This is a genomic window from Williamsia sp. (genome assembly GCF_036566845.1).
In the GTDB taxonomy this organism is placed as follows: domain Bacteria; phylum Actinomycetota; class Actinomycetes; order Mycobacteriales; family Mycobacteriaceae; genus Williamsia.
Window position 1 is genome coordinate 57,395 of sequence record NZ_DATCVM010000115.1, and the last position, 54,957, is coordinate 112,351.

47 protein-coding genes and 1 pseudogene (1 of these 48 running past the window's edge) are annotated in these 54,957 nt (G+C 65.4%); 19 read left to right on the top strand and 29 right to left on the bottom strand.

All coding sequences use genetic code 11. From position 1 onward, the window contains the following. On the top strand, positions 1-346 hold the 3' portion of the coding sequence (locus VIQ49_RS10775; RefSeq protein ID WP_331884293.1) for a TetR/AcrR family transcriptional regulator. It extends 260 nt beyond the left edge of the window; the window shows 346 of its 606 coding nt (coding positions 261-606); its start codon lies off the left edge, out of view; it ends in the stop codon at positions 344-346. A gap of 140 nt (positions 347-486) precedes the next feature. Then, entirely contained in the window at positions 487-951 is a 465-nt protein-coding gene (locus VIQ49_RS10780) for a tRNA (cytidine(34)-2'-O)-methyltransferase (protein ID WP_331884295.1), read from the top strand. Between the two features lie 3 nt (positions 952-954). Here the strand turns inward: VIQ49_RS10780 and VIQ49_RS10785 are convergent, their stop codons facing one another. The 4 genes from VIQ49_RS10785 to VIQ49_RS10800 all read right to left on the bottom strand — a co-directional run bounded on the left by VIQ49_RS10785 (position 955) and on the right by VIQ49_RS10800 (position 6,464). Continuing rightward, a complete protein-coding gene (locus VIQ49_RS10785) occupies positions 955-1,374 on the bottom strand; it encodes a hypothetical protein (protein WP_331884297.1) in 420 nt (139 codons plus the stop codon). A gap of 57 nt (positions 1,375-1,431) precedes the next feature. Further along, positions 1,432-2,715 (bottom strand): reverse transcriptase family protein, encoded by a 1,284-nt coding sequence (locus VIQ49_RS10790; protein ID WP_331884300.1) that lies wholly within the window; start codon positions 2,713-2,715, stop codon positions 1,432-1,434. A gap of 186 nt (positions 2,716-2,901) precedes the next feature. Further along, positions 2,902-3,129 (bottom strand): DUF167 domain-containing protein, encoded by a 228-nt coding sequence (locus VIQ49_RS10795; RefSeq protein ID WP_331884302.1) that lies wholly within the window; start codon positions 3,127-3,129, stop codon positions 2,902-2,904. A gap of 47 nt (positions 3,130-3,176) precedes the next feature. Next, positions 3,177-6,464 carry an error-prone DNA polymerase gene (locus tag VIQ49_RS10800; RefSeq protein WP_331884304.1) on the bottom strand — a complete coding sequence of 1,096 codons (3,288 nt, stop codon included), beginning with the start codon at positions 6,462-6,464 and terminating at the stop codon, positions 3,177-3,179. A 124-nt stretch (positions 6,465-6,588) separates the two neighbouring features. Between VIQ49_RS10800 and VIQ49_RS10805 the strand changes: the two genes are divergently transcribed. The 7 genes from VIQ49_RS10805 (at position 6,589) to VIQ49_RS10835 (ending at position 15,273) form a co-directional block, all read left to right on the top strand. Further along, on the top strand, positions 6,589-8,700 hold the full coding sequence (locus VIQ49_RS10805; RefSeq protein WP_331884307.1) for an SDR family oxidoreductase: 2,112 nt from the start codon (positions 6,589-6,591) through the stop codon (positions 8,698-8,700). Next, positions 8,694-9,809, top strand: a complete 1,116-nt coding sequence (locus VIQ49_RS10810) for an alanine racemase (RefSeq protein ID WP_414731620.1) — start codon at positions 8,694-8,696, stop codon at positions 9,807-9,809. The genes VIQ49_RS10805 and VIQ49_RS10810 overlap by 7 nt, the downstream gene beginning before the upstream one ends. After that, positions 9,806-11,077: a serpin family protein gene (locus tag VIQ49_RS10815; RefSeq protein WP_331884309.1), complete on the top strand. Its 1,272-nt coding sequence runs from the start codon at positions 9,806-9,808 to the stop codon at positions 11,075-11,077. The genes VIQ49_RS10810 and VIQ49_RS10815 overlap by 4 nt, the downstream gene beginning before the upstream one ends. A gap of 118 nt (positions 11,078-11,195) precedes the next feature. Continuing rightward, on the top strand, positions 11,196-12,281 hold the full coding sequence (locus VIQ49_RS10820; protein ID WP_331884312.1) for a FecCD family ABC transporter permease: 1,086 nt from the start codon (positions 11,196-11,198) through the stop codon (positions 12,279-12,281). Continuing rightward, positions 12,278-13,366: a FecCD family ABC transporter permease gene (locus VIQ49_RS10825; protein WP_331884315.1), complete on the top strand. Its 1,089-nt coding sequence runs from the start codon at positions 12,278-12,280 to the stop codon at positions 13,364-13,366. The genes VIQ49_RS10820 and VIQ49_RS10825 overlap by 4 nt, the downstream gene beginning before the upstream one ends. Next, a complete protein-coding gene (locus VIQ49_RS10830) occupies positions 13,363-14,229 on the top strand; it encodes an ABC transporter ATP-binding protein (protein ID WP_331884318.1) in 867 nt (288 codons plus the stop codon). Before VIQ49_RS10825 ends, VIQ49_RS10830 begins: the two co-directional genes overlap by 4 nt. 39 nt (positions 14,230-14,268) lie before the next feature. Further along, positions 14,269-15,273: an ABC transporter substrate-binding protein gene (locus VIQ49_RS10835; RefSeq protein ID WP_414731621.1), complete on the top strand. Its 1,005-nt coding sequence runs from the start codon at positions 14,269-14,271 to the stop codon at positions 15,271-15,273. 74 nt (positions 15,274-15,347) lie between these two features. Here VIQ49_RS10835 and VIQ49_RS10840 read toward each other — a convergent pair whose 3' ends face one another. Together VIQ49_RS10840 and VIQ49_RS10845 are read right to left on the bottom strand one after the other, a co-directional pair. Beyond that, positions 15,348-16,928, bottom strand: a complete 1,581-nt coding sequence (locus VIQ49_RS10840) for a DNA polymerase Y family protein (protein WP_331884324.1) — start codon at positions 16,926-16,928, stop codon at positions 15,348-15,350. Then, the gene (locus tag VIQ49_RS10845) at positions 16,929-17,789 is read right to left on the bottom strand and encodes a hypothetical protein (RefSeq protein WP_331884327.1); all 861 of its coding nucleotides are present in this window, start codon (positions 17,787-17,789) and stop codon (positions 16,929-16,931) included. It lies immediately after the preceding gene. A 217-nt stretch (positions 17,790-18,006) separates the two neighbouring features. Between VIQ49_RS10845 and VIQ49_RS10850 the strand changes: the two genes are divergently transcribed. Next, positions 18,007-19,230: a serine/threonine-protein kinase gene (locus tag VIQ49_RS10850; RefSeq protein WP_331884330.1), complete on the top strand. Its 1,224-nt coding sequence runs from the start codon at positions 18,007-18,009 to the stop codon at positions 19,228-19,230. 30 nt (positions 19,231-19,260) lie between these two features. Here VIQ49_RS10850 and VIQ49_RS10855 read toward each other — a convergent pair whose 3' ends face one another. Beyond that, complete coding sequence (locus VIQ49_RS10855; RefSeq protein WP_331884333.1) at positions 19,261-19,932, bottom strand: response regulator transcription factor; 672 nt, start codon at positions 19,930-19,932, stop codon at positions 19,261-19,263. Further along, positions 19,919-21,238, bottom strand: a complete 1,320-nt coding sequence (locus VIQ49_RS10860) for a PspC domain-containing protein (protein WP_331884336.1) — start codon at positions 21,236-21,238, stop codon at positions 19,919-19,921. Before VIQ49_RS10860 ends, VIQ49_RS10855 begins: the two co-directional genes overlap by 14 nt. Positions 21,239-21,399: 161 nt before the next feature. Here VIQ49_RS10860 and VIQ49_RS10865 point away from each other — a divergent pair, with 161 nt between their 5' ends. Together VIQ49_RS10865 and VIQ49_RS10870 are read left to right on the top strand one after the other, a co-directional pair. Then, positions 21,400-22,761 (top strand): PspC domain-containing protein, encoded by a 1,362-nt coding sequence (locus VIQ49_RS10865; RefSeq protein WP_331884338.1) that lies wholly within the window; start codon positions 21,400-21,402, stop codon positions 22,759-22,761. After that, positions 22,754-22,975 carry a hypothetical protein gene (locus VIQ49_RS10870; RefSeq protein WP_331884341.1) on the top strand — a complete coding sequence of 74 codons (222 nt, stop codon included), beginning with the start codon at positions 22,754-22,756 and terminating at the stop codon, positions 22,973-22,975. Before VIQ49_RS10865 ends, VIQ49_RS10870 begins: the two co-directional genes overlap by 8 nt. A gap of 17 nt (positions 22,976-22,992) precedes the next feature. Here the strand turns inward: VIQ49_RS10870 and guaA are convergent, their stop codons facing one another. From guaA to guaB, 4 genes are all read right to left on the bottom strand, one after another. Then, the gene (gene guaA / locus VIQ49_RS10875) at positions 22,993-24,585 is read right to left on the bottom strand and encodes a glutamine-hydrolyzing GMP synthase (protein ID WP_331884344.1); all 1,593 of its coding nucleotides are present in this window, start codon (positions 24,583-24,585) and stop codon (positions 22,993-22,995) included. A 57-nt stretch (positions 24,586-24,642) separates the two neighbouring features. After that, the gene (locus tag VIQ49_RS10880) at positions 24,643-26,370 is read right to left on the bottom strand and encodes a GMC family oxidoreductase (RefSeq protein ID WP_331884409.1); all 1,728 of its coding nucleotides are present in this window, start codon (positions 26,368-26,370) and stop codon (positions 24,643-24,645) included. Positions 26,371-26,495: 125 nt separating this feature from the next. Continuing rightward, complete coding sequence (locus tag VIQ49_RS10885; protein WP_331884347.1) at positions 26,496-27,638, bottom strand: GuaB3 family IMP dehydrogenase-related protein; 1,143 nt, start codon at positions 27,636-27,638, stop codon at positions 26,496-26,498. A gap of 96 nt (positions 27,639-27,734) precedes the next feature. Further along, complete coding sequence (gene guaB, locus VIQ49_RS10890) at positions 27,735-29,267, bottom strand: IMP dehydrogenase (RefSeq protein ID WP_331884350.1); 1,533 nt, start codon at positions 29,265-29,267, stop codon at positions 27,735-27,737. A gap of 219 nt (positions 29,268-29,486) precedes the next feature. Between guaB and VIQ49_RS10895 the strand changes: the two genes are divergently transcribed. Beyond that, positions 29,487-29,879 carry a DUF5319 domain-containing protein gene (locus VIQ49_RS10895; RefSeq protein WP_028463465.1) on the top strand — a complete coding sequence of 131 codons (393 nt, stop codon included), beginning with the start codon at positions 29,487-29,489 and terminating at the stop codon, positions 29,877-29,879. An 81-nt stretch (positions 29,880-29,960) separates the two neighbouring features. On the opposite strand, the gene VIQ49_RS10900 is transcribed toward VIQ49_RS10895, so the two are convergent. The 3 genes from VIQ49_RS10900 to VIQ49_RS10910 all read right to left on the bottom strand — a co-directional run bounded on the left by VIQ49_RS10900 (position 29,961) and on the right by VIQ49_RS10910 (position 32,433). Next, positions 29,961-30,872 carry an anti-sigma-D factor RsdA gene (locus tag VIQ49_RS10900; RefSeq protein WP_331884356.1) on the bottom strand — a complete coding sequence of 304 codons (912 nt, stop codon included), beginning with the start codon at positions 30,870-30,872 and terminating at the stop codon, positions 29,961-29,963. After that, positions 30,856-31,443 carry a sigma-70 family RNA polymerase sigma factor gene (locus VIQ49_RS10905; RefSeq protein ID WP_331884359.1) on the bottom strand — a complete coding sequence of 196 codons (588 nt, stop codon included), beginning with the start codon at positions 31,441-31,443 and terminating at the stop codon, positions 30,856-30,858. Before VIQ49_RS10905 ends, VIQ49_RS10900 begins: the two co-directional genes overlap by 17 nt. A 123-nt stretch (positions 31,444-31,566) precedes the next feature. After that, on the bottom strand, positions 31,567-32,433 hold the full coding sequence (locus VIQ49_RS10910) for a hypothetical protein (protein ID WP_331884362.1): 867 nt from the start codon (positions 32,431-32,433) through the stop codon (positions 31,567-31,569). 437 nt (positions 32,434-32,870) lie between these two features. Here VIQ49_RS10910 and VIQ49_RS10915 point away from each other — a divergent pair, with 437 nt between their 5' ends. Next, a complete protein-coding gene (locus VIQ49_RS10915) occupies positions 32,871-33,167 on the top strand; it encodes a WhiB family transcriptional regulator (protein WP_331884365.1) in 297 nt (98 codons plus the stop codon). A gap of 195 nt (positions 33,168-33,362) precedes the next feature. Here the strand turns inward: VIQ49_RS10915 and groL are convergent, their stop codons facing one another. The 3 genes from groL to VIQ49_RS10930 all read right to left on the bottom strand — a co-directional run bounded on the left by groL (position 33,363) and on the right by VIQ49_RS10930 (position 37,059). Continuing rightward, the gene (gene groL, locus VIQ49_RS10920; RefSeq protein WP_331884368.1) at positions 33,363-34,988 is read right to left on the bottom strand and encodes a chaperonin GroEL; all 1,626 of its coding nucleotides are present in this window, start codon (positions 34,986-34,988) and stop codon (positions 33,363-33,365) included. A 115-nt stretch (positions 34,989-35,103) separates the two neighbouring features. Further along, entirely contained in the window at positions 35,104-35,403 is a 300-nt protein-coding gene (groES, locus tag VIQ49_RS10925; protein ID WP_020108749.1) for a co-chaperone GroES, read from the bottom strand. A gap of 177 nt (positions 35,404-35,580) precedes the next feature. Further along, on the bottom strand, positions 35,581-37,059 hold the full coding sequence (locus VIQ49_RS10930; RefSeq protein WP_331884371.1) for an MFS transporter: 1,479 nt from the start codon (positions 37,057-37,059) through the stop codon (positions 35,581-35,583). A gap of 85 nt (positions 37,060-37,144) precedes the next feature. Here VIQ49_RS10930 and VIQ49_RS10935 point away from each other — a divergent pair, with 85 nt between their 5' ends. After that, the gene (locus VIQ49_RS10935) at positions 37,145-37,588 is read left to right on the top strand and encodes a MarR family winged helix-turn-helix transcriptional regulator (RefSeq protein ID WP_331884373.1); all 444 of its coding nucleotides are present in this window, start codon (positions 37,145-37,147) and stop codon (positions 37,586-37,588) included. An 11-nt stretch (positions 37,589-37,599) separates the two neighbouring features. Here VIQ49_RS10935 and VIQ49_RS10940 read toward each other — a convergent pair whose 3' ends face one another. From VIQ49_RS10940 to glmS, 9 genes are all read right to left on the bottom strand, one after another. Continuing rightward, positions 37,600-38,511: a class I SAM-dependent methyltransferase gene (locus tag VIQ49_RS10940; RefSeq protein ID WP_331884375.1), complete on the bottom strand. Its 912-nt coding sequence runs from the start codon at positions 38,509-38,511 to the stop codon at positions 37,600-37,602. Positions 38,512-38,556: 45 nt separating this feature from the next. After that, complete coding sequence (tsaD, locus tag VIQ49_RS10945) at positions 38,557-39,588, bottom strand: tRNA (adenosine(37)-N6)-threonylcarbamoyltransferase complex transferase subunit TsaD (protein WP_331884377.1); 1,032 nt, start codon at positions 39,586-39,588, stop codon at positions 38,557-38,559. Continuing rightward, positions 39,585-40,064, bottom strand: a complete 480-nt coding sequence (rimI, locus tag VIQ49_RS10950) for a ribosomal protein S18-alanine N-acetyltransferase (protein ID WP_331884379.1) — start codon at positions 40,062-40,064, stop codon at positions 39,585-39,587. Before rimI ends, tsaD begins: the two co-directional genes overlap by 4 nt. Beyond that, positions 40,061-40,726 carry a tRNA (adenosine(37)-N6)-threonylcarbamoyltransferase complex dimerization subunit type 1 TsaB gene (tsaB, locus tag VIQ49_RS10955; protein WP_331884381.1) on the bottom strand — a complete coding sequence of 222 codons (666 nt, stop codon included), beginning with the start codon at positions 40,724-40,726 and terminating at the stop codon, positions 40,061-40,063. Before tsaB ends, rimI begins: the two co-directional genes overlap by 4 nt. A gap of 116 nt (positions 40,727-40,842) precedes the next feature. Beyond that, positions 40,843-41,301 (bottom strand): tRNA (adenosine(37)-N6)-threonylcarbamoyltransferase complex ATPase subunit type 1 TsaE, encoded by a 459-nt coding sequence (tsaE, locus tag VIQ49_RS10960; RefSeq protein ID WP_331884383.1) that lies wholly within the window; start codon positions 41,299-41,301, stop codon positions 40,843-40,845. After that, positions 41,298-42,347 carry an alpha/beta hydrolase gene (locus VIQ49_RS10965; protein WP_331884385.1) on the bottom strand — a complete coding sequence of 350 codons (1,050 nt, stop codon included), beginning with the start codon at positions 42,345-42,347 and terminating at the stop codon, positions 41,298-41,300. The genes tsaE and VIQ49_RS10965 overlap by 4 nt, the downstream gene beginning before the upstream one ends. Further along, a complete protein-coding gene (gene alr, locus VIQ49_RS10970; RefSeq protein ID WP_331884387.1) occupies positions 42,347-43,492 on the bottom strand; it encodes an alanine racemase in 1,146 nt (381 codons plus the stop codon). Before alr ends, VIQ49_RS10965 begins: the two co-directional genes overlap by 1 nt. 14 nt (positions 43,493-43,506) lie before the next feature. Continuing rightward, positions 43,507-44,928: an NAD(P)H-hydrate dehydratase gene (locus tag VIQ49_RS10975; RefSeq protein WP_331884389.1), complete on the bottom strand. Its 1,422-nt coding sequence runs from the start codon at positions 44,926-44,928 to the stop codon at positions 43,507-43,509. 17 nt (positions 44,929-44,945) lie between these two features. Then, positions 44,946-46,808 carry a glutamine--fructose-6-phosphate transaminase (isomerizing) gene (gene glmS, locus VIQ49_RS10980; protein ID WP_331884391.1) on the bottom strand — a complete coding sequence of 621 codons (1,863 nt, stop codon included), beginning with the start codon at positions 46,806-46,808 and terminating at the stop codon, positions 44,946-44,948. 436 nt (positions 46,809-47,244) lie between these two features. Between glmS and VIQ49_RS10985 the strand changes: the two genes are divergently transcribed. From VIQ49_RS10985 to VIQ49_RS10995, 3 genes are all read left to right on the top strand, one after another. Then, on the top strand, positions 47,245-48,531 hold the full coding sequence (locus VIQ49_RS10985) for an alpha/beta hydrolase (RefSeq protein WP_331884393.1): 1,287 nt from the start codon (positions 47,245-47,247) through the stop codon (positions 48,529-48,531). 109 nt (positions 48,532-48,640) lie between these two features. Continuing rightward, entirely contained in the window at positions 48,641-50,896 is a 2,256-nt protein-coding gene (locus VIQ49_RS10990; RefSeq protein WP_331884395.1) for a phosphatidylglycerol lysyltransferase domain-containing protein, read from the top strand. Between the two features lie 8 nt (positions 50,897-50,904). Then, positions 50,905-52,305, top strand: a complete 1,401-nt coding sequence (locus tag VIQ49_RS10995; RefSeq protein ID WP_331884397.1) for a DUF2254 family protein — start codon at positions 50,905-50,907, stop codon at positions 52,303-52,305. Here VIQ49_RS10995 and VIQ49_RS11000 read toward each other — a convergent pair. Then, entirely contained in the window at positions 52,276-53,688 is a 1,413-nt protein-coding gene (locus VIQ49_RS11000) for an alanine--tRNA ligase-related protein (protein ID WP_331884399.1), read from the bottom strand. The two genes, VIQ49_RS10995 and VIQ49_RS11000, sit on opposite strands and share 30 nt — an antisense overlap. A 120-nt stretch (positions 53,689-53,808) precedes the next feature. Between VIQ49_RS11000 and VIQ49_RS11005 the strand changes: the two genes are divergently transcribed. Beyond that, entirely contained in the window at positions 53,809-54,666 is an 858-nt protein-coding gene (locus VIQ49_RS11005; RefSeq protein WP_331884401.1) for a hypothetical protein, read from the top strand. Positions 54,667-54,686: 20 nt separating this feature from the next. Here VIQ49_RS11005 and VIQ49_RS11010 read toward each other — a convergent pair. Next, positions 54,687-54,957 (bottom strand): annotated as a pseudogene (locus VIQ49_RS11010) (hypothetical protein); the annotation flags it as partial.

Below are 54,957 nucleotides of genomic sequence, written 5' to 3' on the forward strand. Positions count from 1 at the left end.
GGCATATCTGTCCAACGCGCTGGAGAATCCCGACCTGTACCGCGTCATGTTCGATGCAAGCGTTGATCTCGAAGACGCCCCGGCCGCCGATGCGTCGCTGCATCGACTGGTGGTCGCGGCGCAGCGGTGCCGGACCGCCGGCCGATTCAACGCCGACATCGACCCACTCGAGGTCGCGACACAGAGCTGGATGATCGGCCACGGCCTCGCCTCCCTGGTGGCCACCGGACCGCTGCCGACCGCCGCCCTGGCCAACGCGGTCCCGATGCTGACCGCCCTGTTCACCGCAGCCGGCGACGAGGCCGACCGATGCCGGCGGTCGGTCGTCGCCGGCTGGAAACCGTGAACACCACCGACCCCACCCCCACCCGCAAACGAGCCACCTGTACAAAGATGAGCCACGTATTTGTGGCTCGTCTTTGTACAGGTGGCTCGTTTGCGACACCCATCGGTGGGAGGCAAGTGCCGGTGGGGCAAGCTTGACGAGTGTTCAGAATGCTATTTCACGAACCATGTATCCCGCCCAACACCGGCAACGCGATCAGATTGGCTGCCAACACCGGGTGTGAACTCCACCTCGTCGAACCACTCGGATTCGACCTCTCGGAACCGAAAGTCAAACGCGCCGGACTCGATTACCACGATATGGCGACGGTGAGTGTCCACGCCGATCTCCTGGAGGCATGGAGCGCACTGGCCCCCAAGCGGGTGTACGCCTTCACCGCCCATGCCGACACGTTCTACACCGACATCAAGTACGAATCGGGCGATGTGCTGCTGTTCGGTCCGGAACCCACCGGACTGTCGGACGCGGTCCTGTCCGATCCGCACATCACCGAAACCGTCCGCATCCCGATGTTGCCCGGTCGCCGCTCCCTCAACCTGGCCAACGCGGCCAGCATCGTGATCTACGAGGCATGGCGGCAACACGGATTCCCCGGTGCGGTCTGAGATTCAGTCGATCGGCAGGCCCCGCATGACGAACTTGCGCAGCATGATGGGTGTCGGTTCGGCGATCAGGAGTTCGGCGTTGTCGGCCGGGTTGGTCTCGGTGACCGTCAGCTGCAGCTCACCGCCGGGCAGGATGTCCGCGGTGTAACCGCGCTTGTCGCGTTCCCATTGCATGCTCAAACCACCGGCCGACGTGGCCGATGGTGTGGACTCGGTCCAGTAGGAGCTGCTCAGGCCGTCCCAGTACGACTCGAAGAACGCCTTGGCCGGGGCCGTCGGCGCCAGCGAACCCTCGCCTTTCCAGCCGTCCTCCAGTTCCCAGAGGTCCTTGATGTGGGTGTCGATGACCCGCTTTGCGTTCGCCTGGTCGTCGCCCGACGCTTGCTTGTCGAGATTGCTCGAATACGTGCTTCTCGTGGTCATATACCGAGGCTAGGCCCTTTCCGGCCGCCGGGTATCCCGGGTAGCCGACGCCGACCTTCATCGGCCCCAGTCAACCTGTTCGGCCATTGCGAGCAACTGTGCACGCCGGCGCGGGCTGGTGGCACCGATCCAGGCGATCTTTCCGTAGACGTGCTCGCGAAAGTGGAGGTGACCCGCGTGGTTCTGCGCCGCCGCACCGGTTCGGATGGCGTTGTGTAGCAACGCCCGCAGGTTGTCGTGGTCTCGGCGCGCGACGCGTGGTCGGTCGTTGACCACGAGCCCGGCGAGTCGCTGACGCTGATGAGCACGCATGATCTTCGTCTTCTCCGGGTGCACCACAAAACCCTCAGCGGCGATGATGCGCAACAACACCCACAGGACGGCATCCGGGTCCATCCGGTCACCGGAGATCGCCAGGTCGTCGCCGTATCTGGTGTACCGCAAGTTGTTCTTCTGCGCGTACCCCCAGATCCGGCGGTCCATGGCACGCATGGCAAGGTTGGCGAGTGCCGGAGACGTCGGCGCCCCCTGCGGTAGGTGGCGTCCGCGCAGCAGAGAGGCATGACTGTGGTCCACCCGGGCCAGTTCGTGTGCCGGTGTGGCGGTGGTGCAGAGTTCGGCAAGCACCCTGGCCGCGCTGGTGTAGCCGACCGCGGAGAACACGGCCCGGACGCGAGCCGCCGATACGGACGAGAAGCAGTTCTTCAGGTCGAGACGCAGGACCACCGGCCGGTCGGTATGCGGCCAGGCGAAGCTGGTGGTGGAGGTGCCCGGCGCAAAACCCCGCGCTGCCTGATGCGGTGGAATGTGATCGAGGATCTTCCGGAGAATGCGCCGCTGAATCTCCCGCAGATGCGGTTTGGGGGCCTCGATCAACCGGACCCCGTCACGTTTGGGAATGGTGATGTATCGGTAGTGCTGCAGTGTCGGGTTCTTCGATCGCAACCAGTGGCCGCGATCGGCCATCCATTCCAGCTCGCCCACCGTCAGATTCAGCCAATGGGCCACCGCTGTGTAATCGCGGAACTCAGGGAGTCCGAAGCGCATCTCCGCCGGGGATGCTTCGGTGAAGACCTGCGAGCGGACCTCTGTGACCAAAGGAGTCAGAAACTCTCGCACGGTCTGCGGGTCCGAGGGGCGATCCGGAAAGCGATCAAGCAGCAGCCCCAGCAGGTCCGGGACATCCGCGCGTTCGACCTCCGACGCCAGCATCTCACTCAGCGCCACCACGGACCATCGTGGATCCACCTCGAGACGAGTGATGAACAGGTCAAGAGAACTGGCCGACAACCTGATTGCGGGACCCAGTCCGCCCAGAGTGTAGTGGTCGTCGTCGGTCAACGGGCCGGATGCGCGGCGGCGGGGTGACCATCGACTTGTGTCGGCGGCGCCGTGAAGTCACGCGAAGCGTGCCGGCCGGCGTCGGATGCTGATCCCAACTGTGCAATGTACCCAGGGGTTACCCCTGAGACGGGTTCTGCGAACCCACTCTCCCCCCGCCCACCGCGCATGGCCACATGCTAGCGACTACTCGTCGATCCGGAATCGTTTGGTTCGTGAGGTGGCGCCGGAGATCAAGGTCACCCGGCTTTTCGCGACCCCGAAATGCTTGGCCAGCAATGCCGCCACGGCGATGTTCGCTTTGCCCTCGGTGGCCGGTTCCCGGACGAACACGGTGAGCGCGCCGGCATCATCCGTCTCGATCAACGGCCCTTTGCGGCTGTTCGGCTTCACCGTGACCACCACCTGCTTCACCGCCTCAGGCTATTACCCGTTCCCTACCACCGACGGGGTCAGGGCGGTCACGCCCAATCTCGGGACCGGGTGGCGACGCGTAAGTCCATGCGCTGCATCCGTTCTGCCACCACGGTGACCGCACCCTCGGCATTCTGGACCCGGCCCCGGATCAACAACGCCGGCGACGACTGCGCGAGTTTGCGGTATTTGGCCCACAAGCCCACCGAGCAGACCACGTTGACCATGCCGGTCTCGTCTTCGAGGTTCACAAAGGTGACACCTGACGCAGTGGCCGGGCGCTGCCGGTGGGTCACCGCTCCCCCGACCAGCACCCGGGAACCGTCGGGCACCGACAACAGATCAGCCGCCGCGACCACACCCAACTCTTTCAGCTGAGGCCGGATGAATTCGGTCGGATAGCTACCTGGACTGACGCCGGTGGCCCACACATCCGAGGCGGCCATCTCCACATCACTCATACCGGGCAACGCAGGTGATCCGTTGACCTCGTGCAGAGCCAGCCGGTCCGACTTCTCCTGGGCGGCCGCTCCGGCATCCCACAGCGCCTGACGACGACTGGTGCCAAAACACTCCAGCGCCCCGGCGGTGGCCAGCGACTCCAGCTGCCTGGTGCTCACCTCACAACGACGGGACAAATCCGCCGCACCCTTGAACGGTCCCCCGGAATCCCGCTCGGCCACGATCGTCTCGGCCAGGTCGATGCCGATGTTGCGCACCGACCCCAGCCCGATCCGGACGTCGAGTCCACCGTTCTCCAGATCCGCATGGGGCGCAGAGACATTGATGTCCGGGCCGTGCACCGAGACACCATGCCGGCGGGCATCGGCAACCAGTGACTGCGGCGAGTAGAAACCCATCGGCTGGGCTTTGAGCAATGCAGCGCAAAAGGCCGCGGGATGATGCAGCTTGAGCCACGACGAATAGAAGACCAGCGAGGCGAAACTCTGCGAATGACTCTCGGGAAAACCGAAATTGGCAAATGCGGCCATCTTCTCGAAGATACGATCGGCCATCTCCCCGGTGATGCCGTGCAGATCTTCCATGCCCTGATAGAACCGGCCACGCAGTCGATCCATCTTCTCCGGCGACCGTTTGGATCCCATCGCCCGACGCAACTGATCCGCCTCGGCGGCACTGAAACCGGCGACGTCGGTCGCCAGTTGCATGAGCTGCTCCTGGAACAGCGGTACCCCGAGAGTCCGTTCGAGCGCCGCCTCCATCGACGGATGTTCGCAGGTCGGCGGTTCCAGCTTGTTGCGACGACGGATGTAGGGATGCACCGAGCCACCCTGGATCGGGCCCGGCCGGATGAGTGCCACCTCGACCACCAGGTCGTAGAACTTGCGGGGTTTGAGACGTGGCAGGGTTGCCATCTGCGCCCGCGACTCGACCTGGAACACTCCGACGGTGTCGGCACGGCAGAGCATGTCGTACACCGCCTTTTCGGTGAGGTCGATCTTTGACAGGTCTACGTGGATGTCCCGATGCTGAGCCAGGAAGTCGATGGCGTAGTGGATGGCCGACAACATACCCAGACCCAGCAGGTCGAACTTCACCAGTCCGATTGCGGCGCAATCGTCTTTGTCCCACTGCAGCACACTGCGACCTGGCATCCGCGCCCATTCGGTGGGGCACACATCGGCGATCGGCCGGTCACAGATGACCATGCCACCGGAATGGATGCCCAGATGCCGTGGCATGCCGTTGATCTGCCCGGCCAGATCGAGCACGTCGTCGGGGATATCCGTCTCGGCGGATTTGGCGGAGTCATACCTGTGCACCTGTTTGCTCCAGGCATCTTGCTGACCCACCGAATATCCCAGGGCGCGGGCCATGTCGCGCACCGACGACTTACCGCGATAGGTGATCACGTTGGCGACCTGCGCCGCATTCTGGCGCCCATAGCGCCGGTAGACGTACTGGATGGCCTCCTCACGCCGATCCGATTCGATGTCGACATCGATGTCCGGTGGGCCATCCCGGGCCGGGGACAGGAATCGCTCGAACAGCAACCCGTTGCTCACCGCATCGACGGCGGTGATCCCGAGGGCGTAACACACCGCGGAGTTGGCGGCACTGCCCCGGCCCTGGCACAGGATGTCATTGGTACGACAGAACGAGACAATGTCGTGTACCACCAGGAAGTATCCCGGAAATCCCAGTGAATCGATCACATTCAGCTCATGTTCGATCTGCTGGTACGCCTTGGGATGACTCTTCGGGGTGCCATACCGCTCCAGTGCCCCCCGGGCCGTGAGCACACGCAGCCACGAACTCTCGGTATGCCCCTGCGGCACGTCGAAGGGCGGCAGCTGCGGCGCGATCAGATGCAGCCCGAATGCCAGATCCTTGGCCAGCATGACGGCGTTGTCGATGGATTCGGGGTGTGCGGCGAGCAACCGGGCCATCTCATCCCCGCTGCGCAGGTGCGCGCCGCCGAGTGGACCGAGCCAGCCGTCCATCTCGTCAAGACTGCGTCGTGCCCGCACCGCGGCCATGGCCATCGCCAGCCGCCGACGATGCGGTGCCGAGAAGTGCGCACCCGTTGTCGCCACCGTCTGGACCCGGTTGCGGTTGGCGATCTGCGCCAACATCGCATTGCGCTCGTCGTCCTCGGCAACACCCGCGGCGGTCAGCTCCATCACCACGTTGTCGCGGCCGAACTTCTCCAGCAGATCACGCAGCGCGTTCTCGGCAGCCGACGGACCGCCCGTGTCCAGAGCGCGCCGCACATCGCCTTTCCGGCAACCGGTCAGGATCAGCCAATGCCCCTGCGCCGCTTGTGCCAACGTGTCGATGTCGAAACGCAGCAGGCCCTTCTCCCCGGCCGCCATGTGACCGTCTGCGAGCTGTCGCGACAGTCGCCGGTACCCTTCCTGCCCTCGCGCCAGCACCAGCAGATGAGAACCATCCGGGTCGGCGACGCCGGTCCGGGACGAGTCGTGTTGCAACGACAATTCGGATCCGAAGATGGTGGGCAGTTCCCATTCCAGTGCAGCCTCGGCAAACCGAACCACCCCGTAGAAGCCGTTGTGATCGGTGATCGCCAGCGCCTCGAGCCCCAGCCGGTACGCCTCTTCGGCCATCTCCTCCGGGCTGCTGGCACCGTCGAGAAAGCTGTATGAGGAATGGGCGTGCAATTCGGCGTATCGAGTGTCAGAAACACCCCGGCGCAGCGTCCCGGCCTCATACGGTTCGCGTTTGCGGGACCAGGCCGGACTATCGCTGCCGTCACCGGCAAATGTCTCACCGGACCGACCACCGTTCGATGGTCGACCAGACAGTACGCGCTCCATCTCCGACCAGGTCGGAGGGCCATTGTGCCAGCCCATAGTGCAGGGTATCGAACATACATTCGATGAGCAAGTTACCTGTTACCCTCAACTACATATACGTCGGGTCAACGGGTGGGGACCACGCCTTTGGCACGCCTCCACATTTCTGGGAGGAGACGTCATGTCCGACTACTTCATCACCGGTGGCACCGGCTTCATCGGGCGACGTGTACTGCCCCGCCTGCTCGAGATACTCGAAGCAGAGGATCCGCAGACAACCGTCTACGCACTGACGCGACCGGGCTCGTACGAACGCCTGACCACCTCGATCGCCGACTGGCCAGGCAGGCATCGGCTGCAGTTGGTCGAGGGCGATCTGAGCGCCGAGGACCTCGGAATCGACCCCGCCCACGACTTCACCGGGGTGGGCCACGTCCTGCATCTCGGTGCCATCTACGACATGACCGCCGACGCCGACGCCCAACAGGCCGTCAACGTCGACGGGACCGCCCGGGTGATCGACTTCGCCCGCCGGCATCAGGCGATGTTGCATCACGTGTCGTCGATCGCGGTGGCCGGCGATCACGTCGGCGACTTCACCGAAGCCGACTTCGATCTCGGACAGGAATTCCCGTCGCCCTACCACCGCACCAAATTCGAATCGGAGAAACTGGTCCGAGAGGCCGGCGATCTGCGCTGGCGCGTCTATCGCCCGGCGATCGTGGTCGGCGACTCGACCACCGGCGAGATGGACAAGGTCGACGGCCCCTACTACTTCTTCGGATACCTGGGAGAACTCGGCCGTCTGCCGGCACGCTGGACGATTCCGATGCCCGACCTGGGCCTGACGAACATCGTGCCGGTCGATTTTGTCGCCGACGCGCTGGTCACCCTGATGCGCCACGACGTGACCGGCCCCGGCGACGAACTCGCACACGATGTCGGTGGCGAGGTCTTCCACCTGGTCAACCCGGAGCCGCAGACCATCACCGACCTCTACAACGCCATCGCACCGGCCTTTGCCGGGCCACAGGGCCACGATCTGATCCCGGCCCGCATCGCCTCGTGGGTCATCAACCGTGGCCGGCGCGGTGTGCTGCGCACCGGCCGCGACCTCGTGGCACTCCAGCAGGGCATCCCCCCGGCCATCCTCGACACCCTGTCGCTCCCGACAACGTTCAAGGCCGACAAGACATTCGGGATCCTGAACGGATACGGCATCGTCCTCCCCGATCTCATCGACTACGGCCCACGGCTCTGGCGATACTGGAACAGCAACCTCGATCCCGCGCGCCATCGCCGACCCGACCCCCGAGGCCCGTTGGTCGGCCGCCACATCCTCATCACCGGCGGATCCACCGGGATCGGAAAAGAAGCGGCCCGCATGTGTGTCCGCAAGGGTGCGACGGTGTTCCTCCTTGCGCGCAGCGCCGACGAACTGGCCACGGCCGCAACCGAAATCGGCGCCGATAAACCCGAACCCGGGCTTCCCGCCGGTCACGCGCACCCGTATCCGTGCGACATCACCGACCGAGAATCGGTACACCTGACCGTCCAGACCATCATCGAGGAGCATCAATTCGTCGACGTCCTGGTCAACAACGCCGGCCGATCCATCCGCCGGGCGACCATCGACGCCACCGACCGCGCCCACGACTACGAGCGGACGATGGCGGTGAACTACTTCGGAGCGGTGAACCTGACTCTGGCATTGTTGCCTCACATGAAGGAACGCAAGACCGGTCACATCGTGAATGTGTCGAGCATCGGCGTGCAGGCACGCGGGCCTCGATTCGCGGCCTACATCGCGTCGAAGGCGGCGTTGGAGGCGTTCAGCGATGTCACCGCCACCGAGACCATCTCCGACCACATCACCTTCACCAACATCCACATGCCGCTGACCCGAACCCGGATGATCGCGCCCACCAAGGCCTACGACCAAGCGAAGGTCCTCAGCCCGCGTACCGCCGCCGCGATCGTGGTGCGCGGGATCATCGAACGCCCACGCCGCATCGACACCCCACTGGGCACGCTCGCGCAACTGGGACAGTTCCTCACCCCGAAACTGACAGCACGGATCCACCATCAGGGCTATTTGCTGTTCCCCGATTCGGCCACCACGCCTGGAGAGACCACCATCGCCGGGGAACAGGATCCGGTCGTCGCCCGGGCACACACCGTCCGCGACCGGGCACACACGCTGGCCCGGCCGGCACGAGCGGCGTTGGTCGACAGCGGCGCACGACGTCTCACCCGCAAGACGCTCAATCTGATACCCGGTATCTCGTGGTAGAGCACAGCACCCGGCAGCCCGGACCGGACAACCGGATCCTGACTGCCACCTCGGCCCTCGACACCCCGTTCCTGGCGGTCGACGAGCAAGTCCTCGACGCGAACATCGCCCGGATGTCCGCGTTCGCGGCGGCGTCCGGACTCCGGCTGCGACCGCATGCAAAAACCCACAAGTCCCTCATCCTCGGACAGCGCCAATTGGACAGCGGTGCAACGGGACTGACTGTCGCCACCATTGCAGAATCGGAAACCTTTGCCGCCCAAGGATTCTCGGATCTGTTCATCGCCTACCCCCTGTGGCTGACCGAGAACAAGGCGGCGCGACTACGTGCAGTGATGGCGCGGGCACGTGTGCTGCTCGCGGTCGATTCGGTGGCCGGGGCGCAGCAACTCGCCTCGCTGCTCCCCGGGTCCTCGGTGCTGGTCGAGGTCGATTCGGGGCATCACCGCACCGGCGTCGTCCCGGAACTGGCGGGCGAAGTGGGAGCCGCTGCCGTCGGAGCCGGCCTTCAGGTGCTCGGTGCGTTCACCTTTCCCGGGCACAGCTACCGCCCGGGCGGCGGCCCGGGCGACGCCGCCGGGCAGGAATCGCGCGCTCTTTTCGTCGCCGGCGAATCCCTGCGCAGCCGCCAGATCACCCCGGTGATCTGCAGTGGCGGTTCCACACCGTCGGCAGGGGCCACCGACTCCACGGTCCTCACCGAGATCCGGCCGGGTGTCTACGTGTTCAATGACGCCCAGCAAGTGGAACTCGGGGTCGCTACCATGGCCGACGTGGCATTGACGGCAGTCGGCACCGTGGTGCACAGCAGCGACGCAAGAGCCGTGGTCGACGTCGGGAGCAAGATACTCGGAGCAGACCAGCCGGCCTGGATCAGCGGCGGCGGCCGTCTCCCCGACGAACCCGAGGCGCGCATCACCGCTCTCTCCGAACACCACGCGACCATCGATTTCCCGGGCGGATCGCGTCACCCCGCGGTGGGGGAACGGGTCCGGATCGCCCCCAATCACGTCTGCACCGCGGTCAACCTCGCCGATACCCTCGTGGTGGTCGGTGCGGATGACGTGGTCACGCACTGGCCCGTCGATGCCCGCGGAGCCAACACATGAACAAGCTCGGAGCCACTGCACTGGCCATCCTGATGCTGGGCACGGCCGCCTGCGCATCGGACGAACCAGCCGCTGTGACAGTGGAATTGACCACCGCCCCCGATGTCGAGTTCGAGGAGATCGGCATCGACGAGGTCCGCGACGCGGCCACCGAGTTGGTCAGGTACACCAGCGATCTGGGTGTCGACATGATCCGCGGTGCCGAGCCGGCCGCCAACCAGGTGGTGTCCCCCTGGGGCGCGATGGTCACGCTGCAGATGTTGCGGGCCGGCGCTGGGGGCAACACCGCGGCCGAACTCGATTCCGTCCTCGGTGTCTCCGATACCGAGGCCGTGGCGGCTCTGATCGGTCAGCTCGACCGGGTCTCGGGCGATCCCGGTGGTGTGGACCGCAAGAACCCACCGTCGCCTCCCGTCTTCCACCAGGCATCGGGGATCTTCATCGACGATTCCCTCGTGGTCGGCGACGAGTACCTCGCCGTGCTCGGACGCAGCTTCGGTACCGGCCTCTATCCCGTCGACTTCTCTGTGCCGCAGACCGAATCTGCACTCAACGAATGGATTTCGGTCAACACCGGCGGAGAGATCTCGCAGACACCCACCGAGTACAGCACGGACACCGTGATCAGTCTGCTCTCCACTGTCTTCCTCGCCGCCGCCTGGCAGCAGCCGTTCTCACCCGCGTCCACCGCCCCGTCGGAGTTCACCACCACGGATGGTTCGGTGTCGAAGGTCAGCACGATGCACAAGACATTGGATGTGCCACTGCGGCGCGGCCCCGGCTGGACTGCGGTGCAACTCCCGTACTCACAGAGCCTGGCAATGCAAATATTGCTGCCCGACAACGGATCCGACCCGAACGCTCTGCTGAGCGGGACGGCACTGGCCGATGCCGACGCCGCACTGCGAGCCGGCGCCGCGTCGTCGGTCGATGTGAGCCTGCCCCGCTGGGACATCGCCGGGGAGGTCGATCTCAAGTCGACGCTCGAAAGCCGTGGTGTTCACGATCTGTTCACAGACGCCGCCGATCTCACCGCGATCAGCGATCAGTTGGTGGTCACCGCTGTGGCACAGAACAGTTCGATCACGGTCGGCGAGAAAGGCACGATTGCCGCCTCGGCCACGCAGGCCGATGTCGGTGTGACCGCGCTACCGCCCGAACCGGTGGAGACGTTCGTCGCCGATCGGCCGTTCGTTTTTCAGATCGTGGACACGGCAACCGGACTGCCGTTGTTCCTCGGAGTTGTGGCCCGCCCCGACAACCGGTAGCTGCCGAAGAACGTCGGGGGCGGCTCGTTTCGTCTTGTCACATTCCATTTTTACGAATGCTAGGCTACCCAAACGTCGATAGGCTACCCAAACTTCGGGTGGTCAACCGGCATAAATCGTGAACACCGCGTGGAAGAACGAGGTTGCCGACATGGTGCAGACGTTGGCACCTCCGATCACCGAAAAGCCACACTCGGCGTTGGTCCAGAACGGCAAACGCGTTCTCGCCCTTCTGGTCATGGCCGGGTTGCTCGTGGTGGTGATGTTGCTCAGCGTGTTCGTCGGCAGCGGCGACATCCCGTTCTCGGATGTGTGGCACGCGATCTGGCACGGCCGAGACGGCAGCACCAATGCCGAGATCATCTTGTCCAACCGAATCCCCCGCACCTTGCTCGGCGTCATCGTCGGTGCCGCGCTCGGCGTCGCCGGCGCACTCATCCAGGCCCTGACCAGAAACCCGCTGGCCGACCCCGGCGTCCTGGGCGTCAACGCAGGTGCGTACTTCGTGATGGTGCTGGGGTTCGCAGTCTTCGGCGCCACATCGACGTCGGGGAATGTGCTGTTCGCCATGCTCGGCGCGTTCGCAGCCTCGATCCTGGTCTACTTCGTCGGTTCCCGGGGGCGCGGCGGGGCGAGCCCTGCCAAACTCGTCCTGACCGGCGTTGCGGTGAGTTGTGTCTTCACCGGCGTCGCCTTCGGGATGACCATGGTCGACCCCAAGGCCTTCGACAACATCCGTGGCTGGCAGGTCGGTTCGCTGCAGAAGGATCAGACCCAGTCGATTCTCGAAACGATATGGCCCTACATCCTCGTCGGTCTCGTGATCGCGCTCCTGCTGACGGCCTACCTGAATGCCATCGCGCTCGGCGATGATCGGGCCCGGGCACTCGGCGTCCCGGTGACCTCCGTGCGTGGAGCCGGATTCCTGTCCATGACACTGCTCTGTGGCGCCGGCACCGCAGCGGTCGGTCCGATCACGTTCCTGGGACTGATGGTTCCGCACGCCGTCCGCACGGTTGTCGGTCCCGACCAGAAGTGGATCATCCCGGCCAGCATGCTGTTCGCCCCCGTACTCTTTCTCGGCTCGGACGTGATCGGCAGGGTGATCGCCCCGACCGAGGTACCGGTCGGGATGGTGGTCGCGTTCATCGGCGCGCCGGTCCTCATCTACCTGGCCCGCAACAGCAAGTTCAACGAACTATGAGCACCTCGACAGCGCGGCCCGAACCCGCAATCTGGCCCACCAGAACCAAATTCCTTCGATCGTTCTCCGGCAGACTGAGCATCAAGGTGGATCTGCGGACGGTGGTGATCACCGCCGCGCTGGCGGTCGTGACCGTCGGAGTGTCGCTGTGGTCGCTGACCGTCGGATCCGTCGAAGGCGCGAACCTGCCACTGGATCGGGTGTTCGGGGCGTTCGCCGGAACCGAGACACCGGCGGTCACCAGGATCGTCGTCGAAGGCCGGCTACCGCGAGTACTGGTCGCCATCTTCGGCGGCGCCGCACTTGCCTTGAGCGGGGCCATCTTTCAGACGGTGACGAGAAACCCGCTGGGCAGCCCCGACATCATCGGATTCACCGCGGGCGCCAACACCGGTGCGCTGATGGCGCTGCTGGTGTTCGGTCTGGGCTACAACGGGGCGACCTTCGGGTCGCTGATCGGCGGCCTCCTCACCGGTGTTGTCATCTATGTACTGGCATTCCGCGGCGGGGTGCAGGGATATCGGCTCATCGTCATCGGCATCGGTGTCAGCGCGATGCTCACCGCCTTCAACGGCGTCCTGCTGGTCCGCGCCCGAGTCGAGAACGCCGCAGCCGCGGCGGCCTGGGGGCAGGGGATCTTCGAACAACTGCGATTCCAGGACGTCATCCCCGTCGTTGTCGTATTGGTGATCCTCATCCCGGCCCTGACTTTCTTCACACCGAGTATGCGGATGTTCGAGCTCGGTCAGGATTCGGCCCGCAGCAAGGGAGTCCACACCGAACGCGTCCAGTTGTACCTGCTGATCATCGGTGTCGGTCTGGTCGCGGTCGTGACCGCGGTGGCCGGGCCGATCGCGTTCATCGCGCTCATCGCGCCACAGGTTGCCATGCGGATCACCCGCAGCCCGGGCATTCCACTGGTCACCGGAGCAGCGGTGGGGGCCACCCTGCTGGTGATCAGCGATGCGATCGCCCGGACCCTGCTCGCACCGATACAACTCCCGGTCGGTGTGGTGACCACCGCACTCGGTGGCGTGTACCTGCTCGGTCTCCTCATCGTCCAGTCCCGAAAGGCATCCACGTGACCGAATCACCGACCTACACCGGACGCCTGTCCGGTGAGTCTCTCGATGTCGGTTACGACAAGCGGCTCATCATCGCCGGCCTCGACGTCACGATCCCGGACGGTTCGTTCACCGTGATCGTCGGCCCCAATGCCTGCGGCAAGTCGACGTTGCTCCGGGCACTGTCACGGCTGCTCAAGCCCGTCGGCGGCACGGTGCTCCTCGACGGCAAGAACGTCAATTCGTTCAACGGCAAGGAGTTCGCCCGGCAGGTCGGGCTCCTGCCGCAGCAGTCCCTTGCCCCCGAAGGCATCAACGTGGTGGATCTGGTCTCTCGCGGCCGCTTTCCGTATCAGAAGATGTTCAAGCAGTGGACGGACGACGACGAGAACGCTGTTCGCAATGCATTGGCCGCCACCCGCTTGATGGACCTGTCCACGCGACCGGTCGAAGCCTTGTCCGGTGGTCAGCGACAACGCGTGTGGATCGCCATGGCCCTGGCCCAGGAAACGCCCATCCTGCTCCTCGACGAGCCGACGACCTACCTCGATCTGGCCCATCAACTCGAGATCCTCGAGTTGTGCGCTCGGCTGAACAAGGAGGGTTCGACTCTCGTCGCGGTCCTCCATGACCTCAACCAGGCAGCGCGTTACGCGACCCACCTCATCGCGATGCGCAGCGGCGTGGTGGTCGCTGAAGGTCCACCGGCCGAGGTGGTCACAGAGGAGACCATCGAGGCCGTGTTCGGGGTCCGGTCGCGGGTGATCAATGATCCCGAAACCCAGACCCCGATGGTCATCCCACTGGCGAACGGAGCGGTGCAGATAGCTGAAGTGCAAGGCGATACGGCCAATTTCAGGGCCGAACTCGATGATCTGGGCTGATACCGGTATCCACCGGTCCGATGGAAGGGCAAGGGAAACATGAGATCTGTGCGGCGTGTTCTGGGGGCGCTCACCGTTGCGGTGGCGCTGACCACGGCGATGGCGGCGTGTTCGTCATCTGATTCGTCTTCATCCGACGGGGAGGTGGTCGGGTCGGTCGCGAGCGGTCCCGACACCGTTGTCCGCAAGTCGGGCGACGAACTCAAAGTCGTGGCATTGGGCTGGTCGGATGGAGAGATAGCGCTGTCCTTGGGCGTCAAACCGATTGCCATCTATGACTGGCAGGGTTTCGGAGAAGCCAACAAGGGTGTCGGGTCCTGGGCGACTGATCTGTTCGACGATTCGTCCCCCACTGTCATCGCGAACAGTGGCACCACCTACAACTACGAACAGATCGAACTCCTCGAGCCCGACCTGATCCTCAACGTCCGCGCGGCATCGGACCAGAGGGTATTCGATCGACTCTCACAGATCGCACCGGTTGCGACTGCGCCGGCGGGAGCCCCTGACTTCGCCGTCGACTGGCGGACCCAGACCCAGATCATCGGCGAGGCGATCGGCAAGACCTCCGAAGCCGAACAGGCAGTGGCCGATACATCGGGAAAGATCGAAGCCGCAGCGACCGCAAACCCCGCCTTCAAGGACAAGACCTTCGTCTACGCGGCGAAGTTCGCGGACGCCTACGGCGCCTATGTCGCCGGAGATGCCCGGTTCGACGTGTTCGCCGAGATGGGTTTTGTCGCCTATCCCCCGTTGCTGGCATTGCAGCCCAGCGGGTTCTTCGCGGCCGTGTCGGCAGAGCAGGTGGCGGCGCTGAACGCGCAGGTGGCCATTTTCACCACGATCTCCAAGCCGATGAGCGACCTGACCTCGGATGCGCTGATCAATTCGCTCAGCGTCGTCCAAGACGGCCGGGCCATCATGCTCGACGAGAAGAGTGAGATCAACGTCGCGTTGGCCGCCGGCACCCCGCAGTCCATCGCGATCGCCGTAGACCAGGTGGTTCCGATGCTGCAGCAATCCGTGGCGAAGGTCCCGGGCTGACCCAAGGCTGGTGGTTTGGTGGGTTCTGGTGAAGGTGACCTGCGGGTTTGCTCGCCAGAACCCACCACTTTCGGCTACTCATAGACTCCTTCCACCACCCACTTCCCTTGCTGGTAGAGCAAGAGCAGAGCTCTCGAATCCTCCAGCAGCACTTGAGCTCTCGAATATGAGCCGGCATGTGCACCACCGTCGGCAGCGGACCACCAGTGTTCGTCGACAGCCCACGGCCCGGCCCACCAGCTCAGCGCCCAGGTGCGCTTGCCCCAGCACAGACTGGTCGGCTCCGCACTGAAGCTGCCCCGCGCCGTGACCTCGACGGGGTGGTCTTCGACATCGAGCACCCGCACCGGGGCCATCGGCAGGATCGCCGGAGATGGACCGGGCAATCTGCCCGGCCACGGCGCCGACGGATCCGATGCCGCCACCAACTCATCACCCAGCGGCACCAGCGTTATCTGCTGAGCCGGCCCCCGACCACCGCTGCGCACCGGAACCTTGACCCGCTCACCACCGAGCAGACCCTGCACACGAACCAGAGCCCGGCGCACCCGCTCGGCCACCTCACCGTCACCGCCGGTCAGTCCACCACCGGTGAATCCGAGCTGCATCGCACCCGAACCGATCACCTCCACCGGGTCCAGCCGGATCAGAACCACCGGCCCATCCGGGCGGTCAGTGGCACTTCGACCGGTGAGCCACCCCTCCACCTGCCAGCGGATCCGGTCGGCCGTGGCATCCGGCGTCAGCGGCTCCGCGCATCGCCAGGTACGCGAGTACTCGCGACCGCTCTCGGTGACCGCCTGCACGGTCAGCCTGGTGCAGGCCACCGACGCCGCCGCCAGCAGATCATGCAGCTGGGCAGACAGCCGGCGTCCGACAAAGGCGGCCGCATCCACCCGGTCGATCGGCGGGTCGCACTGGTGCTCCACCACCAGGTCAGGCGGCGGCGCCTGCCCGGAGGCCGGACGTTGCGGCAGGGCCCTCGCCGTGCGGTGGGCAAAGATCGCATCGGCCGCAAACCTGGTGGCCACATCGGTCGCCGACAACGCCGCAAAGTCACCGATGGTCCGTAAACCCATCCGCCACAACAGATCAACAAGGGCAACCCGATCATCGGCGCACATACTCGGCTCCACCGCCAGCTCCGAGATACGCAGGGGCGCAAGGAATCCGGCACCCTGCCCGGGAGGAATCACCAGCCCGCGGCGGGCGGCGATGATCGCGGTGAACAGTTCGTCGGCCACCCCGACCTGCGACTCGACACCACAGGCGGACACCACATCAGTCAGCTTCTCGGCCGCGATCTCCTCACTCCCGAAGTATCGGGCCACCCCACGGGCCGGCAACACCAGCAACCCCGGCCGCAGCACCTCCACCACGGGGATCAACTCGGCAACAGCAGCCACCACAGGTTCGAACAAGCGAGCATCCCGGCCGAGGTCCGCGTCGGCGACAACCAACTGCGGACACCGGGCCTGCGCATCGCGCTTGCGCATCTCCCTGCGCACCCCGGCGCCGCGGGCCGCGGCCGAGCAGGCTATGACCCGCCCCGCCTGCAACACCGCCACCGGCCGCTCCGGCGAGATGTCGACCTCCGCCGCCGCCGCCACCGCCGGCCAGTCCGGGCACCACACACCGAACACCCGCCCACTCATCTACAGCGCCACCTTGAGCATCTCGGATGATGAAACATCCTGTCCATCAACAATGTTCGGACGGTTCTCCGGGATATCCGGGATCGGTGCGATGTCAGCCACCGAATCCACCAGCTGAACCCGGTTGTCGCGATGTATCACGTCCAGCCGGGTGGTGGCCCCGGCAAACCCACGGCCACGCGAGCGCACCATCAGGGACACCCCACCGAGCCGTCCATGCCCGCGTCTGCGACCGGACTGCCCGGCCCCCGATGGTTGATGCCGGTAGTCGCACACCCGGGACTGCACTTTCACATGCGCCCCCGACCACTGCCCGTCGGTGACCACCAGGACCGCCCCCTTGCTGCGGGCCCGGGCCATCACCACCCGGCTACGGGAGGGCGGCACACTGAACCCACCGAGCCCGACCACCACCAGATCGAGCCCGTCGAGCAATACGGCCGCGATCTCCACCGGGTCCGGCCCCGGGTCGGGGATCACCGCGATCCGGGACAGATCCGCGCCCATCTCCACCGCCGCCAACAGCCCCAACTGCGGTTGGCCGATCACGGCCACGTGACCTCCATCAGCGCTCACCTGGGCGATCAGTGACAGCAACGGCGATCGCGCTCCTTCCAGCGCCAGCACCGTGCCCCGAGCCAGACCGCAGGGTGGCAGCACCCGCTCGAAAGCCGGTGGAACCGGCAGCCGATCCCGCTCCGAGTACTTTTCATCGTCGTTCCGCACAGCAGACATCTGACGCTGCGGCACAACGGATTCGGGGCGTGACCGAGTGGTGGCAGCAGCCAGGGTCTGCCGCAACATCTCCAGCTTCTGCGCCTTACTCGGTACCGCTTCCGGCGCCGTCTCCAAAGCGTGCATCACACCTCCACATCACTCCCCGCCGAGGCGAAGAAGTGGCACAGGGAAGGTGGGCCACCGTCAGAACTCGAACCGAAACTCGAACATGTTTTCGATATCTCCGAGCGTAGGTCAGCCCTCCGACAAGCGTCAAACACACACGGCGCGTCGGCCCCGAAATGCCGGGCCGGGTGGCACACCATCCACACCCGCCACAGCGTCCACTAAGGTCAGACCCGTGAGCGCCCCTTCGTACCGCGTTCCCGGCCCCGACTACCTGGTGGCCGGGCGATACCGCCTGCGTTCGAAGATCGGCGGCGGCGGCATGGGCGCGGTCTGGCTGGCGCACGACACCCTCCTCGACCGCGAGGTCGCGATCAAACAGGTGCTCTCCGTCGCCGGGATGACCGACGATTCGGCGGCCGAGATGCGGCAGCGCGCGATGCGGGAGGGCCGGATCGCCGCCCGGCTCAGCCACCGCAACGCCATCGCCATGCACGATGTGGCACTCGACTCCGGTGAGCCCTGGCTTGTCATGGAGTACCTGCCCTCGCGCAGCGTGGCCGAGATCTTGCACCAGTCCGGCACCCTGCCCGTCGATCAGGTGGCACAGATCGGTGCCCAGATCGCCGACGCCATGGTCGAAGCCCACACCGCCGGCATCCTGCACCGCGACATCAAGCCCGGCAACATCCTGATCGCCGAGGGCCGCAACGCCGGCCTGGTGAAACTCACCGACTTCGGCATCTCCCGATCCAAAGACGATGTCCAGCTGACACAGACCGGAGTGATCACCGGGACCCCGGCGTACTTCGCCCCCGAGGTGGCGCGCGGTGAGGATCCGAGCGAGGCCTCCGACGTCTACTCCCTGGGATCCACCCTTTACACCTCGGTCGAAGGTCAGCCGCCCTTCGGCGTCGACGAGAACTCACTTGTCGTGCTGCACAGAGTCGCCCGCGGCGAGATCATCCCGCCCAAACGATCCGGCCCGCTCGAAGGCGCGCTTCTGGCGATGCTCGAACCCAGCCCGGCCCGCCGCCCGACCATGGCCCAGGTCCGGGACCGTCTGGCCCAGGTGGCCGCCGGTGACAACAGCAACACCGCGCTGATCCTGACCACACCACTCGACCGCAGACCTTCCGGAACCCCGCATCGCACCACCACCCGTCGGATACCGACGGCCACCGAATCCGGGCTCCCCGCTGTCACCGGTGTGCCCGGCCCCGATCCGCAGGCGCGCAACCCGGCGTGGCCGAACCCGTCCCCCACCTCCCGGCCGGCCGGCCGGGATCCATGGCAGGCCACCGAGGTCTCCGGACCGTCCTACCCGGCATCCTGGGCTGCTGCGCAACCCCCGAACCAGCAGTCGCCGCAGCGGCATCTCGGTCTGGCCGCCGCGGTGTTCCTGGTGTTCGTGATGCTGGCCGCCATCGCGATCACCATCATCGCCCTGGTTCGCTGACACATCACCCGGCCGGGCTGTGCCGGGCAGTCAGTGAATGTGCCGGTTCACGGCCCAGCGGGTGAGCGCATTGCGGTTCGATTGCTGGGTTTTGCGCAGGACGTTCGAGGCATGTGTTTCCACGGTCTTGATCGAGATCACCAGATCCTCCGCGATCTCGCGATAGGTGAAACCGCGGGCCAGCAACCGCAGCACCTCCATCTCACGCGGGGTCAGCGAATCGAGTTCGGGATCGAGTTGCGGCTCGGGTACCGGCGAGCGGCCGGTGAACGAGTCGAGCACGAACCCGGCAAGACGTGGACTGAACACCGCATCACCGTCGGCCACCCGACGCACCGACTCGGCGAGCTCGGCACCGTCGATCGTCTTGGTGACATAGCCACGAGCACCCGCGCGGATGGTGGCGATCACATCCTCGGCGGCGTCAGAAACACTGAGCGCCAAGAACACCGGTGGATTGCTCGGTGCAGCGTCGGCCACACCCCGCAGGACCGCGATCCCGCCACCGGCCGGCATGTGGACATCGAGCAACACCACATCCGGCGCCGACTGCAGGATCCCGGCAATCGCATCGACCACCGATCCCGCCTCACCGACAACCTGTACATCGGCCTCGGACGCGAGTTCGGCACGGACCCCGGAACGGAAGACTCCGTGGTCGTCCACCAAGAACACCCGGTACGGTCCGCTACGCCCGGTCATGTCCCTGGTCTCCGTCTCCCGGCATCTCGCCGTTCTTGTCTCCCGGCGTCCCGCCGCCGTTGTCCCCCGGCGTCCCGCCCCTATCCACAGCCGTGTGATCGCCGTTCTCCACCGGCGCCTCACCACCGTGCTCACCGCGCGGCATGGCCATCCGGACGTCGACGCCTTTGCCCGGCGACGACTTGATGTCAACGCTACCGCCGTGCCGGATCACCCGGCCTTTGATGGAACCCGACACACCGCGACGATCTTCGGGCACCTCGTCCGGATCAAAGCCCACTCCGCGGTCGCGGACGTACACCACGATCTGCCCGACATCGACCTCCGCGTACACATCGACCGAGCGTTCGCCAGAGTGCTTGGCCGCGTTCACCACAGCTTCCCGGGTGGCCGCGATCAGCGCCGCCCACCTCCTGGTGTCGGTGGTCCACCCCGGATCGTCTGCGGTGACATCGCCGACTGTCACCACCTCGACCTCCACCCCGTAGTGGTCCTCCACCTCGGCGGCAACGGATTTGATGGCGGCGGTCAGCGAATCACTGTGTCGGTCAACCTCTCCGAACAGGTAACTGCGCAGTTCTCGTTCCTGGCTGCGTGCCAGCCGCTGGACCTCGTCGGAATGTGCCGCCCGTTTCTGGATCAGCGCCAGCGTCTGCAGGACCGAATCATGCAGGTGCGCAGCAATTTCCTCACGTTCGATGTTCCGGATCCGGGCAGCGCGTTCGGATCCGAGCATGCGGGCCATCCGCAACCACAGGGGAATCGTCAGCAGCATCACGCCGGTGAATGTGGCTGCGACCGCCAACAAGACCGTACTCAAGCCGCCGATCTTGTTGTTGCTCGCCAGCACGACCACCACCAACCCGATCACCACCAGCGTTGCGCCACCGGCGATCCGGGTCCACGTGAGCGCACGCGCCGATGCCGATCGTGGCCGCCAGCTCGAGTCGAGCTCGCGCCACACCAGAGACGCCCCGATGGCAACAACCACCAGGGGGATGAGGAACTGCGCCGGCGTGCCCGAGGCGACGAACCCGACCAGGATCACCGCGACCAGGCCGACGATGGCGAGCCCGATCCCTTGTCTACGTTCGGACTTGGTGGGCGGCGCCGTGTCGGTGCCGGGTGGGCAGAGGAACCAGAGCAGGCCGTACGCGCAGATCCCGGCGCCGGCCAGCGCGCTGAGCACCACGAACACAACGCGCACCCGAAAAGCGTCGACGCCGAGATGATCGGCCACACCGCCGGCGACTCCGCCGATGACGCGACCTCCATCACGGCGGTGGACACGCGTGGCAGTGGACATCAATCGATACTGGCATGCCCGGACCGGGCGGCACATCGGGGACATACCCCAGATGTGAAGACAGGGTGCAAATCAGGGTGAATCCCGATGGTGCACTGGCCCGCGGCTCCGCAGAATTGAATCAACAGCACGCACACAGATGTATCGAGGCGGAGTTCGACATGGCAACCAGTGGCACCGGTACAGGTACCGACGACTTGCAGAAGCAAGTGCAGAAGATGTGGCAGACCCGGCCCGCCCGGGCGACCACCGGATCGACGGTCGGTGGTGTGTGCGCCGGCATCGGTGCCCGCTACAAGGTGGATCCGACCCTGGTCAAGGTCGCGTTCATCGTCGCAGCCCTGTTCGGCGGGTCAGGGCTGGTGCTCTACGTGGCCGCGTGGATCGTATTGCCCGAGGGTTCGGCGAGCTCACAGCCCGGCACCCGGCATCAGCGCCGGTGGCATGGTTTCCGGCATTCGTCGTCGCATCCACCAACCGTCGCGGCCATCGTCGTGCTGGTGATCCTGGTCCTGGTCCTGCAACCCAACCTCGCCTGGAGCGGGGGCGGTCTGGCCGGAACGGCCCTGATGCTGCTCGGATGGTGGCTTCTGTACCAGCGGACACCGATCCCCGAACCCGGAACCAGCGCAGACACTCTCGGGCAACAGTCCGGTACCGCCCGCGCCGGCGGGCAGCCGCCTTCTACCCCCGGATCGTGGTGGAGCAGTGAGTCCGCAGGTTCCGACCCGGTTACCGAGCAGTTCCAGCGGTGGACCCCGCGATCATGGCTCAAAGACGAGACAACGAGCACCGCCCCCACCGGCGCGGGCCCCGATGCGACTGCATCCGATTCCCCGCCGTCGACAGCGTCCGACTCCCCACTGCCACCGTCGCCGCCCTCGTGGGATCCGTTGGGAGTGGCACCATTTGCCTGGGATCTCCCCGAGCCCACGCCCCCGGAGGAAAAGAAGCCCTCGTCGCGATTCACTCCGGTTGTGCTCGGCGTCGCGATCATCGCGACCGCGGTGACCGCAGGCCTCTCCAGCGTTGTGGACTGGCTCAGTCCGGCCGAGGTCGCCTCGGTGGGGTTGTTGGTTCTCGCGAGTGGGCTGCTGATCGGTGCGTTCACCCGGCGCGGCCTGGGACTGATCCCGATCGCCATACCCGTCGCCGGATTCGTGGTAGTCGCCTCGCTGATCAGCGGTATCGACTTCCCCTCGGGTGGGGTCGGTGACCGCAGCTGGAAGCCGCTGACGACCGCAGATCTGAAAGACAGCTATTCGGTGTCCATGGGCAACGGCACCCTCGACCTGACGGACATCAACCTCACGGAAGACGCAAAAGTCACCGCGGAAGTCGGCGTCGGCGAGTTCAAGGTCATTGCTCCGGCCGACATGAACATCCGTGCCGATTGCGATGTCGCCGTCGGAGAAGTCAAATGTCCCGACGGCCTCGACGGCGGCACCGACGGAACCAAGGGCCCCGTGCTGACCGTCGACATGAGTGCCGCGCTCGGAAATGTGGAGGTCACCCGTGAATAAGTTCTCCCCGACCCTGGCCCTGAGCGGGATCGCGGCTCTCCTGGTGGCGGTGTGGGGGCTCGTCGGGAGCCCTGACATCACCAATTCGGGTACGGCGCTGTGGAGCGCTCTGGCCGTCGCCGTCCTGGTCGGACTGGCGCTGATCTTCAGCGGCGGACGCCACGACAAGAACACTCCACAGCACAGCAATCAGGACGAAGAGCCCGCAGAGTAGTGCTCAGCCGCCGGAGTTCACTCCCACTCGATGGTGCCCGGCGGCTTGCTCGTCACGTCGAGAACCACCCGGTTGACCTCGGGCACCTCGTTGGTGATGCGGGTCGAGATGAGTTCGAGGACCTCATACGGGATGCGCGTCCAGTCGGCGGTCATCGCGTCTTCACTCGACACCGGCCGCAGGACGATCGGATGACCGTACGTACGGCCGTCGCCCTGGACACCCACGCTGCGGACGTCGGCGAGCAGCACCACGGGGCACTGCCAGATCTGGTTGTCGAGGCCGGCCGCCGTGAGTTCCTCACGAGCGATGAGATCGGCCTTGCGAAGCAACGCGAGACGCTCGGCGTTGACCGAGCCGACGATGCGGATGGCCAGCCCCGGACCCGGGAAAGGTTGGCGCGCAACGATTTCCTCGGGCAGGCCCAGCTCGCGGCCAACCGCACGGACCTCGTCCTTGAACAGCAGACGAAGGGGTTCGACCAGACTGAACTCGAGATCTTCCGGAAGTCCACCGACGTTGTGGTGACTCTTGATGTTCGCGGTACCGCTACCGCCACCGGATTCGACAACATCCGGGTAGAGGGTGCCCTGCACCAGGAACTCCACCTTGTCACCGTGGGCGGCCCGGTCACCGAGGACATCGCTGACGGCACCCTCGAACGACCGGATGAACTCACGCCCGATGATCTTGCGCTTGGCCTCCGGATCACTCACGTCGGCGAGTTCCCGCAGAAAGGTCTCTTCGGCGTCGACGGTGACCAGTCGGGCGCCCGTCGCGGCGACAAAATCGTGCTGAACCTGTTCGCGCTCACCGGCGCGCAGCAGACCGTGGTCGACGAACACACAGGTGAGGCGATCCCCGACAGCCCGCTGGACCAGGGCCGCGGCCACTGCCGAGTCGACGCCACCGGACAGTCCGCAGATGGCCAGACCGTCCCCGATCTGTTTGCGAACCTGCTCCACGAGGGCATCGGCGATGTTCGACGCGGTCCAGGTGGGTGTGAGCCCGGCGATCTCGTAGAGGAACCGGGTGAGCACATGCTGGCCGTGCGGTGTGTGCATGACCTCGGGGTGGTACTGGACGCCGGCCATCTGGCGCTCCACACATTCGAAGGCCGCAACCGGCGCACCCGGTGTCGACGCGGTGACCACGAATCCGGGCGGCGGCTCCTGGACTGCGTCGTTGTGACTCATCCACACCGGCTGCTCGTCCGGGGTTCCTCCGTGCAGCACGCCGCCGGTGGTGCTCATGGTGGTTCTGCCGAACTCACGACCGCCGGTGTTCGCGACCACACCGCCGAGCGCGTTGGCCATCGCCTGGTACCCGTAGCAGATCCCCATCACGGGAATCCCCAGGTCGAACAGACCTCCGTCGATCCCTGGCGCATCCTCGGCGTACACCGAGGCCGGACCGCCTGAAAGTATCAGTGCAACAGGATCTTTCGCCTTGATCTCGTCGAGTGTCGCGGTATGGGCGACAACCTCCGAATAGATCCGGGCCTCACGGACCCGCCGAGCGATCAGCTGCGCGTACTGCGCGCCGAAATCGACCACCAGTACCGGTCGCGGAGCTGCTGCTTGCACACCTGTGTCTACGCTGTCTACCACGCCGATCAGTCTAAACGCGTCGGCGATGTGATCTGTCCCTGGGGAGACGATCAGACATCAGGCACCTGCCTGCAGCGGCGTGTCCACCACGGTCAGCGGGAGCCGTAGGGCGCCCGGCGCGCCTTCTGGAACCACCGGAGCGATCGGCGGCGTCGGCGCAATCCGGACGTAGGCTTGCCCCTGCTCGGGCCGCTTGTCCGCTTCACCCTTGTTGGGCCACAACGCAACTGCGCGCTCGGCCTGCGCGCAGATCGACAACGACGGGTTCACACCCAGGTTGGCCGAGATCGCCGCGCCGTCGGTGATGTGCAGCGTCGGGTAGTTCCACACGCGGTGGTACGGGTCGACAACACCGGTCTCGGGGTCGTCCGAGATGACACATCCACCCAGGTAGTGAGCGGTCAGCGGCATGTTGAACACGTCGCCCCAGGTTCCACCGGCGAGTCCGTCGAACTGGGCCGCCGCCAGTTCGGTCGCCTCGTTGCCGGCCGGGATCCACGTCGGATTGGGTTCGCCGTGGCCCTGCTTGCTGTTCACAAACCGCCACGGACCGAATTTCTGCACAAAGGTGGTCAGCGAGTTGTTCCGGTTCTGCATCACCAGGAGGATCACCGTCCGCTGGCTCCAGTGCCTCAGCTTGATCAGCTGGAACAGACTGCCCAGCCCTTCCTCACGCACCTTGTCGACCAGTTTGAGCCGCCGCGACCGGCCCGGTTCGCCGTCGGTCAGCAGAGTCTGCAGCAACGCAATCGCATTGGAGCCCTTGCCATAACGCACCGGTTCGATGTGGGTGTCCGGTGCCGGATGGAACGACGAGGTGATCGCGATGCCCTCGGAGAAATCCTGAGCCGGATCGTACGTGCGGCGCATCGCACCGAGAATCGACTCGGAGTTGGTTCGGGTCAGCAGCCCCAGGGCGTCGGACACCTCCGGCAACGCACCGCTGTTCTTGTTCAGGTGCATGATCTTCTGCGTGTTGAACGTGCCCGCGGCCACGATCACCTGGCCCGCGGTCAGCGTCCGGCGACGGGCGCCCACCCGGCCCCACGCTGCGGACCGGCTGGTCTGGACCGACCAACTCCCGCCTGCGCGCTGCGTCAGCCCGGTCACCGTGGTGCGGTCGATGATCGTCGCCCCTCGGGATTCGGCCAGACCCAGATAGTTCTTCAGCAGTGTGTTCTTCGCACCCACCCGGCAGCCGGTCATACAGGCGCCGCATTCGGTGCACACGGTCCGGTCGGGACCGACGCCCCCGAAGTATGGATCTGCCACCTTCTCGCCGGGAAGTCCTGTGCCACCCGACTTTTCGCCGAAGAAGACACCAACGGGCGTGGGACCGAACGTATCCCCCACACCCATGTCGTCGGCGACCTTGCGCATCACGTGATCCGCATGGGTCTCGATTGGCGTGGTCACCACACCGAGCATCCGGCGGGCCTGCTCATAGTAGGGCGAGAGTTCACTCTCCCAGTCCGTGATGTGCGCCCACTGCGGATCCTTGAAGAACGGCGTCGGCGGCTTGTACAGGGTGTTGGCGTAATTCAGCGAACCGCCGCCCACCCCCGCGCCGGCCAGGATCATCACATCTTTGAGGAGATGGATCCGCTGGATGCCGAACATCCCCAGCCTGGGAGCCCACAGCCACTTGTGGAGCCGCCAGCTCGTCTTGGCGAACTGGTCGTCGGTGAACCGACGACCGGCCTCGACGACACCGACCTTGTAGCCCTTCTCGACCAGCCGCAACGCACTGACACTCCCACCGAACCCCGATCCGATGATCAGCACATCGAAATCGTGGTCGCGGCGGGCTTCAGGCTGCTCGGGCTGTGAGTAACCGTTACCGCGTGATACAGACACCTTGACATCGTACCTTGTCACATAGGCGTCTCGCGGCGACTCCGCCGGTAGCCCTAATCGCAGGCCGAGAGCCCGACCTTCTGGAACTCCTTGAGGTTCGAATAGCCGGCCTTGGCCATGGAACGGCGGAGTGCGCCAACGATGTTCAGATGCCCGAACGGATCGTCGGTGGGTCCGTGGAGAACGGTCTCGAGGGTCGGACGACCCTCGTCCGACGACACCGGCAGCAGCGCGCCTCGCGGCATCGACGGATGCGCCGCAGCGGCCGGCCAATAGTAACCGCGACCGGGGGCCTCGGCAGACGCTGCCAGCGGACTGCCCAGAACCGCGGCATCCGCGCCACAGGCGATCGCCTTCGCGAGCTCTCCGGAGGTGTGGATGTCACCGTCGGCGATGACGTGGACGTACCGACCGCCCGTTTCGTCGAGGTACTCGCGCCGCGCAGCAGCGGCATCCGCGATGGCCGTGGCCATCGGCACCCCGATACCGAGCACCTCATTGGTGGTGGTTGATCCCATCGTCGAGCCGTACCCGACGATGACCGCGGCCGCGCCGGTACGCATCAGGTGCAGGGCCGTGCGGTGGTCGTGGACACCGCCGGCGATCACCGGCACATCCAACTCGGCGATGAAGGTCTTGAGGTTGAGCGGCGCCGAATCCTCTTGGGAGACATGCTCGGCGGAGATGATCGTGCCGTGGATGACCAGCAGCTCGACGCCCGCCGCCACCAGCACCGGGGTCAACTCGGCCGCGTTCTGCGGGCTGACCCGCACCGCGGTGGTCACGCCGGCATCCCGGATCGATTTGACGGCCTGACCCAGCAGATCCCGATCGATCGGGGCGGCATGGAGTTCCTGCAGCTTGCGCACCGCGGCCGACGGATCGATGTCGTTCTCGGCGATCTCGATCACCTGGGCGATCTTGTCCTCGACATCGCGATGCCGCGCCCACAGACCTTCACCGTTGAGCACACCGAGACCACCGAGGCGTCCGAGTTCGACGGCCGACTCGGGCGACATCAGCGCGTCGGTCGGATGGCTCAGAATCGGTGTGTCGAAACGATAGGCGTCGAGCTGCCACGCGGTCGAAACCTCTTTGGAGGAACGCGTCCGGCGGGATGGAACGATGTTGATGTCGCTGAGTTCGAATGTCCGCCGGGCAGTCCTGCCCATGCCGATATCCACAAGATCGCGCACGTATGGTGCCTTTCGTTGCCGCTGCGCATCACACAGTCGCGATGCAGCCAGCTGATTTGGCCCTCCCCTGACGGCCGGCTCGCACCGACCAGATCTTCATCGGGAAGTGTAGTTGGGTGCCTCGACGGTCATGGTGATGTCGTGCGGATGGCTTTCCTTCAGTCCGGCAGCCGTGATCTGGACGAACTGCGCCTTCTGCAGTTCGGAGATCGACCCTGATCCGGTGTAACCCATGGCAGCCCGGAGCCCGCCACCGAGCTGGTGGATGACCTGTGACAACGGTCCGCGGAACGGGACCCGACCCTCGATGCCCTCGGGCACCAGCTTCTCTTCCGACAACACGTCGTCCTGGAAGTAGCGGTCCTTCGAGTAGGACTTCGCCTGGCCACGGCCCTGCATCGCGCCGAGCGAACCCATGCCGCGGTAGCTCTTGAACTGCTTGCCGCCCACGAGGATCAGCTCACCGGGAGACTCTACGGTCCCGGCCAGCAGCGAACCCAGCATCGCGGTGGATGCGCCGGCGGCCAACGCCTTGGCGATGTCACCCGAGAACTGCAGTCCGCCGTCGGCGATCACCGGGACCCCGGCAGGTGCGCAGACCGCGACCGCTTCCATCACCGCGGTGATCTGCGGTGCCCCGACGCCGGCGACGACGCGCGTGGTGCAGATCGAACCGGGACCGACGCCGACCTTGACCGCGTCCGCACCGGCATCGACCAGGGCGGCCGCGGCTGCGCGGGTCGCGACATTACCGCCGACGACCTGCACCTTGGCACCGACCTCGGCCTTGAGCTTGCTGACCATCTCCAGGACCAGGCGATTGTGCGCGTGGGCGGTGTCGACGATGATCACATCCACACCGGCGTCGGCCAGCGCCATGGCGCGGGACCACTGATCACCACCGGTACCCACCGCAGCGCCGACCAGCAGACGGCCGTCGGCATCTTTGGTGGCCAGTGGATGCTGCTCGGTCTTGACGAAGTCCTTGACGGTGATGAGACCGGTGAGCTTTCCGTGTCCGTCGACGATGGGAAGTTTCTCGATCTTGTGCCGGCGCAGCAGACCGAGCGCGGCCTCGGCGGAGACACCCTCTTGCGCGGTGATGAGCGGGGCCTTGGTCATGACCTCGGCGACCGGGCGGTCCTGATCCACCTCGAAGCGCATGTCGCGGTTGGTGATGATGCCGACCAGTTCACCGGCGGCGTCGGTGACCGGCAGTCCCGAGATCCGGTACCGCGCGCACATCGAATCGACCTCGGCCAGGGTGTCGGTCGGGCTGCAGGTGACCGGGTTGGTGACCATGCCGGCCTCGGACCGCTTCACCGTCTCGACCTGGCCCGCCTGGGCCTCGATCGACAGATTCCGGTGCAGCACTCCCATGCCGCCCGCCCGTGCCATGGCGATCGCCATCCGGGACTCGGTCACCGTGTCCATCGCCGAACTCACCAGCGGGACCCGGAGAGTGATCTCCCTGGTCAGCTTCGAGGACGTGTCGACGTCGCTCGGAATGACATCAGAGGCGGCTGGGAGCAGCAGGACGTCGTCGAAGGTGAGACCGAGCATGGCCACCTTGTTCGGATCGTCACCACCGGTCCAAACATGGGCTGGGCCGGCTATCTGATTGTTCATTCCGGGCACGCTCATTCCGGTCGGGCCATCCACGGGAGAAGGCACAGTCGTTTGAATGGGTCTATCCTATCTGCTCGAAAGTGCAACCCCTGACACCGCAGCAGAGCTTCCCATCACACCTGGGCACAACGTCGCGCTGTCATCCGGGTAACGGAAACTTTTCGTCTCATGGGCGCGCAGAGTGGCGCCGGTGGGGTGCGGCTGACTACCGTGGTCAGGGTGCGAGACCATTTGCCACCGGGACTGCCACCGGACCCATTTGCCGACGATCCCCGAGGGGACCCTTCGGCAGCTCTCGATGCAGCCCCTCCCGGAGAGCCTCTGGACGCAGCCGAACGGATGGCGATCGAGGAAGATCTCGCCGATCTCGCCGTCTACGAGGCATTACTCCATCGCCGCGGTGTCCGCGGACTGGTTGTCATCTGCGACGACTGCCAGCTCGACCATTACCACGACTGGGACATGCTGCGCGCAAACCTGCTGCAGCTCCTGGTCGAGGGAACCGTGCGCCCGCACGAGCCGGCGGTCGACCCGTCGCCCGAGGCGTACGTGACGTGGGATTACTGCCGCGGCTATGCCGACGCGATGATGCACATCCGCGAAGACGACTGAGTCCGCATCCGGATTCGACCAAAACGGTGGTGATCGCTTCGATCACCACCGTTTTGTTGTCACCTCGTCGTGTTGCGGGCGTCAGCCCGGGGGAACCACGGGAACGTCGCTGGTGGTGGTCGTCGTGGTCGTCGACTCCGACGGCGGCGGCTCACTGACACTTGTCGGCGGCGGCTCCGACGATGACGGCACCGGTTCGCTGACGACGGTCTCGGTGGGTGTGACCGTCACCGTTTCCTGCGGAACCGTCACGGTCACCGACGGTGGTGTGGTCACGATGCTCGGCGGCACCGCCACCGGACTGGAACTGGTCGATTCCGACGACGACGGCGTTGTGGTCTGGTCCTCGAGCAATCCGCGCAACTTGTCGATCTTGCGTTGCAAGGCGGCCCGGTCGCTCGCGGAATTCACATCGCCCAGAAGCGATTCGGCGGAGCTCAGGTACTTGTCCGCAGCCTGCTTGTCGCCGGCCGCAAATGCCGCAGCGGCACGCTCGATGTTGGCCTCGGCATCCGCCATGGCCAGAGTGGACGACGCGTCGGCGCCGAACATCACCTCTTTGACGCCCCACAGCGGATCTCCCGGCGCCGCGTTGTGCGCCACCACACTCACGCCACCGAACACCAGGGCGACCGCTGCCACGGCACCACCGGCATAGCGGGCGATCCGAAGCGAACGCCGGTGGGTGTCACTGCGCCGCGCCGCGGCGGCGATTCCGGCCTCGACCGCCTCCAGTGTCGGATTCGGCCCGATCGGTTCGGACAACACCTCGCTGCGCCAGTTCGACAGGAGCCCGGCCAGTTCATAGTCGACCCGGCTCCGCGTCGGCACAACTGGCCTCGAGAGCAGCGCCTCGATGTACTCGTCGTCGGCGCGAACTTCACCGAGATCGACGGGGATCAGATCTTCGTCCACCGCGGCATCATCCGGCGAGGGTGTGACTCCGAATCCCTTGTCGACACCGCCGACCCGGCGATCACGCTTTCTGGACACTACCCTCACCACCTCTCATGAGCTCTTTCTTCAACTTCGCGAGCGCCCGGTGCTGGGCCACCCGCACCGCGCCCGCCGTACTACCGATGGCGGCGGCTGTTTCTTCGGCGGACAGTCCCACCACCACTCGCAACACCAGGACTTCTCTCTGCTTCTCCGGAAGTTTTGTGAGCAGTTGGTTCATCCGCCGACCAGCGTCGGAGTCGATGGCCCGCTGTTCGGGGCCACTACCGGTATCCAACTGCTCGGGCAGCTCCTCGACCGGTTCGGACTTGTTCCGGCCCGCTGACCGATGAGCATCCGCGACCTTGTGTGCAGCGATGCCGTACACAAACGCCATGAACGGCCTGCCCTGGTCCTGATACCGGGGCAGTGCGGTCATGACGGCCATGCAGACCTCCTGGGCGACGTCGTCAGCGGAGTGCGAATGTCGCTCGCCGCCTCCGACCCGGGCTCTGCAATAACGCACAACCATGGGACGGACACTCTCTAAAACATCGGAGAGAGCTGACCGATCGCCCTGCGTCGCCGCAGTGACCGCCCGGTCCAACTCGTCACCTGTAAAAATCATCGCTCGTTGAAGTCTCCGCGTTACTTATCGCCGAATGTCCACTATTCATACGGGGACCATCCCCCAGCGAGTCGCCCTGACGGGGCGCCACGGTGGTTTCGCCCCCGGTCGTCGTTTGCAAGCTTAACCAGCCCCCATCGACCGGTTGACACGCTGATGCATCGACCCGCCGCGCTCGGCGAGTACACGCCCCACCCGCTCGGCCCGAGCCGCCCACTGTTCCCCCGCTCCGGTTCCCCTCGCTCCTATCCCGTCGAGCAGCTTGGCCGCCGCCCATTCCAGGGGCAACTGCCGTGCTGCGGCGGCGGTCTCGGCAACGCGTTCGGCGCGCTGGGCTGCGTCTCCGACGTCGCCGGCCGCCGCTGCTGCAGCCGCACCGATCAATTCGGTTTTTATCCTATGGCGCTGCGACGGACCCGCCACCGCAATCGCCTGCGCAGCGGCTGCGTGTTCGAGGGCGGCAACCGGGTCCGACGTGAACATGGCGAGCTCGGCGCGCACCCAGCACCGCCGCAGATCCAGCCGCTGTCCCCAGATCCACGCCGTCACGTCCCCGGCGGGCACTTGCTCGCGATCGCGCAGGATCCGCTCCACCCGACCCAGAAGTATGTCCGCGGCCCCGAACATCCCCCGTCCGAGGTTGTCGGCCGCCAGTCCGGTGAGCGCGTCGCAATGGGCAGCCGTCGTCTCGGCATAACCCAGATCTCCCTGTCCCGCGATGTAGAGAGCGGCACCGTCATGGTCTGCCGCGCGGTGGTGCCGTCCGCCCTGACGTAGATGAGCGGCGCGGGTACTCGCAGCGATCGACCTCAATACCCGGCCGCAGTTGTCGCTCTCCATACGGTGCAGCTCGGTCGCCGCAACCGCGTAATACCCCTGCCCACCGAGTGCAACCGCCCGCAGCCACCTCGTCCAGGCGTCGTGGGCGGGCGGAACGGCGATCACACTCGCACTGCCGCCGAACGCAATGGCAGGTAGTGTGATCTGCATCGCTCTCCTGGGCTCGTAGAAATCGAATTAGCGCAGATTTAACTTACCGGCGCGGGCCAGAACATCGACACGATGTCAACGGGAGATGGCCGAATTGTTTCCTTAAGGTTAATCGGCAACAGTCCCTGCGCGCCTTCGTAACGAACCGATTCTGGGACTTGGGCGCCGAGACGGATCTCGATCAATGCCATGAACTGCACTGATTGCACCATCCCTCACCACCGGCATCGCACGTGGCCCACAACAACCAGACGTTCTCCGCTAAACGAATGGTTAACACGGATCTAACCTATCCCCGGGCCAGCCCCTAATTCTCAGGCTATTGACTCCATTTCACCCATTTGCATACGGTGTGCAGGACGACGAGGAAAAACGTCGAATCGGTTTCATAAAGCTCACAATTAAGCCGCAAAGGCACGTCAAAGAGGAGCGAGTATATGCCTCAACCAAACCACCTCCCAGGACCGAACGCCGACATCTGGGATTGGCAGATGAAGGGCCTGTGCCGCGGAATCGACTCATCGATGTTCTTCCACCCGGACGGCGAACGCGGCCGGGCCCGGGCCCAGCGTGAACGTCGGGCGAAGGAACTCTGCCACCAGTGCCCGGTCGTGGCCCACTGCCGTGAACACGCATTGGCCGTGGCCGAGCCCTATGGAATCTGGGGCGGACTGTCGGAATCGGAACGCGGGATACTGATGAAGCGTGGCGTCGGACGCCGCATCGCGAGCTGAGTCCGACTCGGCGCACAGTGAACAACACACAACTTCATGATGTCGGCCATTTGAAATCAGTCTGAAGACAATTGTCTTCAGTTACTATTCTTGGCCGAACAATTCAGATAGAGACCAAACAACGGTGCCCCGGCTCATTTCGCCGGGGCACCGTTGTCGGTAGTCAGTCGGGGCCAATGGCCCCACATTCACGAATCAGTGAGCGTGTCCGTGATGACCGTGTCCGCCGCCGACAGGTTCGTCGGCGGGCTTTTCGGTGATGGTGCTCTCGGTGGTCAGCACCATCCGCGCAACAGAGGCCGCGTTGACGATGGCCGAACGGGTCACCTTCACCGGATCCACGACACCGTCGGCGAGCAGATCGCCGTACGTGAGGGTGCCGGCGTTGAATCCATGTCCACGAGGCAGTTCGGCAACCTTGGAGACCACCACTGCGCCATCGATTCCGGCGTTGGCAGCAATCCAGAACAGCGGCGCCTGTGCGGCCTTCTGGACCACACGCACGCCGAGAGCCTCATCGCCTTCGAGGCTGCTCGCGAGATCGTCGAGCACAGCTGCGGCGGCCTGCACGATGGCGGACCCGCCGCCGGGGACGATTCCTTCTTCGACGGCGGCCTTGGCCGCGGCGACAGCATCCTCGACCCGGTGCTTGCGCTCCTTGAGTGCGGTCTCGGTGGCAGCGCCGACCCGGATGACGGCGATGCCGCCGGCCAGCTTCGCCAGCCGCTCGGCGAGCTTCTCGCGATCCCAGTCCGAATCACTGGCCTCGATCTCGCGACGCAGTTGATCGGCGCGATTCGCGATGGCCTCGGTGGTACCCGCGCCGTCGACGATGGTGGTCGAGTCCTTGGTGACGACGATCCGGCGGGCGCTGCCCAGCAGATCCATACCGGCTTCGGCGAGAGTGATGCCGATGTCGGAGTTGATGACGGTTCCGTCGGTGACAACGGCGAGATCCTCGAGGAAGGCCTTACGGCGATCACCGAAGTACGGGGCCTTGACGGCGACCGCGCGGATCGTCTTGCGGATCGAGTTCACGACCAGCGTCGACAGCGGCTCGCCCTCGACATCCTCGGCGAGGATCAGGACCGGCTTGCCGGACTCGACGATCTTCTCCAGCAGGGGCAGCAAGTCAGGCAGAGAGCTGATCTTGTCACGGTAGATGAGGACCAGCGCGTCTTCGAGGACGGCTTCCTGGCTGTCGAGGTCGTTGACGAAGTACGGCGACAGGTATCCCTTGTCGAACTGCACGCCTTCGGTGACGTCCAGATCGGTGATCAGACCCGAGCTCTCCTCGACGGTGACAACACCGTCCACACCGACACGCTCCATCGCGCGGCCGACCATCTCGCCGACCTCTTCGTCGCGCGAAGACACGGTGGCGACCTGAGCGATGGCCTTGGCGCCCTCGACAGGGGTCGCGGCGGCGATCAGGGCATCGGACAACGCATCGGCAGCCTTGCCGATGCCCGTTCCGAGCGCGATCGGGTTGGCGCCTGCGGCGACGTTGCGCAGGCCACCGGCGATGATGGCCTGTGCCAGCACGGTCGCGGTGGTGGTGCCGTCGCCGGCAACATCATTGGTCTTGGTGGCAACCGACTTGACGAGCTGCGCGCCGAGATTCTCGAAGGGGTCCTCGAGGTCGATCTCACGGGCGATGGTGACGCCGTCGTTGGTGACGCTGGGTCCGCCGAATGCCTTGGCCAGCACCACATGCCGACCGCGGGGTCCCAAAGTCACCTTGACCGCGTCGGCGAGGTGGTTGACGCCGCGTTCGAGCGAGCGCCGGGCCTCGTCGTTGTATTCGATCTGCTTGGCCATGGGTGTTGTGGCTCCTAGAAAGTGAGTGAACGTATAACGAAACCGCCCCGGCAACCCCGCAGGGGGACGCCGGGGCGGTGATCCAATTCAGGTTCGATCGCTCGAGACCGATGAATTACTTGGAGACGACTGCCAGCACGTCACGCGCGGACAGGATCAGGTATTCCTGGCCGGAGTACTTGATCTCGGTGCCGCCGTACTTGCTGTAGATGACGGTGTCGCCTTCTTTGACGTCGACCGGGATCCGGTTGCCCTGCTCGTTCACGCGTCCTTCGCCAACAGCGACAACGGTGCCTTCCTGCGGCTTTTCTTTCGCCGTTTCCGGGATGACCAGGCCGGACGCAGTCGTCGTTTCGGCCTCGATGGCCTGGACGAGGATCTTGTCCTCAAGCGGCTTGATGTTCACGCTCGCCACGATGTGAGCCCTCCACTTTCGGGGTAGTTCGGGCCCGAAGCGGACCCGTAGCTGTGTTTTGCACGTATACGGCGCCTGGATCGGTCCCGTCGTCGCGGGTGCCGGAACCGAACTGGGTGCCGACTAGCACTCTATACATGCGAGTGCCAGCACTCAAGGCCCGAGGGTGCAAGTGTCTCAAGCTGCGACCGCCGCGGTCCGGCGTCGTCCGGCGATGATCACTCCGATCGATGTCACCAGCGCGACCGTTGTCAGGATGGCGATCACCGTGATCGCCGGGACCATACCGCCGATCAGTTCCCCGGGGGCAGACGGTTCGGAACTGCCCAGGATCGCGGTGATCACCGCCATCATCAGAGCACCACCGATCTGGATGCTGGTGTTCACCAGGCCCGACGCCAGGCCCTGTTCCTCGTCGGATACCCCTGCGGTGGCCTGCGAGTTCACCGACGGGAAGGTGACCGCAAAGCCCGCTCCGAGGAAGATCACCGTGGGGAGCAGGAAGATCACGTAGGTCATCCCGGGCTCCACCTGCAGGAACCACAGGTACCCGATCAGGAAGGCCACGAACCCGCCCGAGATCAGGAGTTTGGTGTCAACCCGGTCGAGCACCCGATCCATGAACACCGCACTGGCCACAACGAGGAGCCCGGCCGGCAGGAAACCCAGTGCCATCTGCATCGGGGACCAGCCGAGCGAATCCTGGAGGTAGAGGGTGACCACGAACTGGAACGAGACGTACCCGCCGAACATCGCGGCAGCCGAGAGGTTGGCGTGGACAAGTGCGACCGAACGCAGGATCCCGAGCCGCAACAACGGGTGCCGATGGCGAATCTCGACGCCCACGAACCCGGCGGCCAACAGCGCGGCAAACATGAACAGCGTGATCGTCGACGGCGCCAGCCATCCGACCTCGGGAGCCCGGACCACGGCATAGACCAGGGTGAGCAGCGCCGCGGTGGACGTGATCGCGCCGGCCGCGTCGAATTGTGCCCAGCGAAAGCTCGTCGGCGCTGACTTCGGGATCACCCTCGCACCGACGACCAGCAGCAGCAGCGCCACCGGGCCAGGGAAGATCAGCGTTGCCCGCCAGGACAATTCGGTGAGCAGCCCGCCGAACACCAGACCGAGCGAGAATCCACTGGCACCGCAGACGGTGTAGATGGACAACGCTTTGTTACGGGCCGGGCCCTCGGCGAACGTGGTGGTGATGATGGACAGTCCGGCCGGAACGGTGAAGGCCGCGGCCACGCCCTTGATGAACCTCAGGGCGATGATCAGGCTGTTGATCTCGGTGCCCGCACTGATCACCGAGGCCACACCGAACACCGCGAGGGCCGTCAGGAACACCTTTCGCCTGCCGAGCAGATCGCTCGCGCGACCGCCGAGCAGGAGCAGCCCTCCATATCCCAGCACGTAGGCGCTGACTATCCATTGCAATTGCGATTGGTCCATGCCGAGGTCGGAGCCCATGGACGGAAGCGCAACCCCCACCATCGAGATGTCGAGTCCGTCGAGGAACAACGCTCCGGCGAGGACAACCAGGAGTAGCCAGGTTCTTCCGGTCCACCCGCCGGCGGAGGTCACATGGTCGGGCGGCGCTCCGGAATCGGCGGGCCGCGGGTGCGCAGTGTCCTGGTTCGAGTCGAGTGACATGTGGAGAACTATATGCATCTGCATCTTATTCGTCTACATAAAATGTAGACGCATTAGATGCTGATGCATGTGATAGAGTGCGGCCATGTCCCACCCGCATCGAAGCGACGACGAGCTGGCCCAGGCCTGGCACGCCCTGTCGGTGCGCTATCACAAATTGCAGTGCGACCTCGATCGCGAACTACAAGCCAGTCAACAGATCTCGAGCAGCGAGTTCGAAGTCCTGGAACTGCTCGCCACGGCCACCGACTGCAAGATGCGGATGAGTGAACTGTCCGGCCAGGTCCATCTGAGCCAGAGCGCGTTGTCCCGGCTGGTGTCCGGCCTCGAGAAAGACGGTCTCGTCGAACGGTCGATGTGCGCTGATGACCGCCGGTCTGTGTTCACCGAACTGACCGGTTCCGGCCGCACCCGATACGAGGCCGCGAAACCGGTTCAACGTGCCATCCTGCGCGCCGAGGCCGACGACAACAAGGCCGGATCCTTGTGCGGAGCAACGGAATTACATCGAGTTCAGCTCAAGGGGTGACCGACCGGCTGTCACGGACGCCGTGCGGCCGCGAGCATCGCCACGCCGGGTAGCTCGATACCGTCCACGGTGCGATACTCGGCAACAGAGTGTCGTAGCCGGCTGCGCAACGACTCCCGTACGTCTGGCGCGAGGGTCCCGAGGATCGCGGCGAGTGGACCTGCCATCATCGACACCCGCTCCCACCACTGCTCGAAATCAGCGGCGACACAAGGGTTGTCGATGTCATCGATCGTCACCTCGACAAATCCCGCACCATCGATCAATCCGGCTAGCGCCGATCTGTCGGCAAGCGAGAACGGCCCGGGGATACCCGGCGGCGGGACCTCGAAACCCAACTCGGCACTCACACCGTCGAACATCACACCGAGCCAAGGGTTCTGCTCACGCGAAGCCCAGACCGCGACCGCCATCCGTCCGCCGGGTTTCAGAACGCGATGGATCTCTGTGAGCCCCCGACCCGGATCAACTGCGAACATCAGGCCCTCGCGACAGAGCACCGCGTCGAAGACATCGCCCGGCATCTCGATCTGCTCGATGTCCAGCACCGCAGTGGCGATGTTCGCGATGCCCAGCTGTTCCACCCGGCGCGCGGCCACCTCGATCATGTCCGGCGCCACATCTGACATCGTCACAATCCCGGCCGGTCCGACACGCCGCGCTGCCCCGATTCCGGCTGCCCCGGTTCCACACGCGAGTTCCAGCACCCGCTCACCGGGGACGAGAGCAAGGGCGTTGAGCATCGCTTCCGTGACACCCGCTCCGCGCTCTTCGATGTAGTCGATGTGCGCGGCCCACCCGCCCGCAACCGAGTTCCACATGGCGTGCAGTTGGTTCCGCATCGGATCGATGTTCTCGTGCTCGACCATCGTGGCCTCCCGCCGGGTCACACCGAGAATGCGCCAAATCGGTGAGATTGTCACCTGCCGACGCCCGGTACACCCCCTGGATCGGGGTCGGACTGCAGATCAGTACGTACTGACCTGCACCGAGAGTCCCGGATCGGTGGCGACCGTCAACGAGGACGGCGATGCTCCACCGGCGATCACGTGCGCGCCGAGCGTGGCGATCATGACGCCGTTGTCGGTGCACAGACGCGGCTTCGGGATCCGCAGCGTGATGCCCGCCGCGTCGCACCGCTCCCGGGCCATCGACCGGATCCGCGAGTTGGCCGTCGCGCCGCCACCGAGCACCAGGGTGTCGACTCCGACGTCACCGCAGGCGCGGATCGCCTTCATCGTCAACACGTCGGCAACGGCTTCCTGGAAGGACGCGGCGATGTCGGCAACCGGTGGTTCCACACCGTCCCGACGACACTTCTCCACATACCGCGCGACCGCTGTCTTGAGACCGCTGAACGAAAAGTCGTGCCGGGCATCGCGCGGTCCGGTCATTCCGCGAGGGAACTTGATGGAATGCGGATCGCCTTGTGCGGCAGCAGAATCCAGCGCTGGTCCACCAGGGAAGCCGAGACCGAGCAGCCGTGCGACCTTGTCGAAGGCCTCCCCCGCCGCATCGTCGACCGTGGTGCCGAGTTCTGTGATCGGGGCACCGAGGTCGGTGACGTGGAGCAGGTGGGTGTGCCCACCGGAGACCAGCAATGCCACGCACGGCGGCATCGGCCCGTGCTCGAGGGTGTCGACCGCAACGTGCCCGCCGAGGTGGTTGACCGCATAGAGCGGAACGTCCCATGCCGCGGCGTAGCCCTTCGCCGCCGCCACACCGACCAGCAACGCGCCGGCGAGGCCGGGCCCGATGGTCACCGCGATGGCGTCCGGCCGCTTGATGCCGGCGGCCTCCAGCGCCCTTCGCATGGTCGGCACCATCGCTTCCAGGTGCGCACGCGACGCCACTTCGGGAACCACACCGCCGTAGCGGGCATGCTCGGCGACACTGGACGCGACCTCGTCGGCCAGCAGCGTGGTGGTCCGGTCGGGATTCCACCGGACGATCCCGACCCCGGTCTCATCGCAGGAACTCTCGATACCCATGACGATCATTGCGCTTCTCCCGACTGTGACGTGTCACCGATCGCGCGGCGTCGCATGGTGTACGCGTCGGCGCCGCTGGGCTGGTAGTAGCCGCGGCGAACACCCACCTCGTCGAATCCGTTACGGCGATAGAGGTTGATGGCGGTCTCGTTGTCGGTCCGGACTTCGAGGAACACCGGTGCGTTCCGGCTGTCCGCGATCTCCAGCAACGTCGCGAGCAATGCCCGCCCATGCCCGTGCCCCTGGTGTTCGGGGTCGACGGCGATGGTGTGGATCTCGCACTCCTGGTCGCCGGCCGGCCCGAGCACCGAGATGCCGGCATATCCGATCAATGTCTCACCGTCCCGAACGGCAAAGTAATGGTTATGCGACGCAAGGAGTTCCGATCGGAATGCCTCGGCGGGCCACGGCGAATCCCCTTCGAACAGCAACGCTTCGATCCGGGCACACCGCGCCGAATCACGCGCGCGAAGCGGACCGATCATTTTTTCCGGTCCTTGAGTTCCACTGCGTCCGGACGGCGGAGATACAACGGGACCAAGGGCTTCGGAGCAACACCCGACAACAGGTCGGGCAATGCCACCGAGACGAGTCCCACCGCGGTCGGAGCGGTCGGGGTCAACACCGGGTAGCTGAAAAGGCTTGTGTGACTCGGCGATCCCACGATGGCGTCGATCGACTGACCGACGAGGCTGGTACCGAGTTCAGCCGGGGCCACCACGTCGGGACCGTGGGTCCGAACGCCCTCGGCATAGCGCGCCCAGTAGACCTCTCGGCGACGCGCGTCGGTGACCACCAGCAGGGAGGCGACATCGGTGGCCTGCGCAGCGATCGCATCGAGTGAACACACCCCGTGGACCGGCAGTCCCAGCGCGTCGCCGAACGCGGCGCCGGTGGCCAGTCCCACCCGCAGTCCGGTGAACGGACCCGGCCCCTGACCGACGACCACGGCGTCGAGATCGGCTCGCGCCAGTCCGGCCTCGTCGAGGCATTCCAGAATTCTGGTGGTGAGGATCTCGGCATGACCACGAGTGGTCACCTCATGCCGTGCGGCGCGGACGGTCGGCGCGTCACCGGTTTCCGGGGTCAGTTCAACGATCCCGGTCACAACCTCGGGAGTGGCGGTATCGATGGCGAGCACAAGCACGATCAGCCAGACTACCCGCCTCCCGATGATGTGCCGTTTTGGCGGAGATCACCTGGGCTTTTGTTCGCCAAAACACCACATCACCGGGAGACGAAGCGAAGCGGAGCTCGACCCTGTCACCGGGATTGGACAGTGACCCAGCCGTAGGACGCGGTGCGTTCGTCGGTGTCGACATCGCGGGACAAGCGGACCTGCAGGTGCCTGCGGCTCAACCGCTCGGCCACGCCTTCGCCCCATTCGACCACCACCACCGAGTCGTCGAGGTCGGTGTCGAGGTCGAGTGCGTCGAGCTCATCGAGGCCGCCGAGGCGGTAGGCGTCGACGTGGATCATGCCCGGCCTGCCCTCGGTCCCGGCGCGGTGGGCGCGAGCGATGATGAACGTGGGCGACGACACCCTTCCGATCACACCGAGTCCGGCGCCGATGCCTCGGGCCAGGGCGGTTTTACCCGCGCCGAGCGGTCCGTCGAGGATCACCACGTCACCGGCGACGAGGTCGGCGGCCAGTTCACGGCCGAATGCCTCCGTGTCGGCGACGTCCGGCAGGGTGCACTGATACGGGAGCACCTGATTCATGACTGCCAGGCCCGCTCGACGAGCGACTCCACGGCGTCGGTGATGACGTCCGGGTTCTCCAGCATCACCATGTGACCGCAGTCGGGAACCCCGATCAGCTCGCATCGTGAACCCAGTCGGTTGTGGAGCTCGACCGAGTTCGGCAACGGTGTGACCTTGTCTTCATAACCGCAGGCGACCAGCGTCGGAATCCCGGAAAGAACTGCGAGACCGGATGTCTCATCGTGCTCCTCGAGCGCGCGCAGGAAGTTGACGACCGTATCGATCCGGGTCCGCTGGATGACCGACTCCACGAACTCACTCACCGCCGGTGAGTGGAACGTCGATCCGAAACTCCCGGCCGTCAGCACCGGTGCCATCAACATCCTGGTCAGCCCGCGGCCGGCCTCCACCGCCCGTGGTGCCCGCCGGACGGACGTCCGGAATGCATCGACCAGTGGATTCTGCAGACCACGTCCCAGGCCCACCTCCGCGATGCCGTGGGCCGCCGAGGCCACCAGCCCGACACCGAGCACCCTGGTCCCGAACAGCTCCGGGCGACGGCTCGCCAGTGCCATGACCGCCATCCCGCCCATCGAATGACCCACCAGGACAACCGGACCGGACGGGACGATCGTTCGCAACACGGCTTCGAGATCTGCTGCCATCTGCGTGATGGTGCACGACCCGGCCGACGCCTGCCCCGACTCGCCGTGCCCTCGATGGTCGAAGAAGACCATCCGAACATCTGTGCCCCAACGCTTCTCGAGGTCGCGCCGCTGGAAATGCCAGGTGGACATCCGCAGGCAGAATCCATGGACGAACACCACGGTCAACGGCGCATCGGCCGGCCCGACTTCCCGAACAGCCAGTGGCACACCGTCGTCGGCGACGACGATGCTCGCGTGATCGCTGTAGATCAGGCCGAAGTCCTCGATCGAGTTCGGATCCGGGGTGGTGGGCTGCCGCCGCGTGAGCGAGCGGGCCGCGGCGCCGATCGCCACTGCACCCAGCGTTGCGACACCCGCTGTCCCGGCCAGGATCTCGAGCCGTCCGGATCGCTCCATCAGAGCACCTCACCCGACTTCGGAACGGAGGTGTAGGTGCGGACTGCGCGACCACGGATCCCCGACACGATCTCGTAGTCGATGGTGCCGACGGCCTCTGCCCATTCGAGCGCGGTGGGGCCCCCGCCGGCGCCGGTGCCGAACAGCACCGCCCGGTCCCCCGCCTTCACCTCGGCGAGGTTCTCGCCGAGGTCGACCACCAACTGGTCCATGCAGACGCGTCCCACGTTGGGATACCGGTTGCCGTCGATCTGAACACTCAGCCGGTTCGACAACAGCCTCGGCACGCCGTCGGCATACCCGGCCGGGAGCAGCGCCACGGTCGTGTCGCGGGGGGCCACCCAGGTGTGGCCGTACGAAACCCCTTGTCCCGCTGGGATGTTCTTCACCGACAGCACCTCGGCCATCAACGTCATCACCGGGATCAGGCCGAAGTCACCCATGGCGGGTATCGGAGAGCGTCCGTAGATCGCGATTCCCGGACGCACCAGATCTCGGGCCAGATCAGGACGGGCCAGGGTGGCCGCCGAATTGGCTATGTGCCGCACCGTGACCGGAGCGCCCACCCGGGCCAGGTCGGCAACCGCCTCGTCGAGACGCTCCGCCTGCAGATCGTTGAGCGGATGTTCGGGTTCGTCCCCACGCGCGAGGTGACTCATCGCCCCGTGCAGGGTGATGACCTGCTCGGCAACGGCTTTCGCCAACGCGTCCCTGGTGTCGTCCCATTCGGTGATGTGGACGCCGTTGCGGGCCAGACCGGTATCTACCTTCACCGTCACCGAGGCGGTGCGCCCGGCGGTACGCGCCGCGGCGACCACCGCATCGAGTTCCCGGGTGGATGAGATGCCCAGCTGAACGTCGGCGTTTATGGCAGAGGCGAAGTCGGCACTGCTCCCGTGCAGCCAGGCGAGCACCGGTGCGGTGATGCCGGCGCGGCGCAGTATGAGCGCTTCGTCGATCGTGGTCACACCCAGCTCGGCCGCACCCGCTGCCAGTGCGGCGCGACCGACCTCGACCGCGCCGTGGCCGTAGCCGTCGGCTTTCACCACGGCGAGTACCTGGGCGCTGGTGTGCGTGCGCAGGACGCCGATGTTGTGCGACACCGCTGAAAGATCGATCCGGGCTTCGAGTGTCGGAGTGTTCATCGCGTCCCATTCTTTCACCTGTGACCACCCAACAGTGCACGCAAGGTCGGCGAGAGTGCCTCGAGCAGGGCCGATGCCCCGATCGGAGCGGCGTCACCCGACGCGTTGCGCGCCGCCAGAGCATGCAGCCGGGCCGCCGCGGCCGCGGCGAGCGGCGCCTCGATCCCGGCCGCGAGCAGGCTGCCCGCGACACCGGAGAGGATGTCCCCTGCTCCCGCGGTCGCCGCCCACGACGACCCGGCGTCGTTGACCAGGGCAGGTCCGTCGGCGTCCGCGATCACCGTGGCACGGCCCTTGAGCAGGACCGTTGCCTGCAGTTCGGCCGCCAATCCCCTGGCTGCGGCGACGCGGTCAGCGCCCGGTGCCGATCCGGTCAAACGGGCGAACTCGCCGGCATGCGGGGTCAGCAGGGTCGGCGCGTCGCGCCGCGTGACCAGATCGCGGTGGCTCGCGACGAGCGTCAGTCCGTCGGCGTCGATGAGGACGGGCAGATCGGTCGACAAGACATAGGCCAGACGGCGGAGGCCGTCCTCGTCGGTACCGGCACCCGGACCGACCACCCAGGCCTGCACGGTCCCGGCGTCCTCGGGTTCGGCGGCGACCACGGCTTCGGGGAACCTTGCCAGCACCTGTGCGCCGGCCCCGCCGGCGTACCGGACCATGCCCGACGTCGACGACACCGCGGCCCCGGTGCAGAGCACTCCGGCGCCCGGGTACCGCGCCGAGCCGGCGATGATCCCGACCACGCCCTGGCTGTATTTGTCGTCGGCCGGCCCGGGAACCGGCCAGAGGGCCGCCACGTCGTCGTCGCCGAGCTGACGGAGCGAGGGCTTGGTGGCATCGATACCGATGTCCGCCACGACAACACGGCCGCACTGCGCCGCCGCCATCGCGTGCGCGATGCGCGATGCACCAAACGTCACCGTGACCGCGGCCCGGACCGCCGGGGTGTTGACGTGGCCGGTGTCTGCGTCGACGCCGGACGGAATGTCCACCGAGACGATCGGAGCCCGGAAATCGGCGAAAACTTCCGCGGCGGTCGGGCGCAGCGGCCCGGTGCCGCTCAGACCGACCACACCGTCGATGATCAGATCAACTGTGCCGGCGAGCTTTTCGACAATCAATCCACCGGCCTTGCGATACGCGGCCAAGCCGGCGGTGTGCGTGCGCTCGCCCCCGAGGAGGACTGCGTGCACATCCACCCCGCGCCGGCGGAGTTCTGCGGCGGCATACAGCGCGTCGCCGCCGTTGTCGCCCGATCCGGCCACCACCCCGACCGACCGGCCATAACACCCGCCGCAGCGCGATTTCAGTTCGGCGACAACCACTCCGGCAACCGCATGTGCGGCCCGGCGCATCAGGACACCACCCGCCAACAGATCTCCGGTGGCCTCCTCGGCCACCCGGATCCGTTCGGCGCTGAAATAACTGATCATCGCCTGCGAACCCCCGGCTATTCGACGGTGACAGATTTGGCCAGGTTGCGCGGCTTGTCCACGTCATAGCCCCGGGCCTGGGCGACCGCGGCCGCGAATACCTGGAGCGGCACGGTCGAGAGCAACGGCTGCAACAGAGTTGGTGTCTGCGGGATCCGGATCAGGTGGTCGGCGACATCGACGACCGACTCGTCGCCCTCTTCGGCGATGACGATCGTCGTCGCGCCACGTGCCTGGATCTCGCGGATGTTACTGATCATCTTGGAGTGCAGCACCGCACGGCCGGTCGGCGACGGCATCACGACGATGACGGGCAGATCGTCTTCGATCAGCGCGATCGGACCGTGCTTGAGTTCGCCGGCGGCAAACCCCTCGGCGTGGATGTACGCCAGCTCCTTGAGTTTGAGTGCACCCTCGAGCGCCACCGGATATCCGACGTGGCGGCCCAGGAACAGCACGGTGTCGCAGTGTGCGAGGTCGCGGGCAAGCGCACGAACCGGCTCCATGGTGTCGAGCACCTTGCTGACCTCGGTCGGCATGGATTCGAGCGCTGCGAACTCCCTCGCCACCTCGTCCGGGTACTTGGTCCCGCGGGCCTGGGCCAGAGCGAGGCCGACCAGGTAGGTCGCCGTGATCTGCGCCAAGAAGCACTTGGTGGACGCGACGCCGATCTCCGGACCCGCATGGGTATAGAGCACCGCATCGGATTCACGCGGGATCTGCGCACCGTTCGTGTTGCAGATCGCCAGGACCTTTGCCTTCTGGTCCTTGGCATGCCGAACCGCCTCGAGCGTGTCGGCGGTCTCCCCCGACTGCGAGATGGCCACCACCAGTGTCGATCGATCCAGCACCGGATCCCGGTACCGGAACTCGCTGGCCAGTTCGACCTCGACCGGGAGTCGCGTCCAGTGCTCGATCGCGTACTTCGACAGCAACCCGGCGTGATAGGCGGTCCCGCAGGCGACCACGAAGACCTTGTCGATGTCGCGCAGGTCGTCGTCGGTCAGACGTTGTTCGTCGAGGACGATCCGTCCGTTCTCGAAGTGGCCGAGCAGGGTGTCGGCGAGCGCGCGCGGCTGCTCGGCGATCTCCTTGAGCATGAAGTAGTCGTAACCGCCCTTTTCCGCGGCGGCCAGGTCCCAGTCGATGTGGAAGGGCTTGCCCGGTTGGTCGTTGCCGTCGAAATCGGTGATCTGGTAGCTGTCGGCCGTGATGACAACCACCTGGTCCTGGCCGAGTTCAACGGCGTCCCTGGTGTGCTCGATGAAGGCCGCCACGTCGGATCCGACAAACATCTCGCCCTGACCGACACCGACGACCAGCGGTGTCGACCGACGGGCGGCGACGATCGTGTCCGGATGATCGGCGTGGGTGAACACCAGCGTGAACGCCCCCTCCAGCCGTCCCAGGACCGCGTAGGCGCTGGCCACGAAGTCGCCGGCGGTGGGACCTGATGCGTACTGCAGGTAGACCAGGTGAACCGCGGTCTCGGTGTCGGTGTCCGAGGTGAACTCGATACCGGCCTGCTCCACCTCACTGCGCAACGCTGCGAAGTTCTCGATGATCCCGTTGTGGACCACCGCGATCTTCCCGTCGATGCTCGTGTGCGGGTGCGCGTTGCGGTCGGTGGGCCTGCCATGGGTCGCCCACCGGGTGTGCCCGATGCCTGTGGTGCCCGCAAAGGACTCGCGACCGATCGAGGCGAGTTCCTTGTCGAGGTTCTCCAGTCGACCGGCCTTTTTCTCCACCGCGGCGTTGCCCGCGCCGTCGAGAATCGCGACCCCGGCCGAGTCGTAACCGCGGTACTCCATCCGCCGCAGAGCCTCGACAACGATCTCGAGAGCATCGCGTTTGCCCACGTATCCGACGATTCCACACATAGTGCTACAGGGTACTTGCCGCGTGCGGCGGGAGTGAATTCCCGCAAGCCGAACCCCGAACCGCGACACGCAAAGCGTCCACCGCGTGACAGGAAATCATGTTGTGGGCTACAGTGATCGAACTCTTGGAGTTCACGGAGCGAAAGCCCCGCGAGAGTCAAGGGGGATGCGTCGGTTGGGACGCCTTCGATACGTTCGATCCGTATGTCCTCCACCACCGGTAACCGTTTGTTGCCACGTTCCACAACACCAATCCAGCGGCCGTTTGCCGTGTGAATTCCCGCGGATCCCGGTGGTCCCACTACTTATCGGGACACGATGGTCCAACAATCGCGTCAATTCCCTTCTTAATTCGCCTGTTCGGGCTTTTTTGCAGGTACGTTTCCATGAGCGTTGATCTCCCCTGTCGGCGATCACAGGTATCCAAAGGAAACGCATGAACTGGCTCTGGGACATATCTGTGCTCGATGGTGCCCTGCCGTGGATCATCGATATCTTGGGATTCGCCGGACTCGCCTGGCTGGTCCTGTTCTTCAGGAAGAAATACCTGTTGGTGGTGTTACCGATCGCCGCGGCCGTCACCGTCGCAGCGGTGCTGCTCGCGAAATGGCTCATCGAGGACGTCTGGAAGCTCTTCGCGGATCCGGTTCCCACGAACTGCTATATCTGGGCCGGTCTGGCCGTCTTCGCGGCGCTGCTCTTCGTCCCGAGATTGATCATGGGACAAGGACGCATCGGCAAAGCCGTCACCGTTCTCGCAACCGTGTTCGCGATTGTCATGCCTTTGTCCGAGATCAATCAGCAGTTCAGCGAATACCCGACCGTCGGATCGGTATTCGGCATCAATCACTTCAGGACGATCTCCCTCGATGAGGCTCGCAAAACCGATCTCAAAACCGTCGACGTCGACAATTGGAAGAACCCGGGAGATCTACCAACGCAGGGCAGCATCATCACCGCACCGATTCCTCCCACGGCGTCGAACTTCACAGCCCGTCCGGCGAAGGTCTACCTACCTCCCGCCTACTTCTCCCACCCGCGTCCACTGCTTCCCGTGCTGGTCCTGATGGCCGGGCAACCCGGGTCCCCCGAAGACTGGCTCGTCGGCGGACGACTGCCCGAGACGATGGACCAGTACGCCGGCCAGCACAAAGGACTGGCGCCGATCGTGGTCGTGGCCGATGCCACCGGCACCGAATTGGGCAATCCCCTGTGTATGGACTCGAAGCTGGGGAACGTCGCCACTTATCTCTCGCAGGATGTTCCGAACTGGACCAAACAGAACCTTCAGGTCTCGGAGGACGCCAAGTCCTGGGCCATCGGCGGACTCTCCTATGGCGGAACCTGCTCGCTGCAGATGACAACCAACCATCCGGACATCTTCCCGACCTTCCTCGACATGTCCGGTCAGTTGGAGCCGACCCTGGGCAGTCGCGCGCAGACCGTTGCCGCGGCCTTCGGCGGAGACGAGTCGAAGTTCGTCGCCGTCAATCCGATGGATCTGATGAAGACCAAGCAGTACCCCGGTGTGGCCGGAGCGTTTGTCGTCGGCAAGGACGACAACGAATATCGGCCGGGGCTGACGCAGGTCTACGAGGCCGCGAAGGCAGCCGGGATGGACGTCCACTTCAGCACGGTGCCGGGTGGTCACTCGTTTGCCGTCTGGTCGGCAGGCCTGAAGTTGGAGATGCCGTGGCTCGGTGAACGACTCGGGTTGCCGTGACCCAGAGAACAATCGCCGTACAAGGCAGCAAACCCCACATGTGCCCTAGTCTTTCGACAAGGCCCTTCCATCATCCGGCAGGCCCGGCGACACAGAACGAAAGGTGCCGATGAGCACGCCCGAGACACCCAGTGAGGCGACCCCGGCGAAGCCGGCCGACAACACCGCGAAGCCGGCCGACAAGGACGTGACGCCGACCGCGGTCGCACCACAGCCGACCACCGCGAAGTCGCCTGCCGAATCGGCAGAGCCCGCAGAACCGGCTGCGCCCTCCGCGATTGCCAAGACCGCCGAGGTCATCGGCAAGACGGTCCGGAGGGTCCCGTTCACCACCGCGGTTCTGGTGGTGATCCTCGTGCTGGGCGTCGTCACCGGGACGCTGTGGGATTCGATCGAACACAAGAGCTGGTTCGCCGACATCGCATACGGCTACCCCGCACTGACCGACGGAAAATGGTGGACCCCGTTGTCCGGCATGGCCTTCGGGCTCCATCCTCTGCGCTATCTCAGCCTCATCCTGCTGACCGCGATTTTCATCGGCTGGTCCGAATGGCTGCTGGGCACTGCGCGGGTGGCATTTGTCGCGATCGTCGGCCAGCTCGTCGGGATCCTCGGCGCGATCGCCTTCATCGCCATCTTCCTGCCGACCTCGTGGCACTGGGTCGATCACCTCGCCGACGTCCGCGATGTCGGGATGACCACCGCGGTCGTCGCCTCGGTGGCCGCGGCAACCGCCTGCCTCCGATCGCCGTGGCGACTCCGAGCGCGGGCGGTTCTCCTCGCCTACGTGTCGATTTCGTTCCTCTTCGAAGGAACGCTGTCAGACGTGTCCCATCTGATCGCGGTGGTCGTCATGTTGACCATCGGCGAGAAGTTCTTCAGCCGTGGCGAAACCGGTGTGATGCCACGGACACGGCAAGAGATCAGAATGATCAGCTTCCTCGGTCTGGTGCTGATCGCGGTCGTGAACATCGCGGTGGCGTTGTTCCCCGGAGACGGGCCGTTCGGTCCCACCGACTCGAACGACGATCTGAGCTGGGGATCGTTGGTGACCATGCTCATCGTGCTGCTCATCGCCGATCAGCTTCGCCGCGGTCGCCGCTGGGCGTGGTGGATCACGGTGGTCTACGGCGTGCTGTACGTCGCGCTGGTGATCGTTGTCCTCGTCGCGATCATGACCTCGTCGTATGTCGGGCAGGGCGCGGTGACGGTGGGAACCGGCCTGCTCTGGATCGTGGAACTGATCCTCCTGTTCAACGGCCGTTACGCATTCACGGTCCCGTTCAACAGCCGAAAGGTGATGGCCGGCAAGGGTGGATCCGACCCCTCATCGCAGGTTCGCACGCTGCTGCAGGAACACGGCGGTAGCACGATGAGCTGGATGATCACCTGGGAGAACAACAGATACGCATTCACCTCTGCAGGTGATGGTGTCATCGGGTACCAGCGCCCGGCCGGCACATTGGTCGCACTCGCCGACCCGGTCTGTGCTCCGGACAAACTCGCCGAGACGGTCCGCGAGTTCACCGACCTCGCCGAGAACAGCGGCCGGATCCCCTTCTGGTTCTCCGTCAGCGAGGCCACTGCGGCCGTCGCCCGTGACATGGGCTGGCGCACCCTGCAGATCGCCGAGGACACCATCATCGACCTGCCGACGCTGGCCTTCAAAGGCAAACCGTGGCAGGACATCCGGTCCGCGATGAACCGGGCGAAGAAGGAGGGGATCACCTTCCGGATGACCACGCTGAAGGACGAACCCTTCGCGGTGCTCGCCCAGGTCCGCGCGATCTCCGAAGAATGGGTCGGCGACAAGGACCTACCCGAGATGGGGTTCACCCTGGGCAGCGTCGAAGAGGCCCTCGACCCGGAGGTTCGCGTCGCGCTGGCCATCGATGAGAGCGGGTCGATCCATGGTGTGCTCTCGTGGCTACCGGTCTTCGGTCCCGCGGGCGGCGACGGCGAGAGCACCATGCGCGGGTGGACGCTGGACGTGATGCGTCGCCGTGACGACGGCTTCCGGCCCTGCATCGAGTTCCTCATCGCCAGTTCCGCATTGGCGTTCAAAGCCGAAGGTGCCCAGATCCTCTCACTGTCGGGTGCCCCACTGGCCCATGCGGACAACGATTCCGAGGACGCCGAGGCGATGGACCGGCTCCTCGACACACTCGGTGCTGCGATGGAGCCGTTCTACGGCTTCCGTTCCCTGCACGCGTTCAAGATGAAGTTCCAGCCGCGGTATGAGCCGGTGTACATGTGCTTCCGCGACGAAGGCGACCTGCCACGTATCGGTATCGCGCTCACGCGCGCGTATCTCCCCAACGCCACCCCGGGCCAGATGCTCAGACTGGCAACGAGCAGGGACTGATCGCGCCCATGCATGCGCTCGTCGACCTCGGCCGATTCATCGGCGAACGGGCCCGATGGCGCCGGACGAAACGCCGGATGGGCACTGTGCCGATCTGGCGACTTCCGGTGGGGCTGATAGTGCTCGCGGTGGCGATGACCGGAGTCTTCGGGGCCATCGACAACGCGACCTCGTCGGATGCGGTCGACACCGGGACGATGGCCACCCTCCTCAGCGCGATCGCGGGCGGCATGATCACACTGACCGGCCTCGTCTTCACCGCGACCACACTGGCGATGCAGTTCGGCGCCACCCAGGTCTCCGTACGTGTGGTGCCGGTGCTGCAGCAGGACCCGGTCATGCGTTGGTCGAACGGGCTGTTCCTGGCCACCTTCGTCTATTCGCTGATCGTTGCCTCGGACATGGCCTCCGAAGACAACCGGGCACCGATAGCCTCCGGCGCGTTCGCGTTGTTCCTGGCCTTCGCCAGCGCGATCATGTTCGTTGTGCTCGTGTCGAAGGTCGGCAGGGTCCTGAACTCCACCAGGCTCCTTCGCTGGATCGCCGACGAGGGACACCGGGCCATCAAGCGCACGTTCCTCGACACATCTGCCGAACTCGCGGCCACCGGCGTCGATCCACTCCGGACGCAGCCGGGGCCGCATGAGCTCGACATCCCGTCGGTCACCATGAAACTGGAACGTACACCCGGTAAAGGCCGCGTGCTGGTGGCGATCAATCTTCCCCAACTGCAGCGGCTGGGGGTGCGCTGGGGCGCGCAGATCGAGGTGCAACCCCGCATCGGCGACTTTGTTGCCTATTCCGCCCCACTGTTCGTGGTGTACGGCAAAGACCTCTCGCTCAACGAGATCCGGAAACGTCAACTGCTCGGAACCCTGTGCTTCGGTGACGCACACCGGCCGTCGGTCAGCCCGTCAGCGGCACTGCAGGCCATCGTCGACGTCGCACTCAAGGCCCTGTCCCCCGCCATCAACGACCCCGGCCGCGCGGTCCAGGCCATCGATCATCTCGAGGATCTGTTGTTGCTGCTGGCATTTCGAGTGCGCACCGATCACACCCTGGAGATGATGTCGCGGGTACACGGCTACCGGCGGACCTGGCCCGACTACGTCTCTCTGGCAACCGATGAGATCCGGCATTTCAGCACCGGATCCACCCAGGTCCAGCGGCGCCTGCGGTCACTGCTGGTCACCCTGCAGGCCAGTACGCCGCCGGCGCAGCATCCGCCCCTGGTCGAACGGCTTGCCGCCCTTGACCAGCAGGTCCACCGGGAGTGGAAGACCGAACTCGACGTCAGGCTCGCCAGCGTCGCTGATCCTCAGGGACTCGGATCGGAGTCGGGCAGCCGATCCCAGACGGCGGCCCGGACTCCGGGTGACTCAGGAGGTCCCGGCTCCGAGCTTGGTTGATGCCTGTGACCGGGCGCGCTGCGCCTCGATGGCATCGTCGAACTCCTCACGCCAGGTCTCGGTCAGCGGGAGCTCACGATTGAGCGCTTCTTCCGTCGACAATTCGACCGGGAAACCGAAAGTGTCGTACAGCTTGAAGAGATCGTCGCCGGTGACCGTCTCTCCGGTCTTGCCGAGGCGTTTCAGCTCGCGCAGGCCCTTGCCAAGGGTGCGGCGGAATGCCCGCTCCTCTTTCTCGAGGACCTCGGTCACCACGTCCCGTCGCTGTGCCACCTCCGGATAGGCCTCGATGTAAAGATCGGCGACAACGGGAACCAATGCGGTGAGCAGGTTCTGCTGCACACCGAGCTGATGCGCGAACCGGATCGCACGGCGCACCAGGCGGCGCATCACGTAGCCCTGCTCCTTGTTCGAGGGCGTGACGCCATCGACGGCCAGGAACACCGCACCCCTGATGTGATCGGCGATCACCCGCATCGCCACGGTGTTGTCGTCGTACGACTTCTCCGTCAGTTCTTCGATCTTCTCCACGATCGGCCACAGCAGACTGATCCGGTACACGTCGGGACTGTCGATCGATGCAGCCGCGATCCGTTCCAGGCCGCCGCCGTAATCGACGTTGAGCTTCGGCAATTGGGCAAAGCCGTCCTCGGTCTTCACGTATTGCATGAAGACCGAATTGCCGATCTCCATGTACTGTCCGCCGTCGGAGTTCTGGTGCGCGTACTTCCCGAATGTGGTGTCGTGCTCGACCTGCGGGAAGTAATAGAAGACCTCGCTGTCGGGTCCACCGGGGTCGCCCACCGGCATCGTCTCCGGGCCTCCGGACCGTGACCACCAGTTCTTGTCGCTGTAGTAGGCGATCCGTGCGCCCTGATTGCCCTGCTCGTTGCCCTGTTCCTCGGTGAGCAGTACTACCCGGTCCGCCGAAACCCCTGCCGCGGTGAACAACTCGGTCCAGATGTCCGCGCTCTCGTCGTCGCGGGGGATGCCACTGTCGGGGTCACCGGCGAACACGGTGACGTAGATCCGGTTCGGATCGAGACCGACGACCTCGGTCAGGAAATGCCAGAACAATGGGATCTGCTCGGATTTGAAGTAATCGCCCAGGCTCCAGTTACCCAGCATCTCGAAAAAGGTGGTGTGCCGGTTGTCGCCGACCTCGTCGATGTCCTGTGAACGAAGGCAGGTCTGCGAATCGGCCAGACGCCTACCGTCGGGATGCTCCGCGCCGAGCAGGTACTTCAACAGCGGCTGCATACCACTGCCGGTGAACAACGTTGTGGGGTCGTCTTTGGGCACGAGAGGCGACCGCGGGATGAGGACATGACCCTTTTCCTGCATCAAAGACAGGTAGGCGCTGCGGATTTTGTTGGCATCCATCTCATTACTCTCCCAATTTCCATCAGCAAATGCGCGCCGAATCGGCAGTCCCGGCAAAACTTGCTTTCGTGAGGCGACGGCCTACTGCCGTTGGTCATCGCGATCACCTAGAGTCAGACCGTGGCCAATCCCAAGAAGCTTCTGTCGCAGCTCTCCAGAACGGGACCGAACAAGGTTCTGCGCGGAGACATGGCGATCATCGGGCTCCCCGGCACCGTTTACACCCCGGTCGAGGGCAAAGACCTCGCCGGCATCGCATTCGGCCACGGCTGGCTGACCGGCGCCAAGCAGTACTACAAGACCCTCGCGCACCTGGCGTCCTGGGGCATCGTCGCGGCGGCACCGTCCACCGAAAAGGGCATGCTCGGTTCCGACGAGGGACTGGCCGCCGATCTCGAGACGTCGCTGGCAGTGATCAGCGAGGTTCGTCTGGGCACCGGCAACATCACCGTGAACAAACATCGCCTCGGCCTCGTCGGGCACGGCTTCGGGGCGGGCGCGGCAACTCTTGCAGCCTCTCGCAGCGACCGCGCGAAGGCGCTGGCGGCGCTGTATCCGGCACCGACGAGCACAGCCGTCATCCCGGCCGCGCAGCAGATCCGGATCCCGACGATGATCCTGACCGCACCCGGAGAACTCGAGTCGATGACCTCGAACTCGCTGGCCCTGCGGCGCGCGCTGCCGCCCGACGCCAACCCGGTCTTGCGCATGGTGCCCAAGGCCGACAATCGAGGCCTGGCCGAAGGATTCAGCATTCGCGGAAAGCTCGGCGCCGGCGGCAACAGCAAAGCCACCCAGCGCGCCACCCGCGGCGTCCTCACCGGCTTCCTGTTGCATCAGTTGACCGGCGACAAGACCTACGCAGCGTTCAGCGAGCCCGAAGGGATCCTCGGCAAGTTGCACACGATCGATCCCGACTCGTTGCCTCCGGGCACCGAGGACGTCATCGATCCGCTCACCCGGTTGCTTCGTAAGTAGCCGGCAACCCTCAGGCGCGTTCAACGGTCGGTCAGCCACCCGTTCGCGTATGAGGCGTCCGGGTCGGAGGAATCCGGATCGGGCGAACCTGTGGGACCGGATGTACCTGTGTCTGCAACGGGTCCGGCGGCAACGCCGTCAGCCGGGTTGCGTACAGGTGCAGGGTCGGGCACAGCGGCAAGGTCGGGCTTGGGCGCCGAGTCTGGCAGGGGGCTGTGCGGACTGAGGTCGATGTCGTCAGCAGGCAGCAGGATCGCACCGCCGCGAGCGATCGAATCCCGGGTGACGCCC

Excerpts from the sequence above, each read along its gene's own strand:
- VIQ49_RS10785 (WP_331884297.1), bottom strand. The coding sequence starts at position 1,374 with ATGACCACGAGAAGCACGTATTCGAGCAATCTCGACAAGCAAGCGTCG.
- VIQ49_RS10800 (WP_331884304.1), bottom strand. The coding sequence starts at position 6,464 with ATGGGCTGGCACAATGGCCCTCCGACCTGGTCGGAGATGGAGCGCGTA.
- VIQ49_RS10805 (WP_331884307.1), top strand. The coding sequence starts at position 6,589 with ATGTCCGACTACTTCATCACCGGTGGCACCGGCTTCATCGGGCGACGT.
- VIQ49_RS10815 (WP_331884309.1), top strand. The coding sequence starts at position 9,806 with ATGAACAAGCTCGGAGCCACTGCACTGGCCATCCTGATGCTGGGCACG.
- VIQ49_RS10825 (WP_331884315.1), top strand. The coding sequence starts at position 12,278 with ATGAGCACCTCGACAGCGCGGCCCGAACCCGCAATCTGGCCCACCAGA.
- VIQ49_RS10835 (WP_414731621.1), top strand. The coding sequence starts at position 14,269 with ATGAGATCTGTGCGGCGTGTTCTGGGGGCGCTCACCGTTGCGGTGGCG.
- VIQ49_RS10840 (WP_331884324.1), bottom strand. The coding sequence starts at position 16,928 with ATGAGTGGGCGGGTGTTCGGTGTGTGGTGCCCGGACTGGCCGGCGGTG.
- VIQ49_RS10845 (WP_331884327.1), bottom strand. The coding sequence starts at position 17,789 with ATGCACGCTTTGGAGACGGCGCCGGAAGCGGTACCGAGTAAGGCGCAG.
- VIQ49_RS10855 (WP_331884333.1), bottom strand. The coding sequence starts at position 19,932 with ATGACCGGGCGTAGCGGACCGTACCGGGTGTTCTTGGTGGACGACCAC.
- VIQ49_RS10860 (WP_331884336.1), bottom strand. The coding sequence starts at position 21,238 with ATGTCCACTGCCACGCGTGTCCACCGCCGTGATGGAGGTCGCGTCATC.
- VIQ49_RS10865 (WP_331884338.1), top strand. The coding sequence starts at position 21,400 with ATGGCAACCAGTGGCACCGGTACAGGTACCGACGACTTGCAGAAGCAA.
- guaB (WP_331884350.1), bottom strand. The coding sequence starts at position 29,267 with ATGAACAATCAGATAGCCGGCCCAGCCCATGTTTGGACCGGTGGTGAC.
- VIQ49_RS10905 (WP_331884359.1), bottom strand. The coding sequence starts at position 31,443 with ATGATTTTTACAGGTGACGAGTTGGACCGGGCGGTCACTGCGGCGACG.
- VIQ49_RS10910 (WP_331884362.1), bottom strand. The coding sequence starts at position 32,433 with ATGCAGATCACACTACCTGCCATTGCGTTCGGCGGCAGTGCGAGTGTG.
- VIQ49_RS10915 (WP_331884365.1), top strand. The coding sequence starts at position 32,871 with ATGCCTCAACCAAACCACCTCCCAGGACCGAACGCCGACATCTGGGAT.
- groL (WP_331884368.1), bottom strand. The coding sequence starts at position 34,988 with ATGGCCAAGCAGATCGAATACAACGACGAGGCCCGGCGCTCGCTCGAA.
- VIQ49_RS10930 (WP_331884371.1), bottom strand. The coding sequence starts at position 37,059 with ATGTCACTCGACTCGAACCAGGACACTGCGCACCCGCGGCCCGCCGAT.
- VIQ49_RS10935 (WP_331884373.1), top strand. The coding sequence starts at position 37,145 with ATGTCCCACCCGCATCGAAGCGACGACGAGCTGGCCCAGGCCTGGCAC.
- tsaD (WP_331884377.1), bottom strand. The coding sequence starts at position 39,588 with ATGATCGTCATGGGTATCGAGAGTTCCTGCGATGAGACCGGGGTCGGG.
- rimI (WP_331884379.1), bottom strand. The coding sequence starts at position 40,064 with ATGATCGGTCCGCTTCGCGCGCGTGATTCGGCGCGGTGTGCCCGGATC.
- tsaE (WP_331884383.1), bottom strand. The coding sequence starts at position 41,301 with ATGAATCAGGTGCTCCCGTATCAGTGCACCCTGCCGGACGTCGCCGAC.
- VIQ49_RS10965 (WP_331884385.1), bottom strand. The coding sequence starts at position 42,347 with ATGGAGCGATCCGGACGGCTCGAGATCCTGGCCGGGACAGCGGGTGTC.
- alr (WP_331884387.1), bottom strand. The coding sequence starts at position 43,492 with ATGAACACTCCGACACTCGAAGCCCGGATCGATCTTTCAGCGGTGTCG.
- VIQ49_RS10975 (WP_331884389.1), bottom strand. The coding sequence starts at position 44,928 with ATGATCAGTTATTTCAGCGCCGAACGGATCCGGGTGGCCGAGGAGGCC.
- glmS (WP_331884391.1), bottom strand. The coding sequence starts at position 46,808 with ATGTGTGGAATCGTCGGATACGTGGGCAAACGCGATGCTCTCGAGATC.
- VIQ49_RS10985 (WP_331884393.1), top strand. The coding sequence starts at position 47,245 with ATGAACTGGCTCTGGGACATATCTGTGCTCGATGGTGCCCTGCCGTGG.
- VIQ49_RS10990 (WP_331884395.1), top strand. The coding sequence starts at position 48,641 with ATGAGCACGCCCGAGACACCCAGTGAGGCGACCCCGGCGAAGCCGGCC.
- VIQ49_RS10995 (WP_331884397.1), top strand. The coding sequence starts at position 50,905 with ATGCATGCGCTCGTCGACCTCGGCCGATTCATCGGCGAACGGGCCCGA.
- VIQ49_RS11000 (WP_331884399.1), bottom strand. The coding sequence starts at position 53,688 with ATGGATGCCAACAAAATCCGCAGCGCCTACCTGTCTTTGATGCAGGAA.